This is a genomic window from Pseudomonas sp. PDM03 (genome assembly GCF_014852385.1).
GTDB lineage: Bacteria > Pseudomonadota > Gammaproteobacteria > Pseudomonadales > Pseudomonadaceae > Aquipseudomonas > Aquipseudomonas migulae.
Genome location: NZ_JACVBM010000013.1, coordinates 1 through 57,671, shown reverse-complemented (window position 1 = coordinate 57,671; position 57,671 = coordinate 1). Strand labels below are relative to the sequence as shown.

Here is a 57,671-nt window from a genome sequence, read left to right as displayed (position 1 = left end):
CCGACGCTGGTCGAAGCCCGCAGCGCCAGCAAAGCGGTGGCCGGCATGACCCCGTTGGTGCGGCCGTTCAACCTCAGCGGCCATCCGGCGCTGTCGGTGCCGGTGGAACTGGAGGGCAGCGGACTGAAAGTCGGCCTGCAGATTGTCGGTCGTAAAGGTCAGGACGAACTGGTCTGCGCCTTCGGTGCGCAGTTGCAACAGAGCATGGCCGGCGAACGGTCGACCCCTAACAAGAAATCATAAAAAGCCATGAGGAGAACCGCATGAGCACTCATGAATACCGGCTGATCGCATCATCGAAAAGCCCGGACGAACTGGTCAGCCACGACCGCGTCGACGTCTCGCTGTACAACGACCCGGCGCTGTTCGAAGCCGAGCTGGAAAAGATTTTCTACCGCACCTGGGTGTGGGTCGCCCACGAAAGCGAAGTACGCAACAGCGGCGACTTCAAGACCGCGACCATCGGCCGTCGCCCGGTGATTGTGGTGCGCGACAAGAAGGGCAACATCAACGTCCTGGAAAACCGCTGCCGGCACCGTGGCGCCACGGTGTGTGAAAAACACAAAGGCAACGCCACCGGTTTCACTTGCCCGTATCACAGCTGGTCGTACGGTCTGGACGGCAAGCTCCGTGCGCTGCCGTATCCGGACGGCTACGAAGGCATTCTGGAGAAGTCCGAATTGCCGCTGACCAGCCTGCGCGTGGAAAGCTACGCCGGCATGGTTTTCGCCAGTTACAACGACGAGATCGAACCGCTGGAAGACTTCCTCGGCGGCGCGAAACACTGGATGGACCTGTTCATGAAGCAGGGCGCCGGTTTCCCGATCAAGACCCAGGGCGAACACAAGTTCAGCTTCAAGGGCAACTGGAAGATCCAGCTGGAAAACACCACCGACGGTTATCACTTCCCGATCGTGCACAAGTCGTTCATGTCGTCGGTGGATGAAGAAACCTCGGAAATGCTCTCGTTCATGACCGACGAACAAGCGGTCACCCATTCGCTGGGCAACGGCCACAGCGTGATGGTGATGGTGCCGGAACACGTCGATCTGGACCATGACGACGGCACCGAACAGTTGCAGGAGCGCTTCGCTCACGTCACTGAAGAACTGTCGAAAACCATGGAGCCGGCGCAAGTCCGTCGCATCGTGCGCTCGCTGCACGGCGCCGGTTTCAACCTGAACCTGTTCCCCAACGTCGCGATGTCGATGTCGTTCTTTCGCGTGCTGCGTCCGGTGTCGGTCACCGAAACCGAGATCCGCCACGTTGCCCTCGGCATGGACGGCGGACCGGAAATCGCCAACCGCGAACGCATGCGTATTCACGAACACTTCCAGGGGCCGTTCGGTTTCGGCAGCCCGGACGATGCCGAGGCCTGGGACCGTGTGCAGCGCGGTTCGTACGCCGGCGTCGATGCGCCAATCCTGGTCAACCGCGGCCTCAATCGCGAAGTCACCGCTGAAAACGGCGACAAGGTCAGCCACGCCACCGACGAAGGCGGCATGCGCGGTGCCTACGACATGTGGAAAAGGATGATGAGCCAATGAGCAATCACGACACCCTGAACGGTTTTTCCCGCCCGTTGGCCCAGGCCATCGAATTCATCTGGCGCGAAGCCGAATTGCTCGACCACAAGAATTACGCCGAATGGGCGACCCTGTGGAGCGACAGCGGCAAGTACATCGTGCCGATCGACCCGGACACCGAGGACTTCGAAGCGAACCTCAACTACGCCTTCGACGATGCGCGCATGCGTGACTTACGCATCGAACGCCTGACTGCCGGCTACTCGCCGTCGGCGGTGGACGCGGCGAAAACCATCCGCACGATTTCGCGTTTCCGTCTGGTGGAAGCCGCCGGCGACATCGTCGAAGTGAACTCGGCGCAGTTGCTGTACGCCTACAAGCGCGGCGTGCACACGCCGTTTGTGGCCGACCTGAACCACCGTATCCGTTTCACTGATGGCGTGCCGACCCTGGAGCGCAAAGTGGTGCGGCTGATCAATTCCACCGACAGCCTGAGCGCGCTCGGCTTCCTTCTGTGAGGGCAACATCATGAGTCGAGTAGCCCTTGTAACAGGTGCCTCGCGCGGACTGGGCGAGTGCATCGCCCGCCGTCTGCACGGGGCGGGTTATCGCGTCGCCCTGGCGGACGTGCGTCTCGAGGGTGTGCGGCGACTGGCTGCCGAGCTGGATGCCAGCGGTGCCAGTGCTGTCGCCATTGAGCTGGATGTGCGCAGCAAGGCCGACTTCCAGCATGCCCGCGACGTGCTGGTCGAGCATTGGGGCGGCTGCGACATCCTGGTGAACAACGCCGGCGTGTCGAAAGTCGCCGCGTTGATGGACATCACCCCGGAGGAGTTCGACGAGTCGATGGCGATCAACCTGCGCGGCACTTTTGTCGCGTGCCAGGTGTTCGGTGCGCACTTTGCCGAGCGTGGTTTTGGCCGCATCGTCAACATCGCCTCGCTTGCCGGGCAGAACGGCGGCACCGCCACCGGCGCACATTACGCAGCGGCCAAGGGCGGCGTGGCGACGCTGACCAAGGTCTTCGCCCGTGAACTGGCCCCGCAAGGCGTGACGGTCAACAGCATTTCGCCGGGGCCGCTGGACTTGCCGGTGGTGCGCGAAACCGTGGCCCCGGAGCGACTGGAACAGATCCTGAAAATGATCCCGGCCGGCACCCTCGGCGACCCCGGATACATCGCCGACAGCGTGTTGCTGCTGATCGCCGACCACGCCGCCTCCGTAACCGGCGCGTGCTGGGACATCAACGGCGGCCTGTTCATGCGCTAAACGCATTCGCGGCCAAACACACAACCCTTGTAGGAGCCGGCTTGCCGGCGATGGCGCCCTCATCGGCGATATAAATCTGTAGGAGCCGGCTTGCTGGCGATGGCGCCCACGTTGGCGATGCAAGTCTCAAGGCCGCCATCGCCAGCAAGCCGGCTCCTACAAAGGGCGTTGTTCGTCGCATAAAACACAGGGCGCCCACCGGCGCCGTGATAACAAAATCAACCGTATTTCAGGTGATGCAATGATGAAGGTGAAGATCGAAAGGATCGTCGACGAAGCGCTGGATATCCGTTCCTTTCGCCTCGTGCGCAGTGACGGCCAGCCGCTCGACGCCTATGAACCGGGTGCCCACGTCGACCTGACCGGGCCGACCGGGGTGACCCGCCAGTATTCGCTGTGCAGCCCGCCGCAAGACCGTCGCGCTTATCTGGTGGCGGTGAAGAAAGAGGCGCAGTCCCGTGGCGGTTCAGCGGCGCTGCACGAGGTGGAAGAGGGCATGGAGCTGGAAATGGGTGCGCCGCGCAACCTGTTCCGCCTCGACCCGACGGCCACCGAGCATGTGTTGTGCGCCGCCGGTATCGGCGTCACGCCGCTGCTGAGCATGGCTTATCGACTGAGCGAAAACGGCCAGCCGTGGCGCCTGCATTATTTCGCCCGTTCGCCGCAATACGCCGCGTTCGCCGAGTTGTTGGCGAGTACGTTCGCCGGGCATGTGCAGTTCCACTACGGCATCGAGCCGGGTGACATGGATGCCACGTTGAGTGAATGCCTTGACCACGCTGGCAGTACCGCACACGTGTACACCTGCGGCCCGGCACCGTTCATGAACAAAGTGGTGGAAGTGGCGGCGCGCAGCCGGTGCGACGATGCGATCCACCTTGAACACTTCCAGGCCGATCCCGCAGCGAATGCCGGTCCGAGTGGCGGTTTTGAAGTGGAGCTGGCCAGTTCCGGCGTGGTGCTTCAGGTGCCGGCCAACGCGAGTCTGGTCGATGTGTTGCAGGCCCACGGTTGTGACATCGACACCGAATGCCGCGAAGGCATCTGCGGCACCTGCATCGTCGAGGTGCTGGACGGTGTGCCGGAGCACCGTGACAACTGTTTGTCGAACAAGGAAAAGGCGTCCAACAAACAGATTTGCGCCTGCGTTTCCCGCGCCGTTTCCGCTCGTCTGGTATTGGACATCTAACGCAAGGGAAGGCTGGCAAGCCAGCGCCGGAGCCTGTTGAATAGGGCCCGGCGGCCGTCGAAGGAGGAGACAGCCAAGGTAAGTAACATTTGCCGAACCGCTCGACGAAGCGGTCGAAAAATAACAATAAAACGCGTGAGGCTTTGCAGTGATGATGACTTCTTCGGTGGTTCGCAACGAGGCGTTCGAAAGCTGGCTGAGCCAGGTCAACCAGGCCTGCGGGCGTTTCGATGCCCGGGCCCTGGATACGGATTTCTACGGTGAGCTGGCGGAGTATCGCAGCGGCGCGATCAACCTCAGTGTCGTCGACATGGCGCACGTGCACTTGTACCGCACCAGCAAGGACGTCAGCGTCAGCAGCGACGGCCACTATTACGCGGTGTTCCAGATGCGTGGCAGTTCCCGGCTGGAGCAGGGCGACAACCGCGCTCAACTGGGCACGGGCGACATCGCCCTGATCGACGCCTGCCGCCCGAGTGACATGACCTACAACGAGGATTCCCGACAGTTGTCGCTGATCCTGCCGCGTCAGGTGGTCGAGCGTGGTTCGCATTTCAATGCGGTCAACTGCGCCACACGCATCGCGGCCAGTACACCACTGGCGGCGATGGCCAACCGCTTGGTGCTGGATACCCGGCAGCAGGAAGGCCTGGACATGCAGGAAAGCGAAGCGGTACTGGATGCGTTGGTCAGCCTGTTGTTGCCCGGGATCAGTGCCCGCGACAGCGGCGCAGATGCCCATGAGCGGCAGTTTCGCAAGATCATCGCCTACATCGACGAACACATCGGCGCCGAAGACCTGTGCCCCGAGCTGATTGCCCGTGAGGTAGGGATTTCGGTGCGCGGGTTGTACCGGATGTTCTCCAAGCGCGGCCTGGTGGTGGCGCAATACATCAAGCACCGACGCCTGGATTTCTGCGCGGAAAACCTGCGCCGCTCACCTGACGAGCAGAAGCTCTCGGCGCTGTGTTACGCCTGGGGTTTTTCCGATTCCAGCTACTTCTCCTCGGCGTTCAAGTCCCGCTTCGGCGTATCGCCGGGCGCTTATCGCAAGCGCTACAGCCACAACTGACCTCTCCTGCAGGAGCCAGCTTGCCGGCGATCGCGGTGCATCAGGCGCCATTGATGTTGAATGAGCCTGCCTCATCGCCAGCAAGCCGGCTCCTACAGTAGAACTTCGCCGTGCACATACCTCGTGTTCGCTGCAGATCCCTGTAGGAGCCGGCTTGCTGGCGATGGCGGAGTGTCAGGCGCCATTGATGTTGAATGTGACGGCCCCATCGCGAGCAGGCTCACTCCTACAGGGGATCATCGTCGTACACATACTTTCTGTTCGCTGGAGATCCAATGTAGGAGCCGGCTTGCTGGCGATGGCGGAGTGTCAGGCGCCATTGATGTTGAATGTGACGGCGTCATCGCGAGCAGGCTCACTCCTACAGGGGATCATCGTCGTACACATACTTTCTGTTCGCTGGAGATCCAATGTAGGAGCCGGCTTGCTGGCGATGGCGGTGCATCAGACGCCATCAATGTTGAATGTGCCGGCCCCATCGCGAGCAGGCTCACTCCTACAGGGGATCATCGTCGTACACATACTTTCTGTTCGCTGGAGATCCAATGTAGGAGCCAGCTTGCCGGCGATGGCGGCCTCATGACCGCCGCAGATCCCTCAGTGCCGCGACGGCTCATCCACCGGCAAATGCAGCACTTCGCGCACCAGCATGGCAATGCTGGTCACGCCCATCTTTTCCTTGATCTTGGTCCGGTGCACATCAACGGTTTTCACGCTGATGTTCAGCTCCCGGGCGATGACCTTGCTGGCCTTGCCATCGATCACCAGCATCAACACCTCCCGTTCACGGCTCGTCAGCAGGGCGAGTTTGCCTTGCAGGTGCTGGCGTTGCTGTTGATCGGCCTGGGCATGCACGGCGGTCTTCAACGCCGCTTGTATGCGGTCGATCATCTGTTGCGGGTTGTAGGGTTTCTCGACGAAATCCAGTGCGCCGTTCTTCATCGCGGTCACCGACATTGGAATGTCGCCATGGGCGGACACGAAGATCGTCGGCAGGGTGCTGCCACGCTGGTTGAGGATTTCCTGCAGCTGAAAGCCGCTGGTTTCCGGCATGCGCACGTCCAGCACCAGGCACGCCGGTTGCTTGGGGTCGTACTGGCTCAGGAACTCTTCAGCGCCGGCAAAGCATTGCGCCTGGACGCTGACCGACTCCAACAACCAGGCCAGCGAGGTGCGCAGGTCTTTGTCGTCATCAACGATATAAACAATCGGTTTGCGGGTTTCCATCAGGGGTTGCCACGAGAATTTCTAATTATTGTTTTCGCACGCGTGCACGCTGCGGCGGACGTCGGCACCTATGTTGGTGCATTCCAGCAGAATACCCACTGCGACGGGCCCTGACGATAAAGAAACCACCTAGTCGACTAGCGGAAAGCCTACCTCGGCATGGGGATCGTCAGAATGGCTGCGCGCTACGCCGGGCTTTAGTCTTGTTCCATCACCCACGGGCCGCGAACGCGCGGTCCTCCTGAAGGAAGGGGCACCGACATGGCCAACCTGAGCCAGCAGCAAATCGACTTTCGCAACGCCATGGCGCAACTGCCGGCGGCGGTGAACATCATCACCACCAACGGCCCCGGCGGTCGCTGCGGCATCACCGCCAGCGCCGTGTGCTCGGTGACGGATTCGCCACCGACCGTGCTGGTGTGCGTCAACCGCAACAGCGCCACCCACGATGTGTTCCGCACCAACGGCCGGTTGTGCGTCAACGTGCTGTGCGGCGAACAGGAAGAACTGGCCCGACACTTCGCCGGCATGACCCAGGTGCCGATGGCCGAGCGGTTTGCCTGGGACTTGTGGGACGGCGGCGACACGGGCGTGCCGGTGCTGCGTGATGCACTGGTGCAGCTGGAAGGACGGATCAGCGAATGCAAGGAAGTCGGGTCGCATTCGGTGATGTTTGTGGAATTGTCGAAGGTGGGCGTGCGTGGGGAGGGCGATAGCCTGGTGTATTTCAACCGGTTGTTTCATCGGGTTGAGCATGCGGGGGTTCCTTGCTGAGACCGCGTTATCGTTCATCGCGAGCAAGCTTGCTCCTACAGGTCTGTGTCGTTCACAAATGGTGTGATCACTTCAACCTTGTAGGAGCAAGCTTGCTCGCGATAGCGGCAGATCAGGCAACACTGCCTTTAAATGCGAAAACTCCCGACCAACTGATTCAGCCGCCCAGCCTCGCGTTCCAGCTCGGTACATGCCTGCAACGTCGATTGCAGGTTCTCCACTCCTTGCTGGTTCAGCGTGTTGATCTCGGTGATGTCCACGTTCAACGCCTCGACCACCGAGGTTTGCTCTTCAGTGGCTGCGGCGACCGACTGGTTGACGTTGTCGATCTCGCCAATGCGTTGCGTCACGCTGCCCAGTCGCGTGCCGGCGAGGTTGGCGATGCTGACGCTTTCCTCGCTGTGTTGCTGGCTCTCTGTCATGGTTGTCACCGACTCACGCGCACCGACTTGCAGTGCTTCAATCATCTGCTGAATCTCCGCTGCCGAGGTTTGTGTGCGCCCGGCCAGGCTGCGCACTTCGTCGGCGACCACGGCAAAGCCGCGGCCCGCTTCACCCGCCCGTGCCGCTTCGATGGCGGCGTTGAGGGCGAGGAGGTTGGTCTGTTGGGAGATGCCTTTGATCACTTCGAGGATTTGCCCGATGTTCACGGTTTTACTGTTCAGTGCTTCGATGTTGACGCACGACGCGCTGATTTTTCCGGACAGTTCGTTCATCACCTCAATCGTGCGCTCGACCACCTGACGCCCGTCTTCGGCCTGTTGGCGCGCGGCGGAGGCTTGCTGCGAGGCGTCGGAGGCGTTGTTCGCAATTTCCTGGGCGGCGGCACCCAGTTCGTTGATCGCGGCGGCGACGCTGTTGGTGCGGGTCGATTGTTCATCGAAATTGCTCAGCGATGCGTTGGACGCCAGCAGCACACGCTTGGCGCCTTCGTTGACGCCGAGCGCCGCCGAAGACACCTCGCGAATGGAATGGTGGATACGTTCGACAAAGCGGTTGAACGCCGTCGCCAGTTGGCCTATTTCATCCCGTGATTGCACGGCCAGGCGTCGGGTCAGATCGCCTTCGCCCCGGGAAATATCCTCCATGACCCGCGTCAGCAGTTGCAGCGGCCGGGTGATGCGATACGCCGCGTACCAGATCAACACCAGGCCGAGCAGCGCCGAGCCGCCGCCCAGCAACAGCTCAAGCGCGGTGCTTCGCACGGCTTGCGCATCGAGTTCCTGTTGCAGCGTGGTAACCGGGGCGAGCAGCACGTTCTGCGGCACGCCGACCAGCACACCCCACGGCGCTGCATCGACAATCGGTGCCAGTGGCTCAAGCACTTTGATCTGCTGTTGATCGACGAACACTTTCGGCTGGCCCTGACGCAAGGTGTCCATCACCTCTACATTGTCCAGCGGTTGCCCGAGGCGACTGACATCCTGGCTGTTGGCGGAAATCACCCCGCGCGGGCTGACGATGCTGATCTGCCCGTTACCGTCGAACAGTTGAAGCGCGCTGACTTCGCTGTTCTGTTGCAGGGCGGCGAGGTTGATGTCGAGGCCGACCACGGCGATGACCTTGTCATGGTCCAGCAGCGGGAACGCGATACCGGTCACCAGTTTGCGGCTGCCGGAGGCCTCGTCGAAATACGGCTCCAGCACGCAGGCTTTGCGGGTGTCGCGGGCACAGGTGTAGAAGGCGTTGTAGGGCGCGCCGCTGGGGCCGGGCGAGGTGTTGGCGAGCAGCGCTTCGTCGCCGATCACCGCTTGCAGTTCGCCGGGTTTGCTTTGCACCCAATACAGCGAAAAGCGCCCGGTTTCGTTGCTGCCCATGGCCGCCTGATCGACGAAACCGGCGTCGGCACCGTCCAGGGCATCGGGTTCGAAAATGACATAAAGCCCGAGCAGGTCGGGCTTGTCGATCAGGGCCTGGTGCAGCTGGGTGCTCAGCTCCTGGCGCAGTTGTGGACGGGTAAGGTTGCCCTGATGTTGCAACTGCCTCAGGTAGAGCAGATAGCGCGACAACCCTTGGCCATATTCGTGCGTCTGCATGAAGGTGCGTTGCACCTGCATCGCTTGCACTTTGCCCAGCGCCTGCATGTGTTCCTTGGCGGCGTTGGCGAGCATTTCGCTGCTGGCCTCGGCCACTTGCTGGCTGCTCCGATGGGTTTGATACAGCGACAACCCCATCAGCAAACCCACCACCAACAGCAGGCAGAGGCCGGCGAGCAGGGCGATCTTGCTCTGAATCGTCAGGAATTTTTTGTGCATTGGAAAGGCCTTTTTCCTTGAGACATCCGCGCCCCACTGTAGGAGCGAGCCCGCTCGCGAAAGATGTCTGGGCGACGCGTTCATTCAGGCAACACGCGTCATCGTTGACGTCCATCGCGAGCGGGCTCGCTCCTACAGGGATTGTGTAGGGGCTTAGAACGTAGTGGCGAAAATCACCTGGCTGTAGAGGTTCTTGTCGTTGCTGCCCAGCTGCGTGCCACCTTCGTCGGCGCTCTTGTCCGGCTGATAGAGGCCGATCAGCGGCATCACCGTCAGGTGCTCGTTGACGTGCCATTCGGCATACAGATCAACTTCGTGGCCATCGGTATTGCCGAGGTTGCGGTCGATGGTGTCGAAGTTGAAATACATCGCACCGACCGTCAGGTTCTCCAGCGGCGAGACGGTGAACTTGACTTGCTGGATACGCGAGTTGGTGTTGAACGGGCCGGCGTAGTTACCGGCGACTTCACCCTGGAACCAGGTGCCGAAGCCACGGCTGAATCCATAGAACAGCGTGTCATAACCTTCCGAGAAACGGCTGTAGCGGTAGCTGGCATTTGGCGTCCAGGCCACGTCGGCGAAAGTCCAGCCGGCTTCCAGGTACCAGGCGTCTTCGGTGCTGGTGTGGGGTTTGTCCTGCTTGGCGTATTCGCCGGAGAGGAACAGGTTTTGCACCCCGGCATTGCCGGCTGCGCGCAGGCTGTAGGTTTTCATGCCGTCGCGTTCAAGCTGCATCGGTGAGGCGAATTCTTCGTCGACATCGGTGGTGTCGATGTAGGTCAAACCGACTGTGCCTGCTTCGGCGACATGCTCAAGCGTGCCGACGTACATTTCGGTTTTCGCTTGTGCGCGGTTATCGGATTTCAGCCACATCAGGTCGCCACGCCAGCCTTCCTTGCCTCCCAGGCGCAGCACGGCGGTTTCGTCGAAGGCTTTGCGCGCCGCCAGCCAGTAGGCACCTCCGCGGTTGAACTCACCGTCGGCCAGACCTTTGCCCAAGTTGAGCGCGTCGCCATTAATCAGGAAACCATCACCGACCACGATGTTCTGGCGACCGAAGGACAGGTCGACGCCGTCCTCGCCGAGCACGTCGAACAGCTTGCCCGAACGCCAGCCGAGGTAGGCGTCTTCGAATTTGGTGGTGCGTTCCGAACCATCGCTGAAGCCTGCGGCATCGCCGTCGCCCCAGGTGCCGGAGCTGAGCAGGTTCGCCGCGCCATACGCGGTGCCGACACCGGCCAGGCCCTTGTCGAAGCTCAGGCCATATTTGATGTAGCCCTCGCGCCACGACGAAGAACCCGGGTCGAGGCGGCCGGACAGCGCGTAGTTTTCCTGGCTGTGGAAGATGCCGAAGACCGCTTCCAGCGTGGCGTTCAGGTGACTGTCTTCATTGGCGTAGAGTTCATACGCGCCGGCATGGCCGGCGCTGATCATCAGGGCAAGTGTAGAGAGACGCAGCAAGGGGGACTTGAGCATGGTGTGGCATCCGTTCTTGTTCTTGAGCGCAGGTTTGCGGTCTTTTTCGATACTAAGGCGCGGAACTTTTCCGGCCTTTTGTGTGGTTGCCAAAGAGTTGGCTGTGCTTGCCAAAATGCCCGGTTTGGCAGCCTCGCCAATACGACTGGCACGCAGGGCAAAACCTGCGCATCACTGACCATCGACAATCCCTCTCAACCCTGTCGATGCACCGCTGCGTCGGCGCTCCCGTGTTGCCGCTCAATGGATGAGCGCGGATTTTCAAGGTCGTTTTCCTATGTTCACCTCGCTGCGATTGCCCCTCATCGGTCTGCTCTCACTCACCCTCGCGCACACCGCGCTGGCCGCTGACTGCGCGCCCGACCAGGGACATGGCGCCCAGGTCTTCGCCAATGAATGCGCGGTCTGCCATTCGGTGACCAAGGGCATGACGGGAATGATGGGGCCGAACCTGGCGGGTGTGGTCGGGCGCAAATCCGGCTCGCTGGAGGGCTTCAACTATTCCCAGGCCATGCGCAGCAAAGACATCAACTGGCAGGCCGAGAACATCGCGCAACTGATCACTCAGCCACAGGCCTTCGTGCCGGGGACCTACATGCCGTACATGGGCCTGGCCTCCGCGGACGATCGCCAGGCGGTCGTGTGTTTCCTCAAAGAACAACAGTAATCAGCCCGTTATCCGGCTGAACAACGCGTCTGAACCAAAGGTGATTTATGAGCAACGTTGAAATCCTGCCGCAGGTTGCTGCATTCCTTGACCGCCGCCACGGCTGCTTTATCGATGGCCAATGGGTGTTCGCCGAAGGGCCGGGCATTGCCGTGGTCAACCCGGCCACCGGCCAAACCCTGTGCGAAACCCTCGACGCGCCGCTGGACGTGGTCGAGCAAGCCGTGCAGTCGTCGCATAAAGCCTTCAAGTCCGGCGTGTGGTCGGGCCTGCGCCCGGCGGACCGCGAACGCATCCTGCTGAACTTCACTGCGCTGGTAGACGCGCATGCCGAAGAGCTGGCGCAGCTGGAAACCCTGAGTCAGGGCAAGTCGATCAACATGGCGCGCGCACTGGACCTGAACGCCACCGTGGAGTTCATGCGCTACATGTCCGGCTGGGCGACCAAGATCGAAGGGCAGACCTTTGACGTGTCGATTCCGCTGCCGCCGGGGGCGAAATTCACCGCATTCACCAAGCGTGAGCCGGTGGGCGTGGTGGTCGGGATCGTGCCGTGGAATTTCCCGTTGCTGATCGCGGCGTGGAAGCTGATGCCGGCGCTGGCCACCGGTTGCACGGTGATCATCAAACCGGCGATGGAAACGCCGCTGACCGCCATGCGTTTAGCGGAACTGGCGCTGGAAGCGGGCATTCCAGCGGGCGTGTTCAACGTCGTCACCGGTGGCGGTGCCAATGTCGGCGGTGTGCTGACGGCGCATCCACTGGTGAGCAAAGTGTCCTTCACCGGTTCCACGGCGGTGGGCAAAAGCGTCGGCGTGGCGTGCATGGAAAACATGACGCGGTTCTCGCTGGAGCTGGGCGGCAAAAACCCGATGATCGTGCTGGCCGATGCCAACATCGAAAAAGCCGTCCAGGGCGCAATCCTTGGCGGTCTGCTGAACAACGGTCAGGTGTGTGCGGCGGCTTCGCGTTTCTACGTGCATCGCGCCATCCACGATCAATTCGTTGAAGCACTCGCCGCCGCCGTTTCGACGATGCCCATCGGCGCAGGCATGAACGGCGAAGCGGCGATCAACCCGCTGGTCTCGCGCAAGCAGCAGCAAAGCGTGCTCAAGCACATCGAGCTGGCGCGTCGCGAAGGCGCACGGGTGGTGTCCGGGGGCGAGTTGGTGGAAGGCGAGGGCTTTTATGTGCAGCCGACCATTCTGGCTGACATCGATCACAGCATGGCGGTGGCCCGCGAAGAGGTGTTCGGCCCGGTGCTGGGGGTGATGCCGTTTGACGATGAAGACGCCGTGATCGCCCTGGCCAACGACAACCGCTACGGCCTGGCCGCCAGCCTGTGGACCAATGACCTCGGCAAAGCGATGAACCTGGTGCCGCGCATCGAGGCCGGCACCGTTTGGGTCAACGCCCACGTGCTGCTCGACCCGGCCATGCCGTTTGGTGGCGTCAAGCAATCCGGCATGGGCCGCGAGTTCGGGCGTGCGGTGATCGAGGCCTACACCGAGCTGAAATCGGTGTGCATCGCCCACTGATTCACATCGTGGGTGCCGGTTTCGCCAGCTCGATACCGGCGTCACTCAGGCGCTTGAGGATTTCAAACAGCAGGTCGCTCTTGGTCACGCCGACGATTCTCGGGCTGCCGACATAGCCGGTGACCGTCAGCGTGATGCCTTCGGGGGTCAACTTGCTGAAGCGCACCATCGGCGCCGGTTTGTCGAGAATGGTCTCGTGCTCGCGGTAGGTGTTGTAGAGCAGGTCTTTCACCTGTTCGGGGTCGATGTCCAGGGGGAAGGTCAGTTCGAGTGACGCCACCCCTTGGGCGCTGCCGCCCAGGGTTACGTTGCGCAGGTTTTGCGAGATCAGCTGCGAATTGGGCACGATGACGATCGAGCGGTCACTGAGCTGGATTTCGGTGGCCCGCACGTTGATCCGGCGGATGTCGCCCTCGACCCCGCTGATGCTGATCAGGTCGCCGACTTTCACCGGGCGCTCGGTCAGCAGGATCAGGCCTGAGACGAAATTCTTGACGATCTCCTGCAAGCCAAAACCAATCCCCACCGACAACGCGCTGACGATCCAGGCCAGGTTGGTCCACTGTACGCCCAACGATGACAGCGTCAGCAGAATGACCAACGCATAGCCGATGTTGGCAAACAGCGTGGTCAGCGAAGCGCGCATGCCAGGGTCCATCTCGGTTTTCGGCAGGAACTCCTTGTCCAGCCAGCGGCCCAGCGTGCGAATCAGGTAGATGCCGATCAGCAAGGCCAGTGCGGCATTGAGCAAGTGCCCGGGGATGATGTTCAGCTTGCGCAGCCCGGCGCCGCCGAGAATGGAAAAGACGTTGGTGAGCAGTTGCCCGAGCGTCGTGCCGACCCCCCCAACGAACAGCGTGACCAGCGCCAGCAGCAAGAGTCCGGCGCGCCCGACCCCCGACAGAACGATCGAGATCTGCTCCAGGCGCCGGTCTTCAATGCCGAGCAACTGCTTGAGCGCCTTGCCACTGGGACTTTTGATTGAAAAAAAGTATTCGCAGGCATCTTTGAAGCACTGCATCAGCAAATAGAAACCGGAGAGGATGAGAAAGCCCCAGACCAGTTCATAGGTGACGAACCTGGCCAGGGACACGTAACCGGTCAGGAGGGATACCAGGCAGATCACCATCGCAAGACTGGTGAGGGTGTAAAGCACGCCCGCGAACGTCCTGCCGGCTTCATAGGCTTCGCCAGAGGCCACGACGGCTCTGCGGACTTTGCCGGTGCGCAACAATAAATCCACCAGAACGCACGTAACAACCAGTGCGACGACCCCTCGACCGGCGATCACGATGCCGCTGCTCATGCCGGTTGCGTTGGTAATCTGGATCATCGTCACCAGAACCAGCAGTACGCCCGCCAGAACCCGCGGATAAGGCTTGAGTGACAGCGCCACTTGATCGGCAAGCGCCGGCAGCCGCCACGACGGGTGTTTCGTGGACAACAAGGCGCGGCTCAACGCGGTGATCAGCACGCAGGTGTAGGCGACTTTTTCGAATTCCTGGGAGAACGTCGTCAGCGTCGGCGTCAGCGGAGCCTGGCGTGTGAAGACATAAAACAGCAGTTGCAGGGACAGGCCGACCGTCAGCACCGTGGCCAATACGGAAGCCAGCGCCAGGGAGCTGCGGCGCAGGCGTCCTTCTGGCATCCGGTGTATGCAAAGCCACGTCAGCCCTCGTTCCGCGAGACGACGGCCCAGCGTCCAGATAAGCAGGGCCAGCAGCAACAGTACGCTGGTGTAGAGGCGTTGGCCCGGTTGCCAGGCCAGTTTGACGACCTCACTTGCCTGAGCGAGGAACGATGCGAAGCGCTGTCGATCGTCCATCGAAGGGCTCAGGATCGGTGACCAGAACTCGGGGTTCAGGACGCTTCGGGTGCTCAGGGTCAGTTCGCTTTCCAGCAGGTTGCGACGGATGCCGGCAATCTGGGTGATGAGGTCGGTGGCGCTCGTTTTCAGGGTGGCCAGGGTTTTCAGGGTGGCGTCGACTTTGTTTTTTTGCTCGGTGAGCGCGACCCTTTGCGCGGTGATATCGGGCTGCTCGGCCGCGGCGTCATCGCGCGGGACAGGCCCCAGCACACCCAGTTGCGCGCGCAGTTGAGTCTGCAGAGGAAGCAGCGAGGTCGAGAGGCGATCGACATCCAGCATGAACATCTGGACCAGGTCCTGCGGGGCCTCCAGCTGGCTGTAGTTATCAACCAGCGAGATCTGTTGTTTGAGGGCGTCCAGCCGAAGTTGCAACGCCTGGAGGTCGCTTGGGGAAACGCTGGGGGGCGCGGCAACCGCCCTGGGCATTGAAATGTCCGCAGGGTCTGCCGCCAACAGCATTCCGGGTCCCGCCCCGAAAAGCGTGAAAGCGACGAAAATCATGGCTTTCAGTGCATGACGCATAGGAGTGCCTGACTCTGTTGTTAGTCATTCAGCCTATGAGGTTAGGTCATCAGTCAAACCTTCGAGCAATAGTTTGTTCGGCTGCCCCCGTTGAACGGGGGCAGGGTGGACGTATCAGACGCGTTCGAACAGCACGGCGATGCCCTGGCCGCCGCCGATGCACATGGTCGCCAGTGCATATCGGCCCTGGACGCGGTGCAGTTCGTGAATGGCCTTGGTCGCGATGATCGCGCCGGTGGCGCCCACCGGATGGCCCAGCGAGATGCCCGAACCGTTAGGGTTGACCTTCTCCGGGTCGAAGCCCAGTTCCTGCGCCACGGCACAGGCTTGCGCGGCAAAGGCCTCGTTCGACTCGATGACATCCAGGTCGGCGACGGTCAGGCCGGCACGCTTGAGCACCAGACGAGTGGCGGGAATCGGGCCGAGCCCCATCAGTTCCGGCTCGACACCGGCGTGGGCATAGCCGACCAGCCGGGCCATTGGTTTGAGGCCTTGGGCGCGCACCATTTCACCGGTTGCCATGATCAACGCACCGGCGCCGTCATTCAGGCCCGAGGCGTTGCCGGCGGTGACGCTGCCGTCCTTTTTGAAGGCCGGTTTCATCTTGGCCAGTTGCTCGGCATTGACCTCGGCACGCACGTGTTCGTCGGTCGCAAAGGTCACGGTGCCTTTGCGCGACGCCACTTCGATTGGCACGATCTGACTGTTGAAGCGGCCTTCGGCGATTGCCCGCGCGGCGCGCTGCTGGCTGAGCATGGCCAGTTCATCCTGGGCCTGACGCGTGATGCCGTAGCGTTCGGCGATGTTTTCCGCGGTGATGCCCATGTGGAAACCGGCAAACGGGTCTTGCAGCACGCCGAGCATGTAGTCGATGGCCTGCATGTCGCCCATGCGTGCGCCCCAACGCGCTTGCGGCAACAGATACGCGCCACGGCTCATGGATTCGACGCCACCGGCCAGCGCTGCGCCCGCATCACCGAGCATCAGGCTTTGCGCGGCACTGACGATTGCCTGCAAACCGGAACCGCAGAGGCGGTTGACGTTGAAGGCGGGTGTCTCTTTCGGCAGGCCGGCATTCATCGCCACTGCCCGGGAGATGTAGGCGTCGCGGGCTTCGGTCGGGATCACATGGCCCATCACCGCATGGCCGATGTGCTCAGGCGCCAGCCCCGAGCGTTCGATGGCGGCGCGGCAGACGTCGGTGGCCAGTTGAATCGGTGGCACGTCCTTGAGCGAGCCGCCGAAGCTGCCGATGGCGGAACGGACGGCGCTGATAACGAAAATGTCGGATGGGTTCATGTGGGTTTCCCTGGTTCGGTCTTGTGCGCGTTTGGCGCTGTTATTGGGGGCAAGAGTCTAGGGGCGGTGGTTTGGTTGGGATAGGTCGAAAGTGCTCAAGGGGGGTGGTGTTTTTTGCCAGTTCTGGTGGGGGGTTAGATCGGTCTGAGTGGTTGGGGGGGCATATCCGTTTCTTCGGTAACGGCGGCTATTGGTTTCGCTTTTACAGCGAGTCACTTTCGAAAAGCGCGAAAGTAACCAAAGCGCTTTTGCCCCTTTCGTTCGGTGCCTCGCCTAGGCTCGGCATGCCCTCGCTCCGGTCCTGCTCCGTGGGCCCGCCGCGATCGGCCATCCCTGGCCGTGCGCGGCTAACCCGGCATCCATGCCGGGTTGCCCACTGCGCAGAACCTGCGCTCGGCCTCTCGAGGGGGCGACTACCGCCACAGCCGCCGAGGCGGCCTGAAAGCCGACCTGGCTCTTTCGGGGTTCGCGTTGTCCTTCTCTGCTGCGTTCACTCATTCCCGACATGTACACCGCTCCCCTGTAGGAGCCGGCTTGCTGGCGATGGCATCCTTTCAGGCGATACATGTGTCGCTGACCCACCGCTATCGCCAGCAAGCCGGCTCCTACAGGGGATCGTATTTATCCAAACGCATCTGCATTTCCCTTGTAGGAGCCAGCTTGCTGGCGATGGACGTCAACGATAATGCGTACTGTCTGAATGAACGCGGTGTCCGGGCGTTTTTCGCCGGCAAGCCGGCTCCTACAGGGAATCGCGTTTGCTTTCGCTTCTCACCACTCATCAGGCCGAGCGTTAGCTCGCCTTTCGCTTTTGATCTTGAGGTACACGCCCCCTCGAGAGGCCGAGCGCAGGTTCTGCGCAGTGGGCAACCCGGCATGGATGCCGGGTTAGCCGCCCCCGGCCATGGATGGCCGATGGCGGCGGGCCCACGGAGCAGGACCGGAGCGAGGGCATGCCGAGCCACAGCGAGGCACCGAACGAAAGGGGCAAGAGCCCTTGGTTACTTGGGGCTTTTCCAAGTGACTCGCCGTAAGGGCGAAACCGCCAGTCGCCATCACCAAAAAAACGAATATTCACACCAACCGCGAAAACACCAAACCAGCCTCACTCACCCACCCGCCGCCCCGGAAAAAACAACTCAAAACACGTCACCCCCTCACTGCTGCTGACACTGTAAGCCCCGTTATGCAACTGCATGATCGTCGCCACGATCGACAGCCCCAAGCCATTGGAATGAGCCGAACGCTCGCGGGATTCGTCAACCCGGTAAAAGCGCTCGAACAGCCGGGGCAGGTGCTCGGCAGGGATGGTCTGGCCAACGTTACGCACGACCACCCGGATACCCTCAGCCGAAGGTATGGCGCGAATGACCAGCTCAGAATGCGCCGCGCCATATTTGATGGCATTGGCGCACAGGTTGGCCAACGCACGGCGCAGCAGCATCGGCTCAGCCCAGATCACGCCGCTGCCCTGGGCATCGATGCTGATCCCGACATCCGCCGCCAGCCCTTCAAAATAGTCGGCCATACGTTCCATTTCGTCAGCGGCATCCAGTTCCTGGCGTTGGCTCAGGGCACTGGCCGGGTCGGTACGCGCCAGAAACAGCATGTTGTCGAGCATCCGCGCCAGACGCTCAAGCTCTTCGACGTTGGAGGCGAGCAGTTGCTGATAGGCCTCGACGCTGCGGTTCTGCTGCAACGCAACCTGGGTTTCGCCGAGCAGGTTGTTGATCGGCGTGCGCAATTCATGGGCCATGTCGGTCGAGACCTGACCCAGCTGCACGAAACCCTTGCCCAAACGGTCGAGCATTGCATTGAGCGCGTCGATCATCGGCAGCAGCTCCCGTGGTGCGCCCTGGCCATCGAGGCGCTCGGTGAGGTTGCCGACGCCGATGCCGTGGGCATACCGGGCCAGGCGTCGTACGGGCAGCAGGCCGCGATGCACCAGCAGATAGCCGGACAGCGCCAGCAGAACCGCCGCCACGCTGGCGAACAGGTACACGTTGAGGCGGTAGCGGGCGAGCACGGCGGTGCGCTCGGTCATCAGGCGTCCGGTGACCACCTGCAAGCTGCCCATGTCGTCGGATTCGATGGTCGCCGCGACGGCCGCGAAAGGGACGCCGTCCACGCCGGGATAGTGCTGCACATCGGCCAGGCTCAACGGATGGTCCATCGACACCGGTGCCAGCGATGGCAAGGCGAGGTTGCCGGGATTGACCACCAGCAGCGGTTTTTGTCCGGCGGCGCCAATGGTCAGCAGGGCTTCGCGATTGCCCAGCATGTTCTGGAACAGCGCCGGTTTGGTCCTGATCAGCTCCAGCGTATTGCTGTCGTTGAGGAAGGTGCGCAGTTGATCGATGCGGTTCACCAGGGCCGCGTCGTCGCGGCGGATCAGCTCGCGCTCCAGGTCGCGGTACAGCGCCACGCCCAACAGGGTCAGCGAGACAAACGCGAGCAGGGCAAACACCAGTGCCAGGCGCAGTGTCAGGGAATGGCGAAGGCGACTCATGCCTGGGTGTCGAAGCGGTAGCCGATACCGCGCACGCTGTGGATCAGCTTGAGCTGGAACGGGTCATCGATTTTCAGGCGCAAGCGACGCACGGCGACGTCGACGACGTTAGTGTCACTGTCGAAATTCATGTCCCAGACCCGTGACGCGATCATCGAGCGCGACAAGACCTGGCCTTGATGCGTGGCAAACAAATGCAGCAGGGCGAATTCCTTGTTGGTCAGGGTGATCTTCACGCCTGCGCGGGTGATGCGGCGCTTGAGCACGTCGATCTGCAGGTCGTCCACCTGCAGTTGTTCTTCTTCGCGGGTGGGGCCGCGGCGGGTCAGGGTGCGCAGGCGCGCCACCAGTTCTGCGAAGGAAAAAGGCTTGATCAGGTAATCGTCGGCGCCCAGTTCCAGGCCCTTGATGCGGTCGGCAATGTCATCCCGCGCGGTGAGAAACAACACCGGTGTGTCGGCTTCCTTGCGCAAGCGGCGCAGAACCTCCCAGCCATCCATTTTCGGCATCATCACGTCCAGAACGATGACATCGAAATCGTGCTCCAGAGCCAGGTGAAGGCCATCGATGCCGTCCCGCGCCAGGCTGACGGAGTAACCGAGTTCCTGCAGGCCGTTGAGCAGGTAATTGCCTGCCTTGGGTTCGTCTTCGACTACCAGGATATTCATGGGGTTTGTGCCTCAGCCAATTGGCGCCAGTGTAGCCGGATCAATGATCGTTGGTGCAGCCCGTGCCGTTGACCTGGTAATCGAGGACGTGCTCGCGACCCTGGTGGTCGAGGTAGTCGAGTCGCGCCGGGATCAAGCCGCATTGTTGCGAAATGTCGGTACTGGCGAGGACTTTGGCGACGTCCATGTGCACGAAGAAACCGGTCTTGTCGTGGATCACCGGCGCAGTGGTCTGCGTATCGGCAAACGCCGAGCCGGTGGCGAGGAGGGCGGCGAAACCGAGGATTAACATTTTCATGAGGTGTCTCTCTCTTCAGGTTGGCTGCCGGGAATGGCCTGACAGTGAGCTCAGGTTAACCAGGCGATCCGGACAGCCGACCAACAGTTCAATGACAAAGTTGTAATGAAACCGGGCCTGGCGTTATGGCTGGCGGCCGGAGGCTTCGAGGATCAGGTCGGCGATTTCTTTGGAGTGGGAAACGAGCGACAAATGGCTCGACGGCAGCTCGATGGTGGTCGCGCCCATGCGTTTGGCGAGGAAGCGTTCGAGGTCCGGGTTGATGGTCTGGTCGAGGCTGGAGACCGCGTACCACGAAGGTTTGCTGTGCCAGGCGGCTGCGGTGGTGCGATCAGTGAACAGGGTTTTGGCAATCGGTTGCTGCACGGCGAACAGTTGCATCGCCTTGTCGTGGGGCACGTCGCTGGCGAAATATTTGAGGAAGGCATCCTGTTTCAGGCTGACGAAACCGTCGTGTTCTTCGGTGCCGGCTCGCACGGGCATGGTCGGGTATTTGGCTGACAGGGCGACGAAATCTTCCCCGGCGTCCGGGGCGCGGGCCGCGACGTATACCAGCGAGCTGACCTTTGGATTGACCCCGGCTTCACTGACCACGGTGCCGGCGTAGGAGTGGCCGACCAACACCGTCGGGCCGTCCTGTTGGTTGAGTACACGTTGGGTGGCGGCGACGTCATCGGCGACCGAGGTCAACGGGTTTTGAACGGCGGTGACGTGCAATCCGGCGGCCTGCAACCGCGAAATCACGTCCGCCCAGCTCGAGCCATCGGCCCAGGAGCCGTGTACCAGCACGACGTTGTCGGCCTTCACCGGCGCGATGTCGCCGGCCATGGCGGAGCCGGTGCCGAGCATCAACAGGCTGGCGGCGATCAGGCAGAGTTTGTTCAATGGTTTCATGGTATCGACCCTTGTCATCATCAGTGGGAGGCGTCACCCGGTGTGGGTGACTGACGACGCCACTTTAGGAAGCGAGGGTGCTGGCTACGCTGACAACTCGATGACAAGTTTGTAATGCACAGCCATTGGGTTTTGCGGTGATCTTGCGGCCGCCATCGCCGGCAAGGATTCGGTACAAACGCCGCAAACCTGTAGGAGCCGGCTTGCTGGCGATGGGGCCGGTGGGAGCACCTAACGCTGAAGGTCTTGCCTTTCCGCCTGCTGCGCAAACCATTGCAGAACCATCGCGCAAGCCGGATGAGCAACGGCTGAAGGTTGCAGATTCAACGCGTAAATACCGCGTGTTGCCAACGGCCGGCCAAACGGGATAACCAGCACCCCCCGTTCGATTGACTCTCCTGCCAGCGTCATATCCGTCATCGCCACACCCAATCCTCTCGCCGCCGCGTCCAGCGCCAGTTCATCGAGGTTGAAGGGAATGTGCCGGTAATCATCCAGCGATTTACCGCCATTGGCCGACAACCACTGAGCCCAATCATTGCGGTCCGCCGAGCGATGCAACAGCGGGAAACTCATCAGGTCTTCCACCGCTGCCAATGGCCGCGTCGAGGTGCCCAACCCGGGCGCGCACACCGGCACCAACGCTTCCTTGAACAAGGTCAGGCTATCCGGATCATCAGACGGCTCGGGTAGATAGAGAATGTACGCATCACTGTCGATGGCCGGCTCTACCACTTCTGTCGCCACGGTCTCGATCGACAGCGAAACCTGCGGATGACTTCGATAAAACTCGCTCAACTTCGGCAGCAGCCAGCGAACCGCCAGCGACACATGCATGCGGATGCGGAAGGGGCGTTCCTGTGGCGAAAGGCGGTCCTCCAGGGTTTTCAGTTGCGCCAGGATATTTCGTGCGGTGCCCAACACCTGTTCGCCTTCCGGCGTCAGTCGCACATGGCGGCTGTTCCTCGCAAACATCGGCACGCCGAAGTGGCTTTCCAACAGCTGAATCTTTCGACTCACCGCACTTTGGGTCAGGCACAGCCTGGTGGCCGCTTGGGTGAAGCTGCCCGAGTCGGAGACTTCCACCAGTGCCTGCAAGGCCTGGAGCGAAGGAACGTGGCGAATTTTATCCATGCGTTTTATGAATGGCTCGATGATTTTATAACGTTGGTTGTATCACTACAGGCCTTATAGATTCTAGCTCTGGCGAGCGTTTTCCGGAAACGTCCATGCGATTACAGCATGCGCTCGCAGAATGACAGTCAATGAGGTGAGGCATGACCAATGAATGTGGCTGGATTGCGCAGGCGGGAAGTTCTGCCGCTCGCGGTCCTCTCAAAGGCACGGTAAAAGCCGACTGGCTGATTATCGGTGCCGGTATCACCGGGCTGAGTGCCGCGCACTCGCTCGCGCAATTGCACCCTCAGGCGCGGATCGTGATCGTCGACCGGCAGCGCGCGGCGCAGGGTGCTTCGGCGCGCAACTCAGGCTTCGTCGTAGGCCACGAACACCCGACCAGAGACGAGTTGATCGGCAACCACGGGTTCGCCGGTTATGAAGTGGACACCGCGATTTCACGGGCTGCCAGCGACGAAGTGCGCCAACGCATCGCCCGTCACGGTATCGAATGCGACTTCAGGGATTGCGGTTACTTCTTCGCGGTCAGCGACCCAGGCAAGTTGACCGATGTCGAGGGCAAACTGGCTACGCTACGCGCGGTCGGCGCCTCTGCTGAATTTCTGCAAGGTGAGCAACTGAGCGAAAAACTCGGTACCCGGCACTACCAGGCCGCGATCCGGTGCGGTCAGGGCAACGCGCTGCTGCAACCGGCGAAATACGTGAAGGGCTTGCTGGATGCACTGCCGGACAACGTGACCGTGTTCGAGAACACCGACATCACCGGCCTGGAGCGTCTGGGTAAAGGACGAATTCGCGCCCATGGCACTGCCGGCAACATCGAGGCAACGCAAGTCATGGTGTGCCTGAACGCGTTCATTCCCCGGTCGGGCATCGAGGACAGCGGAACCTTCCCGATGGAACTCAGTGCCAGCCTTACCCGGCCGCTCAGCGATGAAGAGTTCCAGTCCATCGGCGCCGTCGAGCCGTGGGGCGTGCTCTCCACCCGGCCGCTCGGCGCCACGGTGCGCCTGACCCCGGACCGTCGCGTGATGATCCGCAACACTGCGGAGTACCGCTCCCGTGACCTGACCGACAGTGAACTGCTGCATCGACGCAAACACCATGTGCTCGGCTTGCAACGGCGCTTTCCGTTTTTGGGCGAGCGGGACATCCAGTACACCTGGACCGGACATTTGAGCGCCTCGCGCACCGGGCAACCCTATTTCTGCAAGGTCGAAGAGGGCGTGTTTGCGGTGGCCGGCTGCAATGGTTCGGGTGTCGCGCGCGGCACGCTGTGGGGGCGATTGCTCGCTGAAATGGCCTCGGGCACCTGCTCGCCGATCCTCGAATCGGTCATGCGCAGGGCGCAACCGGGCTGGCTGCCGCCAAAGCCCTTGCTCGATATCGGTGCCATGCTTCGCATGCGCGTGGAGGCGGTCAGGGCCAGAACAGAAATCTAGAAACCCCGGCGATCAAAAAACAACAAAAGCTCATCAACAAGGTGATTGAACATGCGCGTGAACACACTTCCCCTGATGGTTGTACTGACCACGTTTTCGGCCGCCACGTACGCCGACGAAGTCGTCAATATTTCCAACTGGAACGGCTACATCGCCGACGACACCCTGACCAGCTTCACCCAGGCAACCGGGATCAAGGCGACTTACGACATCCACGACAGCAACGAAGTGCTGGAATCCAAGCTGATGACCGGCAACACCGGTTACGACGTGGTCAGCCCTTCGAACCATTTCCTGTCGCGCCTGATCAAGGCCGGGGCCATTCAGAAACTCGACCGGAGCCAACTGCCGAACTGGAAAAACCTGGACCCGGCGCTGATGAAAAAACTCGAGGTCAATGATCCGGGCAACCAGTACGGCTATCCGTACATGTGGGGCACGGCGGGGATCGGTTACAACGTGGAGAAGATCAAGGCGATCTTCGGCAACACCGATGTCACCCATTCCTGGAAGCTGTTTTTTGAAGAAGAAAACATCAAGAAACTCAGCCAGTGCGGCGTGGCGATCATCGATAACCCGACGCAGATCCTGCCAATTACCCTGAATTACCTGGGCCTGCCGCCCCATAGCCACGAACCGGCGGACTACAAGAAAGCCGAGCAGGCGCTGCTGAAAATCAGGCCGTACGTGCAGTACTTCCACGCGTCCAAGTACATCAGTGACCTGGCGAACGGCAATATCTGCGCGGTGATCGGCTTCAACGGCGACATCGTTCAAGCTGCCGCCAGCGCCAAGGAAGCGAACAACGGCATCGACATCGCTTACTCGATTCCTGATGAAGGCTCGACCCTGTGGTTCGACATGGTGGTCATGCCCAAAAGCGCGCCTCACGAGAAAAACGGCTACGCCTACATGAACTACCTGCTGACGCCGCAAGTCATTGCCAACATCAGCAACAGCATCCACTACGCCAACCCCAACCTCACTGCGGATCAATATGTGACCCCGGCCGTGAAGCAGGATCTGGCGATCTACCCGCCGAAGAGCGTGCTGGACAAGCTGTTTACCGTCGAGGAACTGCCGGCGGCGATTGCGCGGTTGAGCACGCGTCTGTGGACCAAGTTGAAAACCAATACCTGAGGGTGATTGCCCTTTCCTTGACTGTGCGAGTCAGGGAAGGGGCAGTGTCAGCGGGTCAATCCCGGTCAACGACGCTCAAAAGCCATCCCGTAACCCTGCAACTGCTCCCACCGCGACGGCCACCACTTTGAGTCCGTGCAACGCGCCGCGCGTCCATGCAGGCGTCTTCCTGAAATGAACTGATTCACTGTTGTATGCCGCCATTCCAACCATGGCCTACGCTTATCCCGAGATGGCTGTTCAACGATCCGGATTTATGCCCGGACCGACGTTCAGCCGGCGCCCCATAAAAACAAAAGTCCCGGGAGAAAACGCATGTTCGCTTCGTTACGTCGATCCACCCTTTGCCTCGCGGTTGCCGTCACTGCCGCTGTGCTCACAACGCCTGCCTTTGCGCTGGAAACCGTCAAGTTCATGGCCCCAGGTTCGGTGGGGGGCGGTTATGACCAGACCGCACGCGTGCTGGGCAAAGCCTTGATTGAAGCCAACGCGGCCAAATCCGTCACCTTTGAAAACAAGGGCGGCGCGGGGGGCACGCTGGGGCTGGCGCAGTTTGCCAACAGCACCAAGGGCGATCCGGATGCGCTGCTTGTGATGGGCGCGATCATGGTCGCTGGCATTGAGCAGAACAACCCGCAGATCACCTTGAAGGATGTGACGCCGATTGCCCGGCTGTTTACCGAATACAACGTGATTGCGGTGCGCAAGGAATCCGAATTCAAAACGCTGGACGACTTGTTGAAAGCCTTCAAGGAAAAACCGACCAGCATTGCCTGGGGCGGGGGCTCCAAGGGCTCGATCGATCACATCGGCATTGCTGAACTGGCCGCGAAAATGGGCGTCCCGGTCAACAAGGTCAATTACGTCGCCTTCGCCGGCGGAGGTGAAGTGGTTGCCCAGGCGTTGGGCGGGCAGATCAAAGTCATCACCGGCGGTTATGCCGAACTTGGCCAATACATCAGGAGCGATCAGTTCCGTGTACTCGCCATCGGCGCACCGGAGCGCGTTGCAGGCATCGATGCCCCGACGCTCAAAGAAAGCGGGTATGACGTGATCATCGGCAACTGGCGTGGTGTTTACGGTGCCGCGGGCCTCACGCCCGAGCAACGCAAGGAAGTCACCGACGCCGTGGTGGCGGCCGCCAACAGCAAAGTCTGGAAAGACAACATCGAAACCAACAAATGGTCGCCCAACATCCTCACCGGTGACGAGTTCGGCAAATTCGTCGACGCGGAGCACGTGCGGCTGCGGGCGATGCTGGTGGAAGTGGGGCTGGTCAAGCCATGAGTCAATCGCGTGCAATCGTGCCGGTGCAACTGGCGATTGGCGTCGGTGTGCTCGCCATCAGCGCCATGCTGGGCTACGGCGCCTTTCTGTTTCCCGAGGAGATGGGGTTCGTCATCCTGGGGGCGTACGTCTATCCCTACGCCGTGGCGGTATTCCTCGCGGGCGTGGGGGTGGTTCTGTGCTTTCAAGCCGTCACCGGCGGTTTTCGCGAACTGGCCGATCACGATGACGAATCCGCCAAAGTGGTGCCTGGCGGCAAAGCGGGGGTGGCCTGGGTGACGGGGGGGCTGCTAGGCGTTGCCGTGCTTATCAATCTCATTGGCTTTGTCCTGTCGGCCGCGCTGTTGTTCGCCTGTTCGGCGCGGGGTTTCGGCAGTCGTCATCCGCTGCGCGATCTCGCCATCGGCATTGCCCTGACGCTCCCGATTTACTGGCTGTTCAATGCAGGGCTGGGGGTTTCCCTTCCGCCGCTTGTCAACGCCTGGATCTGATTCAGGCCGCAGGAGATCAACAGGGTGGATATTCTCGCAAGCCTGGCAATGGGGTTTTCCTCGGCCCTGACGCCGATCAATCTGATGTGGGGGTTCATTGGTTGCCTGCTCGGCACCGCCATCGGCGTCTTGCCGGGCATCGGGCCGGCGCTGACCGTGGCGCTGTTGCTGCCCATTACCGCGAAGGTCGATCCCACCGGCGCGCTGATCATGTTCGCCGGCATCTACTACGGCGCGCAGTTCGGCGGTTCCACGACCTCCATTTTGCTCAATACCCCAGGGGAATCGTCTTCCATGGTTACGGCCCTGGAAGGCAACCTCATGGCCCGCAATGGCCGGGCGGGACCGGCCTTGGCCACGGCGGCCATCGGGTCCTTTGTGGCAGGCACTGTCGCCACGGTTCTGCTGACCTTGTTTGCGCCCATTGTGGCGAAACTGGCACTGAAGTTCGGGCCTGCGGAGTATTTCGCGATTCTGGTGCTGTCGTTCACGACGGTGTCTGCGGTGCTCGGGGCGTCGATGTTGCGCGGCTTCGCATCCCTGGGGATTGGCTTGACCATCGGTTTGATCGGGCTGGACTCGACTTCGGGTATCGCTCGTTACACCTTGGGCGTCCCGGAGCTGGTCGATGGCATCGAAGTCGTGCTGGTGGCTGTCGGGTTGTTTGCGGTGGGCGAGGCGTTGTACAGCCTGCTGTATCAGAAAGAAGAGGCCTCCGGTCGACACCGCATGTCCTCATTGTGGATGACGCGCGCCGACTGGAAGCGCTCGGTTCCGGCCTGGCTGCGAGGGACGCTGATCGGTTTTCCCTTCGGTTCGATTCCGGCCGGTGGTGCGGAGATCCCGACGTTCCTGTCCTATTCGACCGAACGCAAACTCAGCAAGTATCCGAAAGAATTTGCCGCCAACAAAGGCGAGGGCGCCATCGAGGGCGTCGCCGGCCCTGAAGCGGCGAACAACGCAAGCGCCACCGGTTCGTTGGTGCCGTTGCTGACGCTTGGTATCCCGACTTCCGCCACGGCAGCCATCCTGTTGGCGGCGTTCCAGAACTACAACCTGCAACCGGGTCCGCTGCTGTTTGAAACCTCGGGTGCACTGGTCTGGACCCTGGTGGCCTCGCTGTACATCGGCAACGTCATCCTGCTGGTGCTGAACCTGCCGTTGGTGGGCCTCTGGGTCAAACTGCTGCAAATCCCCCGGCCTTATCTGAATGCCGGGATCCTGGTGTTCGCCACCATCGGCGTGTATGGCATGCGTCACTCATCTTTCGACTTGTTGCTGATGCTGGCGATCGGGTGGGGCGGGGTGTTGATGCGGCGGTTCGACTTCCCCGTCGCGCCGGTGATCGTGGGCATGCTGCTGGGACCGATGGCGGAGAAACAACTGCGTAACGCGTTGTCGATCAGCGAGGGCGACTGGACGGTGTTTCTGACACAACCGATCTCCGCCGCGTTCCTGGCGTTGACGTTGCTGGTGCTGGTGGTGCCGCATCTGCTGCATGCCAGGGGCATCAAGTTGCATGAGGATGATTGAGCCTGTGCTGGCCTGACAGCCGATCTGATTCTGTGGATGTACTCGTTCCCCTGTAGGAGCCGGCTTGCTGGCGATTGGGCCTTGAGCTTTGCATAGCCCTTTCGATCGCTATCGCCAGCAAGCCGGCTCCTACAGTTGATTTGTGTAATGGCTGAGTACCGCGTCCGCATGAAGTTGCCGACCCCCCGTTGTTTTTGTTGATGAATACATTCGCATCAACGTTATGTCCGTTAGGCGATATCTACTGGCTTGTTAGCGTTAGTCGGTAATCGGCAAGCGCGTTAGAGTCGACGCAACATTCCTCGCCCACGCCGGATGACACCGATGACCCGCCCCCGTTTTTTACCCGACAACTTCACCCTGACCCTGATCGGCGTGGTGATTCTCGCCAGTCTGCTGCCCGCCAGCGGTCAGGTCGCGGTCGGTTTTGGCTGGCTGACCAACATCGCCATTGCCCTGCTGTTTTTCCTGCACGGCGCCAAACTGTCGCGTGAATCGATCATCGCCGGGGCGGGCCACTGGCGCCTGCATTTGCTGGTGTTCAGCCTGACGTTTGTCCTGTTCCCCTTGCTCGGGCTGGCGCTCAAACCCTTGCTGTCGCCGATGATCGGCGCCGACCTGTACATGGGCATGCTCTACCTCTGCGCGCTGCCCGCTACGGTGCAGTCGGCGATTGCGTTCACGTCCCTGGCGCGTGGAAATATTCCGGCGGCAATTTGCAGTGCGGCGGCCTCCAGCCTGTTCGGGATTTTCCTCACGCCGTTGCTGGTGACATTACTGCTGAATGTGCACGGCGAAGGCGGCTCGACGTTCGATGCGATTGTGAAAATCAGCGTGCAACTGCTGCTGCCGTTCATTGCCGGGCAGATCGCTCGACGCTGGATCGGCGCCTGGGTTGCGCGCAACAAGAGCTGGCTGAAATTCGTCGATCAGGGCTCGATCCTGTTGGTGGTTTACGGCGCGTTCAGCGAGGCGGTGATCGAAGGGATCTGGCATCAGATACCGCTCTGGGAACTGGCCGGACTGGTGGTCGCTTGCTGCATTTTGCTGGCGTTGGTCTTGCTGGCGTCCACCGTGCTGGGCAAGGCGTTCGGTTTCAATCAGGAAGACCGCATCACCATCCTGTTCTGTGGTTCGAAGAAGAGCCTGGCCACCGGCGTGCCGATGGCCCAGGTTCTGTTCGCCGGCAGCACCATGGGTGTGTTGATCCTGCCGTTGATGCTGTTCCACCAGATTCAACTGATGGTCTGCGCCGTGTTGGCGCAGCGCTATGCCAATCGCAAGGAAACCATCCCTGAACTCATGGCTCAGGTTGATCCTTGATCTCCGGTCGGGTTGACAACTATTGCCCGTCCACGAGGCGAGGCAGCCCCAACGGGTTGAAATCACGCAGTGCCTCAGGCAACAGCGCGTCCGGAAACCCCTGATAAGCCACCGGCCGCAAGAAGCGTTCGATCGACGTCATGCCCACCGAGGTGAAGCGACTGTCCGAGGTCGCCGGAAACGGTCCGCCGTGAACAGTGGCGTGCGTCACCTCTTGCGGATGGGCGAAGGCGTTGACGACGATGCGCCCGGTTCTGCGCTCCAGCACCGGCAACAGGCGCCGGGCCAATGGCAAGTCAGTTGTTTCGAGGTGCAGGGCCGCGCTGAGTTGGCCTTTGAGCGAGCGGGCAATGGCGAGCAGTTCAGCCTCGTCCTCGACGGTCACTAGCAGCGCCGATGGTCCGAAGACTTCCTGCGCTAGGGCGGCTTCCTCGAGGAAACGTTGGCCGGTGACCTCCAGCAACGCCGATTGGCCGTCAACGTCGGCGCTGGCGGCCGTGCCTTCGGCGATGCGCTGCGCACCGGCGTTTTCCATCGCGGTGAGACCGTTCAGGTAAGACGCATGGATCCCCGGCGTCAGCATCGTGCGGGCTGCGGCCTCGCTGACGCGCTGCACCATGGCGGCGCGTAGCGCTTCGAGGCCGGCGCCTTTGATCGCGATCAGCAGCGCGGGCCTGAGGCAGGCTTGCCCGACATTGACCAGCATGCGCTCGATAAAACCATCGCCGATCTTCGCGCCGCGCTCGGCCAGGGCTGCGGGCAGGATGAATGTGGGGTTGATGCTGGTCATTTCGGTAAATACCGGGATCGGATCGGGCCGCAGTTGCGCACGCCGATATAGCGCCATGCCGCCCTGTTCCGAACCGGTAAACGTCACGGCTTTAATCAAAGGATGATCGACCAGCGCTTCGCCGATGGTGTTACCGCTGCCGCGTACCATCGAGAAAACCCCCTCGTGCAACCCGTGCTCCTGCACGGCCTTTTGGATGGCCCGTGCCTGGATTTCCGAAGCACCCGGATGGGCGTTGTGCGCTTTGAGGATGACGGTCGCGCCGGCGGCCAATGCCGAAGCGGTGTCGCCACCGGCCACGGAATAGGCAATCGGAAAGTTGCTCGCGCCGAAAATGGCCACCGGGCCGATGGCCATTTTCTGCAGGCGATGGTCCATGCGCGGGCGAGGCTGACGATCAGGTTGTGCCGGATCGATGGCCAGTTGAAGGAAGCGGCCTTTGCGCACGACCTCCGCGAACTGACGGAACTGGACGGCGGCTCTGCTCGCTTCGCCCTCAAGCTGAGCTTCTGGCAGACCCGTTTCGAGCGCGGCCCGTGCTGCCAGCTCCTTGCGCACGCCCTCGAGATTGTCGGCAATGCTCTCGAGAAACGCTGCGCGCCGAGCGAGCGACGTATGGCTGTAACTGTCGAACGCTTCGTCGGCGAGCGTTGCTGCCTGGTGGACTTGCGCGACGCCGCCGAGGGCAAAATCCGGTTCGATCAACGTGTTGGTCGCGGGGTTGAGCGCTTTCATCGTTCCTTCGGTGGCCGCGACATCGTGGGTCCCGATGATCAGGTTTCCTGTCAGTTTCATCATCGGTCACTCCTGCCCTGCGAGGGCGGCGACGAGTTCGTCCGTGGTCACAATCGAATGGGCAAACGTGGGGCCGTTCAACTCGTGGGCGGCGTGCATCATTTCCGGGCGGAAGGCGGCGGTCGCATCGCGCACCAGGGTGACGTGGTAACCCATTTCCGATGCATAACGGGCGGTCGCTTCGATGCAGGTGTTGGCCAGCAGACCGACGATGATCACGTGGGTGACGCCTTTTTGCTTGAGGCGAAAATCCAGGTCGGTGTTGGCGAAACCGCTCGAACCCCAATGCTCCTGCACGACGATGTCACCGTCCTTCGGCGCAAAATCCGGATGCCATTCGCCGCCCCATTCCCCGCGAGCAAAGTGGTGCATGTGCATGATCTTGCACTGGGTCGGCGTTGGATGGTCCCAGCCTTCGTAGTCACCGTGTTCCCAGCGATGGTGCGGTACGATGACGACCGGAATGTCGAGGGCGCGAACCGTGCGGTCGAGCGTGCGCAGGTTGTCGAGCAGGCCGACTTGCTCGGCGATCGGCTTGATCAGGGGAAAAACCTTGCCGCCTTCCGAGAGGAAGTCGTTGTACGGATCGACCAGCAGATAGGCGGTCCTGTTGAGCGGATAAAGGGCGTTCGACATGACGATGTTCTCCACAAAAGTTGAGTGACCGGTGCCGGGGACTTGCCTGGGCATCTTGTTGATATGATAATCATAGTTACAGCGAAAGAGGCAAGCCCGTATGTCGACCAACATTGCTGCTCCCGACACTCTATGCCCGATTGCGCGGGCCGAAACAGTCGTGGGCGACCGCTGGACCGTGCTGGTCCTGCGTGAGTTGTTCATGGGAAGTCATCGATATGACGAGATCCAGGCGCAGACCGGCGGCACCCCGCAAATGGTCGCTGCACGCCTGAAAAACCTGGAAGCCGACGGCCTGGTAGAACGCCGTCTCTACAACGAACGGCCACCGCGCTACGAGTACCACCTCACCGCGAAAGGGCAGGCCTTCTACTCGGTGGTGTTGGCGTTGCGTGCCTGGGGGGAAACCTGGTGCAAGTCGCCGGAAGAAGGGTTGGCGGTGGTGTACACCCACAAAACCTGTGGCGAGCCCGCCGGGTTAGGACCGCTGTGCGCCCATTGCGGTGAGCTGTTGCGCCGCGAAGAGTTGATCAGTGAGCAGAGCGAAACCTACGCCGCAGAGCGGCAAGCCCGGCGTGAGGCTTTCAAAGTCGGGAGGAGTCAAGCGTAGGGATGCTGAAACCGCCCTCCCTGCGTTCGCGACCGGGGAGGGCGTTGATGAAACGACTTGCGGTGTTAGAACTCCGGCGTGTATTTCACGCTGAACATCACGTTGCGTGGTTCACCGTAGTTGTTGTTGCCATTGATCTGGTTGTAGGCCGCCGTGTAGTAAGTCTTGTCGAACAGGTTGTTGGCGTTCATCGCCAGCTCGATCTCCGAGGAGAGCTGGTAGCCGACACGGGCATTCCAAACGGTGTAACCCGGTATGTTGACGACGTGGTCGTAACCCAGAGTATGGCTTTGGGTCGTGAAGCCCAGGCCGGTACTCACACGGCTCCAGTCGCCACCCAACTGGTAGTTGCCCCAGACGCGCAGCATGTGTTTCGGCGTCCACCAGCTGAAGACTTTGCCTTCGTTGTCCGGGTCCTTGAGGTACTTGGTGGTGTTGTAGGTATAACCGGCAAACAGTTGCAGACCGTCCAGCACTTCGCCGCTGATTTCGGCGTCGAGACCCTGGCTGCGTACTTTGCCGGATGCCTTCGAGCAGTACCAACCGTCGCAGTTTTGCCCACCGTCCATATCGAGCGTGGCGCGGTTTTCCTGGTCGTAACGGAACAACGCCAGGGACGTATTGACCCGACCCTCCATCAACTCGCCCTTGAGACCCAATTCGTAGTTCGTACCGATGATCGGTTTGATTACCGAGCCGCTTGTACTGCGTTCGGTTTGCGGTGTGAACACGTCGGTGTAGCTGGCATAGACCGCCCATTCGCGGCTCAAGTCATAGACGATACCGGCGAAGGGGGTGACTTCACCGTTTTCGTTGCTGGTGCTTTCAGGATCGGCGGTAATGCTGGTCGCGTCCTGGCGCCACGATTTATAGCTGTAGTCGTACCAACTGACCCGTGAGCCGAGCACCAGGGTCAGCGGATCAATAGGCTTGACCCGCCAGCTGCCGTAGAGGCCTTTTTGGCGGATGTCATATTTGCTTGGTGTCCCACGGCCACCGGGGCTATTGAGCAAACCCTCGTAGCTGATTTCGGGACGGTTGTGATCAATGTCGAAGATGGTGTCGGCACTGTTATTGAAGGTTCGGGCGAACTTGTCATCCGAGGTGTACTTGGAGTAGTTGCCACCCACCATGATTTCCTGCTGCATGGACAAGGCTTCGAATTTACCGTTGAGGTTCATGTCCAGAGCGACTTTGGTGGAGTCCATGTCCGTCACGAAGTCAGCGTACTGCACGCCGCTGCCATCGGCATTGATGCCGTCGCCACTGGATTGCACCCGTTGGTTTTTCGCTTTATTGGTTTCAGTCATGCGCACAGCGCCGACCTTGAAGGCCCAATCGTCGTTGAAACGGTGTTCCAGGTCGGTGTAGAGCGTGGTGACATCGATGTCCGAATGGTTCCACTTGGCCCCGGTGTACGTGCTGCGCGGCAGGTCGATGGACTTACCGCCGGCGTAGCGGGGGAAGCCGCGGACATTCGAGCGCGATTCGCCGTCGGACTGGCTGACTGCCAGGCCCAGGGTGGTGTCTTCACGCAGGTCGAAGTCCAGCGCGCCGTACAGCGAGGTGGTCTTGTACCATTCGGAATCGACGAACGAGTGGCTGTCGTCCTGGTCGGCAATGAAGCGCCCGCGCACGGTGCCGGCCTGGTTCAGCGGCCCGCCGGCGTCCAGTTGCAGACCGTAGTGGTCCCATGAGCCGGCCTTGCCAGTGAGGGTCACTGTCGGTGCGGCCTGGCCGCGTTTGCGCACCAGGTTGACCGCGCCGCCAGGGCTGCCGGTGCCTTGCAGCAGGCCGGACGCGCCACGTAGCACTTCCATGCGATCGAAGAAAATCAGGTCCTGCGTGGCCCAGTTACCCAGCGAGTAATAGTTGCGCGGAATCGGCACGCCGTCGTACTGCCAGTCATCGATCTGGAAACCGCGCGAGCTCAGGATCAGGCCTCTGCCGACGCCTTGAGCACCGACCAGGCCGGTGGTCTTGTTGGCCGCGTCCTTGAGATCGACGATATCCTGATCGTCCATTTGCTTGCGGGTCATCACCGTGACCGATTGCGGGATTTCCTTGAGGGTGTGGGTGCCCTTGCCGATGGTCACCGCCCGCGCAGCGTAGGAGCCTGAGCCTTCGGTGGTGGCGTCGGTGCTGCGTTCGACGATGTTGGTCACGCCCAACTGCAACGCTGCGCTGTTGTCCGGGGCTGGCTCGACGCTGAAGTTACCTTGCCCGGTCACTCGCAATTGCAGGCCGCTGCCCGCCAGCGCCTTTTGCATCGCCTGTTCCGCAGGCATCTGGCCGACCACTGCCGGGGCTTGTTTGCCCTGCACTAGCGAAGGCTCCAATGAAACGATATGGCCACTCTGGCTGGCGATGGCATTCAGCGTGCTGGCGAGTGGGCCGGCCGGCAGGTTGAACATCAGGTCTTGCGCCTGCGACAGGGCAGGGCTCGCCAGGGTTGCCAGGGCGACAGCGGCGGAAAGGGCATGGGGCCACGGGTTGAACACAGCGTTCTCCTGAAAATGTGGAAGTGTCAGGAGATAGGTGGGACGAGAAATGAAAACCGGACACGAATGAGAGTTATTTTCAAAAAAAATTTATCAGCGCGACTCTTTTGCACGTATCAGCGTCAACCATGGGCTGTAGCGATCCACGCGAATCGGCAGGGTTTCCGCCAGGGCCATGAACACCCGATCCGGATCGTTCAACGGGAATACGCCCTGAACGCGCAAGCCGCGAACCTCGGGAGCCACGCGGACAAAACCCCGGCTGTACGGGCGTAGCGCATCGACGACCTGTTCCAGAGGATCGTCCAGCACGTTCAATCGCCCGCTGAGCCAATCGGCGCGATGACGCTGATCGCCGGCCACCGGAGCAATGTTCCCTGCATACAACAAGGCCGATTGACCTTCCTGCAGGTCAAGCGTCGTGCCGTCGAACAGACGGGCTTCGATGGAGTGTTGCAGCACCACCACGCGAGTCGCGTCTTGTTCCTGAGCCACGAGGAAACGGGTGCCCAGTGCCCGTATTTCACCTTGAGCGGTGCGCACCCGCAGCGGACGCTGGGGGTCGGCCGCCACCTGAATCACCAGTTCGCCGTGGCGCAGAATCACCAGCCTTTGCTTGTCATCGAAGCGCAGGTCCACCGCGCTGTTCGCGTTCAGACTCAGGCGGCTGCCGTCGGCCAGCGTGAAATCCTGACGCTGGCCACGGCCGGTGTGCAGATCCGCCAGCAGCGAGTCACCCAGCGGGCTGCGAATGCCGAGCCACGCGCCGCCGCCCAGCAGACCCAGGCCCGCGATCACGCGGAGCGCATCGCGGCGTGAACCGTGGGGCTGCAACAGCAGTTGCCGCGCTTCGTTGGCTTGACCGGGCAGACGCCGATCCAAGGCACGAATCGTGTTGAAGGAACCGCCAAGACGCTCCTGCAAGGTGGCCCAGGCCTGGGCGTGTGCGGGGTCCATCGCCAGCCATGCGTTGAACCGCTCTTGCAGTGCAGCATCGGGTTTGCCGGCACGAAGGCTCACCATCCAGTCGATGGCCTGCTCGCTGACCGGGTCAAGGCGCGGCTTGCTCATGGCGTCAACTCGCTCAGGTAGCACTGACGCAACGCCTGTTTCATGTAGCGGCTGACCGTGCGTTCCGAAAGCCCCATTTTGTGAGCAATCGCCACGTAGCTCAGACCGTCCAGCTGGCTGTAGAGGAACGTGGCCTTGACGACCAGTGGCAAGCCGTCGAGCGCCCGGTCGATCGCGACCAGGGCTTCGATCAGTTGCAACTGTTCTTCAGGGGAGGGGGCGAACGATTCAGGCAGCGTGGACAGACGTTCGAGGTAGGCCAGTTCCAGCTTGCGCCGGCGATGACGGTCAAAGATCAGTCGTCGGGCAATGGTCGACAGGTACGCGCGAGGTTGTTCGATGCTGTCGGGGTCTACCCGGGCCACCAGCATCTGGCAAAACGTATCGGCGGCGGTGTCCTCGGCGTCCGCGTGATTGCGCAGGCGCCGCTGGATATGCTGCAGCAGCCAGCGATGATGGTCGCTGAAAAAGAAGCCCAGCTTGCTGGTCGGAGGAACTTGCACCGGTTGGCTTTCCAGATGTTAGTGTGAATCGTTCTCAATACTACCTTTGAGATGATCGCCACTGCAATCTCTGACTTCGCCAATGGAACGGACAGTCCTCAGGTGAAACGGTCCGCCAGTTCTTCCAGCAGATCTGCAGACGGAACGAAGAACAGGCTTCCGGTCACCGCCGTGCTGAAATCGAGCAAACGGTCGTAATTACCCGCGGGTCTGCCGACAAACATGTTTTCGAGCATCTGTTCAAGCGGAGCAGGCGAGCGCGCATAGCCTATGAAATATGTGCCGAACTCGCCAGCGCCAGGACGGCCAAAGGGCATGTTGTCGCGCAGGATTTTCACTTCCTGCCCGTCCTGGGTGATCGTCGTCAGGGCACTGTGCGAAGAGGTGGGTTTGACCGAGTCATCGAGTTCGATGTCGGACAATTTGGTTCTCCCGATAATCCGCTCCTGAGCTTCAACGGACAGCGCGTTCCAGGCAGTCATGTTGTGCAGGTACTTCTGCACCAGCACATAGCTGCCTGCGGTGAAGGACGGATCTTCATTGCCGACAAGCGTGAAGTCGACTGCCTTGCGGCCGACCGGATTTTCAGTGCCATCCACAAAACCGATGATGCTGCGCATATCGAAATAGCGAAAACCCTGAACCTCATCGACAACCGAAACAGCCTCTCCAAGCGATGAAAGTAACTGGGTCGCCAATTCGAAGCAGAGGTCCATCTGGTCTGCACGAATGTGCAGCAAAATGTCGCCCGGTGTTGCAACAGCGCGACGTTCCCCTGCACCAAACTCGCGAAATGCATGCAGCGACGCGGGGCGCGGGTTACCAAACAGCGTGTCCCAGACTGTGGAACCGAAACCGCAGACACACGACAAGTTACCGGAAGGGACGCGTTTACCAACCGATCGCGTCAGGGCCGCGACATCGGCGCAACAGGCCCGGACTTTACCGGCAGCATCACTGCCGGGCACCAGGGTTGCCACGATAAAAATCGCGCTGCTGGTAATGGGGTTGCAGATGGATTGAGGCTCAGGCGTTTGGCTATACATTGGCGTCCATGGTGTCCTGGTGAGTTGCGACACTTTAGCCTTCCGGCGGGTGGAGTGAAACACTCGCGCCCGGTCTTTCATTGAGCGCTTTTAATGTATCGTCTGCCCAAAGGATTTAGGCCCCGCACGGAGACAGCATGACCCTGACCACCCATACGCTGATTGAAATCGCGATGACCAACCCGGCCAACGCCGAGATTGCCCGGCGCCTGCCCGCGCTCGGAATCAATCAGTGCATGTTGACGGCGGGCTGCCTGTTTCAGGCTGTGTGGAATCAGCAATCCGGCCGGCCTGCCGCGTGGGGCATCAAGGATTACGACGTGTTTTACTTTGATGAAGACGAATCGTGGGACGCCGAGAACGAAGTCATCCTCGGGGCCCGCGAACTCTTTCACGACCTCGACGTGAACATCGAAATCAAGAACCAGGCACGGGTTCATCGTTGGTACGAACAACGATTTGGCAGGTCGTACCCGCAACTGAGGTCGACGAAGGATGGCATAGACCGGTATCTGATTGCAGGGACGTGTATCGGCCTCGATGTGGTGAGCGGCGAGGTGTACGCGCCTTACGGTTTGAGCGATGTCGAGGACGGGCTGTTACGGATCAATCCGCTCAATCATCAACCGGATCTGTTTGCCCGGAAGGCCGCAAGTTATCAGGCCCGGTGGCCGTTTCTGCGCTTGGTCGAAGCTTGAACCGACAGACATTACCGCCGCGCACCATGCATTCCGTATGGTCGACTTCTGCGCCGCCCAGCGTGCCGATCAAGGCCAGGTCCAGTTCACAGACCACCGGATGGGCCTCTGCGAGTCGGTGAAAAACGCAGTTGTGCGCGACGATTTCCGGGTCACCGCTGGAGCGAAAGAACACCTCCGACTGGTATCCCGCCTGGTTCATGTGTTGCACGATCCTGGCTTCGTCGACCACCTGCGATTCACGATCCAGCGCCAGTTTTCGACCCATGCTGCGCATCAGCGTGGCCAGCGCTTCGGGACCGATGATGCCGGCCACTTCATCGATCAGCACACTCGCCAGCATCTGATACTGGCGAGGAAACTGCTCCTTGGCATGGTCGGTGAGCCGGTACAGTTGCTCTGGGCGCCGACCCGTCGGCCGGGTTTCGCCCCGTAACACCAGGCCGTCACGCTCAAGCGCCGCCAGATGCTGGCGAATCGCAGTGCGGGTGACGGCCAGTTGTTCGGCCAACTCGTCAATGCTCATGCCGCTCGCATGGTGCAGCAGCGCATTGAGCAGGTCTTGCTGTGTCCGGCCCAGTCCTTCCAGCATGGTGTGTCCTCGCCCGACGTCAGAACTTGTCCGGGAACTGCTTGACCAGTGCCGCCGTCAGCGCGTCGGCCAGCGCCAGGATATGGCCGCGCATCATGTGCCAGGTCCGCGCTTCGCCTGCGTAATCGTGTGCGGCGAGTTCATCGATCTGCGCGACATGATGGCCCCCGTGAGCACCGAGCATGGCAACCAGCGTGGCTTCAGGCAAGTTGGGGTTGGCTTTGGCCAGGAACGCGGCAATCGCCTTGGCATTGCTGGTCAGGTCCGCGACTGCGGCTTGCTTGCCTTTGCTGTCTTTGGCGACCGTTGCATCGCTGTAATGCTTCACCGCACCCCAGTGGCCGGCCAGCAATTTGAGCAACTGATCGGCAGCAGGCTGACCGTAGAGCGGGGCGATGCTATTGGCGATTTTGGTGGCGTTGTCGACCACCTGATCAGCGGCGACTTTGGCTTGCTGCTTGTCGGCAGCCTGATTGGCGATGGCGTAATTTCTGATCCAGAACACATGTTCGACCCACAGGTTGCGCAGGGCCAGGCGCGTGGTCAATGCAACGCTGTCAGGCGCAGCCGTTGAGGCGGGCGGCGTCTGACTCCAGACCGGTTGAGCACAGAACGCCAACAACATTAAAGCCAGGATCTTGATATTCATGACGGCACCCTCGGGAAGTGGGATTGTTCGACAATATCAATTTAAGCATAAAAATATGTTTTTATCGGGCGTTCGCCCCGCGCGCAGATCAACGGTCATTGTAGGAGCGAGCCCGCTCGCGATGAACGTCAACGATGACGCAGTTTGCCTGAATCAACGCGGCGCTTATGGGGCCATCGCGAGCGGGCTCGCTCCTACACAACCCAAATCAGAACTTGAACGCCTGACGCCCGACCAGCAGCCAGTGGCCTTTCTGTTTCTGCCAGATCTGGAAGTTCTCGATTTCGGTCGGAATCACTTCAGTGCCTTTCAGCGCCTGTGCCGAGAAATGGTTGCGAACCAACGCCACGTCACCGGACAGGGTGATGGTCTGGTTTTGCATTTCGAGGGTCTTGAAGGCGCTTCGACCGGTTTCGATGTCGGCGATGTATTCCTGCTTGTTCTGGATTTTCCCGCTGGAATGCCCGTAGGTCAGGTTTTCGGCGGTCAGAGCGTTCAGTTCGGAAATGTTCTTTTTCAGCATGGCCTGGGTCAGGTGGTCGACTGCCTGGGCCACGTCTTTTTCAGCGGCGGACGGGGCGGCCGCGACATAGCCACTGAACAGGCACAGAAATCCAACCAGCAATTTCGCTTTTTTCATGGGTGTTTCCTTGTTGTTGTGGGTGATCGAGCGACGAACGTTTAGCGTTATTCGTCAGTCGTCGTACAACCTAGCATGAGCAGTGAAAAAAACGAACTTGCGCGCCGGGCTTTTCTCGAAGTTATGAAGATGTTCATGCGTGATATAGCGGGGAGGCTGGTGCATCTCTGATAACACCCCAGTGCTTTTGCGCTGCCAGGCTCACGCTGCATCCAACCTGTGAGGCACTCAAATCATGCAGCCAAACGCACATACGCGATACGAACTGGCGCTGCTGATCCTCCTGTTGTCGATTGTCGTGGTCCTGGGCTTTTCTCCCCACAGCCGAGTGGATTGGGCGCTGGAGAATCTGTTGGTGTTGTTGCTGGTGGGCACACTGGTCGCGGTTTCTCGCTGGTTTCGTTTGTCCGCCGTGTCGATCAGCCTGGTCTTCGTTTTCCTGTGCATTCACGAACTGGGTTCCCACTACACCTATTCCCTGGTGCCGTACGATCGTTGGTGCTCTGCCTTGACCGGTGTCAGCCTGGATAAAACCTTTGGGCTGCAACGCAACCATTTTGATCGGCTGGTGCATCTGAGCTATGGGCTGTTGCTGGTGTATCCGGTTCGCGAAGTGCTGCTGCGCCTTACGCCGTTGCGCGGTTTCTGGCTGTTTTTCATCACGATGAACATCATGTTGTCGACGTCGGCGGTGTATGAGCTGGTGGAGTGGATCGGTGGCGCGTACCTGGGCGACGACACCTCGCAGGCCTTTGTCGGTGCACAAAACGATCCCTGGGATTCACAAAAGGACATGGCACTTGCGGTGGCCGGTGCGTTCTTTAGCCTGTTGCTGGTTTCCCTTTGTCGTAAAACGCAAAAAGCGCCGATGACGACCGCATGTCGTAAAAGCGCGAGCCCATCGAAATAGCCTTCAATTGCGCTGTGACGCAGTCGATAACCTGTTCAGAAGCCATGCGCGAATGGCTGCACCCACTGACAGGAGACCCACAGAGTGTCGATAAAATTACGTTTGCTCTTGTTGATCGGCACCGGCCTGCTCACGGCCTTGATCATGAGCCTGGTCAGTTACCTGGGAAATTCGCAAATGGCGACGGCAGTGAATGACAACGAGGTCAGCATGACTGCGCTGCGCAATCACCTCGAAGCCGACATGATGCATGACGCGTTACGCGCGGATGTGCTGTCGGCGATGGTCGTCGGGCTGGGCAAAAGCACCAGCAGCAAAGCCGAGGTGCGCAGCTCCATCGAGGAACACGCCTCGCACTTTCGTGAAATGCTCGGCGACAACCTTAAGCTGCCGGTCAACGACACCATCAAGGCTGGCCTGAACAAGATCAAACCCAGCCTCGACACCTACATCAGTGCCGCCGAACGTATCGTCGGGCTGGCGCTGGAAAACCCGGATGCCGCACAAAAGGAACTGGGCGCTTTCAACACGGCGTTCAGCCAACTGGAAGACCAGATGGCCGCCCTCAGCGAGCTGATCGAGACCAACACCCAACAGACCAGCACGGGCACCCAGCATGCCATCGACAACGCCAACCTCACGCTCGGTATCGTGCTCATCGCCAGCCTGTTGCTGCTGATCGTTCAGGGCCGCTGGGTGATCCTGAGCATCATGGGGCCGTTGCGGACCGCCAGCCGCATCGCCGAGAGCATCGCCCACGGCAACCTGAGCGAGCCGATTGTCGAACCCACCCACAAGGACGAAGCCAGCGCACTGATTCGCAGCCTCGCGACCATGCAGCGCGATTTGCGCGGCATGATCGAAGTCGTGCGCAGCAACGCCCACGGCGTCAGCGGGATGAGCGCGCAATTGAGCAACGGTTGTCACGAAGTGGCCGGCAGCAGCCAGCAACAAAGCGCTGCCGCCAGCACCATGGCTGCCGCCGCCAGTGAGATGACCGCAAGCATCGAAGAAATCACCCGCCACGCCGAGCGTGCGTTGAACATGGCCAATCAGGCCGAGGCGCTGGCCAAGGATGGCGGTCGGGTGATCCATCAGGTGGTCAACGACATGGACGGGATCGCGCGGTCGGCACAGCAATCGGCACAGGTCATCCGCACGCTGGACAAGGAGTCCGAGGCGATATTCAGCATCATTCAGGTGATCAAGGGCATTGCCGATCAAACCAACCTGCTGGCACTGAACGCCGCCATTGAGGCGGCTCGCGCCGGTGAGCAGGGCCGTGGGTTTGCGGTGGTAGCCGACGAGGTCCGTAGCCTGGCGGGCCGCACCAGCGCCTCGACCCAGGAAATTGCCGCGATGGTTTCACGCATCCAGCAAAGCACCCGCGAAGCGGTCACCAGCATGGAGGCGGGCGTCGCGCAGGTCGACAAAGGCATGGCCGTGACCGCCGACGTCGAGCGCGCCATCCGCGAAATTCTCGAAGCCACGCTGAACACCACGCAACTGGTGAATGACATCTCCCGCACGATTGGCGAGCAGAGCCTGGCCAGCAATGAAATAGCGCATCAGGTGGAAATGATTGCGGGCATGTCCGAAGGCAACAGCAAGGTGATCGGCCAGACGGCTTCGACGACGGATGACCTGTCGGCGCTGGCGGGGAAATTGTCGCAGTCGGTGGATCGGTTTCGCCTCTAAAAATAAACACAACCCTGTAGGAGCCGGCTTGCCGGCGATAAGTGCAACGCGGTTTAACGGGATACCGCGCAGCCCCCATCGCCAGCAAGCCGGCTCCTACAAGTATTTATCGGTGACGGCACCCTCGACAACGGATGACCTGTCGGTGCTGGCGGGGAAATTGTCGCAGTCGGTGGACCGGTTTCGCCTCTAAAAATGAACACGACCCTGTAGGAGCCGGCTTGCTGGCGATGGCAACAACGCGGTTTGACGGGATACCGCGCAGCCCCCATCGCCAGCAAGCCGGCTCCTACAGGTAGTTATCGGTGAAGGCACCCTCGACGACGGATGACCTGTCGGCGCTGGCGGGGAAATTATCGCAGTCGCTGGACCGGTTTCGCCTGTGAAAATAAACACAGCCCTGTAGGAGCCGGCTTGCTGGCGATGGCAACAACGCGGTTTAACGGGATACCGCGCAGCCCCCATCGCCAGCAAGCCGGCTCCTACAGGTATTTATCGGTGACGGCACCCTCGACGACGGATGACCTGTCGGCGCTGGCGGGGAAATTGTCGCAGTCGGTGGATCGGTTTCGCCTCTAAAAATGAACACGACCCTGTAGGAGCCGGCTTGCTGGCGATGGCAACAACGCGGTTTGACGGAATACCGCGTTGTTAGCATCGCCAGCAAGCCGGCTCCTACAAGTATTTGTCGGTGAAGGCACCCTCGACAACGGATGACCTGTCGGCGCTGGCGGGGAAATTGTCGCAGTCGGTGGACCGGTTTCGCCTGTGAAAATAAACACAACCCTGTAGGAGCCGGCTTGCTGGCGATAGGAGCAACGCGGTTTAACGGGATACCGCGTTGTTAGCATCGCCAGCAAGCCGGCTCCTACAGATGATCTGCGATGTTTACAAAATGTATGTTCCTGCCTACAAGTATTTATCGGTGACGGCACCCTCGGAGGCGCTGGACACCGTCTTCGCATACTTCGCCAACACCCCGCGTTTGTACCTGGACTCAGGCCGCACCCAACGGGTTTTGCGCTCGGCCAGTTGGGCATCGGAAACGTCGACCGTGATCTGCCGGGTTTCGGCATCGATGGTGATTTTGTCGCCGTCTTCGATCAACGCAATCGGCCCGCCATCAAAGGCTTCCGGCGTGATATGGCCCACCACAAAGCCGTGTGAACCACCGGAAAAGCGGCCATCGGTAATCAACGCAACATCCTTGCCCAACCCCTTGCCCATGACCGCCGACGTCGGCGAGAGCATTTCGCGCATGCCCGGGCCGCCCTTGGGCCCTTCGTAGCGAATCACGATCACGTCACCCGCTTTCACTTCGCCATTGAGAATCCCGGCCAGCGCACCTTCTTCGCCGTGGTAGACCCGCGCCGTACCTTCAAAGCGCAAACCTTCCTTGCCCGTGATCTTGGCCACTGCGCCGGTGGGCGAAAGGTTGCCGCGCAGCACCACCAGGTGCGAGTCCTTTTTCACCGGCTGGTCGAAGGGCAGAATCACGTTCTGGCCTTCCGGATAATCCGCCACGTTTTCGAGGTTTTCCGCGAGGGTCTTGCCGGTCACCGTCATCGCATCGCCATGCAACATGCCGGCCGCGAGCATGCGCTTCATCAGCGGTTGAATGCCGCCGATGGCCACCAGTTCGCTCATCATGTATTTGCCGCTGGGGCGCAGGTCGGCCACCACTGGCGAGACTTTGCCCAACTCGACGAAATCATCCAGCGTCAACTCGACATCCACCGCGTGCGCCATGGCCAACAGATGCAGCACCGCATTGGTGGAGCCGGCGAGGGCGATGACCACGCGGATCGCATTTTCGAAGGCTTTGCGGGTCATGATGTCCCGTGGTTTGAGGTCCAGCTTCAACAACTCCATGACCTGCTGGCCGGCGCGGAAACTGTCCGAGGCCTTGTCGCTGCCGACAGCGTCCTGAGAGCTGGAACCGGGCAGGCTCATGCCCAGCGCTTCAATGGCCGAGGCCATGGTGTTGGCCGTGTACATCCCGCCGCAGGAACCGGGGCCGGGAATCGCCACTTCCTCGATCTGCTTGACCTGGATTTCGTTGATGTCGCCACGCGCATTCTGGCCCACGGCTTCGAACACGGAAATGATGTCGGTGTGGCCGGCACCGGGCCTGATCGTCCCGCCATAGACGAAGATGGAAGGGCGGTTCAGCCGCGCCATGCCGATCAGGCAGCCCGGCATGTTCTTGTCGCAACCGCCCACGGTCACCAGGCCGTCGAAGCCTTCGCAACCGGCCACGACCTCGATGGAATCGGCAATCACCTCGCGTGACACCAGCGAATACTTCATGCCTTCCGTGCCGTTGGCGATGCCGTCGGAAATGGTGATGGTGTTGAAAATGACGCCCTTGGCCCCGGCGGCATTCGCGCCTTTTTCGGCCTCGACCGCCAGTTTGTCGATGTGCATGTTGCACGGCGTGACCATCGCCCACGTCGAGGCGATGCCGATCTGCGGTTTCTTGAAGTCCTCGTCGGTAAAACCCACGGCCCGCAGCATCGAGCGACCGGGCGCACGCTCCACGCCATCGACCACTTGAGAGGAATATTTGCGCAGATCGTTTTTATCGCTCATGACTGCTCCTCACCGGTTCATCGAAAAAACAGGTTGAGTATAGTAATGCTTGGCGCCTGTGCATTTGGGCTGATAGGTGACATCGATTGCCTCTGGCGGCAGTCCGATACTTTATAAATGAACGCGTTGTTACAGGGGGTCTTGCCAAGTTTTTGCTTTTCTTGATCTCACTCTAAAGTACATAATTATGTAGGGACCTAATATGCTTAATATCGCCAAGGCGACTGAGGCAGGCATCCACCTTAAAAGCGATTTGCGTTTCTCTTCATAAGAGGCTAGTTGTTTTTCTTTGAAGGTTAGCTTTTCATGTTCGACATTATTATTAATAAGTGCTGCAGCCATCAGGTATCCATCTTTTTGTAGATAGCTTTCAATGCGTTGTTTGTAGTTAATATCATTGATCGCCCGTATTGCATCTAGTTTTGCATCCTCGCAATATGGTTTGGCAAGTACTGATTTTTCTTGCGTGGCATTTGCGCATAGTTTTAGTTTTTCTACGGCTGTATTGCTGATTGCTATGACTCGGTGTATATGTAGATCCTGTCTGCTTTGCCTAATTTGCTCTTGGTTTGATAGGTCCCAAAGAGCCCAGCAGCCCAAGACGCTGCTACCGAAAATAAACCCGCCGAAGGCTACAAGGGCAAGCCGTCTGGATTTACTTTTTGAAAGGTAATCTAGGGTGGCTAAGGACAATTCTTTAATGCGCTTTATGTCGTCAAGATAGCTCATTGAGGTTTCATTATGGCAGATAAGTCAGGATGAGTTTGATAACAGATCTAAGGTTTTTAAGGCTTTCTGAGGGTGCTGATAAAAGTTGATGCTTTATTTAGGTTCGATATTAGATATTGTTTGAATACATCCCAGGCTGGTGGCTTGTTGGGTGTTTTGTTCGCGTTATTTATGTGTTGAAGTGATGGGACTTGAATAGGAATGCCTGTCAATATTTCGCTTCTGATTTTCTCGATAAGTACAAGTTTTTCAGTTTCTGTTAGTGTGGAATATTCATCCGATGTTTGGATTTCACAAATATCTATCAGCGTTAAGTTGTTATTGGTTCCTGGGAATAGCGCTAAGGTCCACAGTTCATCTGGAGCCGCAGCCCATGGAGTCCAGTGTAAGATATTGGGTGGTGCTGGCCATTCAGTTGTTTTAGTGCGCTGCACTTTTCCGTGCCATCTGAATACCAGAGTGATTTCATTGTGGCACAGGTTGCCGCCTCCAAATTTCTCGGTGTGGAAGTTCGCCTGTTTGTGCCCATCTTTGCTCCACATGTTTTTGCTTGTAACGATTTTGTACGCTGTTTCGACTTTTGTTCGGTGATAAATTTTATCAAGTTGCATTGCTTTAAGCCTTTGATATGTTTGTTTTATATTCGCTGGCGGGTGGCTGGTGAATGAGGTCGATGTCCCTTCGCTGTCTAATCGCCATAGTGAATGGACGTTTAAACTGAACAGGTGGCTTTGGATGTTAATTTGTCATGTGTTTTCGGGTATTTCTCTCAGCAACTGTTTGAGTTCTGTTACGTCAAAGGGGCGCTGTCGGGTGTGAGCGATGCGGTGACAAGTTGGGCACAGGCATATCAACTCGCTTAGAGAAATTTCGCGCTCCCCGTACTCAGCCAAAGGCTTAACATGATGGCACTCAATAATGAATTTCCCGTCAAGCTGTAACCGGAAACCGCAGGCCAGACACCGAAAGTCATCTCGTTCTTTACAGGCTTGAACTATTCCTTGGTGCCTTGCACGGACTGTAATCTGTCGATCAATTTCATAGCCTTCAATGGCCTTTGGGTCGTCAATCGAATAATCCGGTTTGAGGGGGGCTGCACTTGGTCGTGCGTCTACAGGGATGTATCCGACATGACACAACGGGCAGTCTGGGTTGCGATTTAAATGCTCAAAATGCGCAGCACCGTGGCCGCTAGCCATATGCGGTTTGGTCGGTTCACCACATGCTAAACATCTGAAATCAGGGCGTTTTTGATTGGTTTCCTTCGCTGCATTCCGCAGTTGGAGTGCCGTGTCAATGTCAATGATGTTTGAGTCGAGCAGGCATTGAGTTTGGTTCGCCATCAGCTTTTGAGCTTTCCTGTAATGGTCGATCTTCAGTGGAGGATAGTGTGATGCTATCATGCCATCATTTTGGCGCTGATTTTTCTGCAGACGACTTCAAACCACTGTATCAATGCCGTTTTTTTTGATTACGCAGGTTGGGGAGAGGTCGTGTTAACGCACAATGCGACAAGAAATGCACTGAGCCATTGAGGGACAGAGAGCATTTTTGTACTCGAATGTTGAGTGTGCATGGCACCGCGAGCAGCTTCTGGACCAACTCATAGCCCTGCCTCGCGACTGCTTGGCGTACAGGCGTTCGGACTATCAGGTCGGGAACAGACGCGCGGGTTTGCTCCGGCGTGATATTCTTCACCTCAACTTGGTTTGACCTATTCAGTTTGCGTGTTCTCGAGACGCGCCAACAGAATCACTGTCGCTCAAGTAGCTGAAGCCAATAAAGATAAAAAGTCAGTTCAGTAGGGACATATAAACTGAGGTCGATGGATCACGTCGGCCTTGTGTGCCCACCCTCCGGATCTCCTGTGCGAGCCCCACGACATTTGCCTGAATGCCGTGTGAAACAAGGGTTTCGTCGTGAGGATGGAAGGGCGGATGACGTTTTATCAAAGGTGCTACAAGATGTTTAAGAAAATGAACACGGCCCTGCTGGGGCTGGCTTTGTCGATGGGGATCACGTCCGTTCACGCGGAAGAGGCAAAGAAAGTCGATGTGCTGCTGATCGGCGGCGGCATCATGAGCGCGACCCTCGGTGTATGGCTCAATGAGCTGGAACCTGGCACCTCGATGGAAATGATCGAGCGCCTCGACGGCGTCGCCCTGGAAAGCTCCAACGGCTGGAACAACGCCGGTACCGGTCACTCCGCCCTGGCCGAGTTGAACTACACCCCGGAAGACGACAAGGGCAATGTCTCGATCCCGAAAGCCGTTGAAATCAACGAAGCGTTCCAGATCTCCCGTCAGTTCTGGGCCTGGCAGGTTCAGCAAGGCGTGCTGAAAAACCCGCGTTCGTTCATCAACTCCACACCGCACATGAGCTTCGTGTGGGGCGATGACAACATCAAGTTCCTGAAAAAGCGCTACGAAGCCCTGCAAGCGAGCCCGCTGTTCGCCGGCATGCAGTACTCGGAAGACCCGGCGCAAATCGCCAAGTGGGTTCCGCTGATGATGGAAGGGCGCGACCCGAACCAGAAAATCGCGGCCACCTGGTCCCCGATCGGCACCGACGTGAACTTCGGCGAAATCACCCGCCAGTTCGTTGCGCACCTGCAAACCACCCCGAAATTCGACTTGAAACTGTCTAGCGAAGTGCAAGACATCACCAAGAACGAAGACGGCAGCTGGCGCGTCAGCTACAAAAACCTGAAAGACGGCAGCAAGTCCGAAACCGACGCCAAGTTCGTGTTCATCGGCGCGGGCGGCGGTGCCTTGCACCTGCTGCAGAAGTCCGGCATTCCTGAAGCCAAGGAATACGCAGGCTTCCCGGTCGGCGGCTCGTTCCTCGTCACCGAAAACCCGACCATCGCCGAGCAACACCTGGCCAAGGCCTACGGCAAAGCTTCCGTTGGCGCACCGCCAATGTCGGTTCCGCACCTGGACACCCGTGTTCTGGACGGCAAGCGCGTGATCCTGTTTGGCCCATTCGCGACCTTCAGCACCAAGTTCCTCAAAGAAGGCTCGTACCTGGACCTGCTGACCACCACCACCACGCACAACGTGTGGCCGATGACCAAGGTCGGCATCAAGGAATACCCGCTGGTCGAGTACCTTGCCGGTCAGCTGATGCTGTCTGACGAAGACCGCCTCAACGCCCTGAAAGAATACTTCCCGAACGCCAAGGCTGAAGACTGGCGCCTGTGGCAAGCCGGCCAGCGCGTGCAAATCATCAAGCGTGATGAAGCCGCCGGGGGCGTGCTGAAACTGGGCACCGAAATCGTTGCTTCCGCTGACGGCACCATCGCCGGCCTGCTGGGCGCATCGCCAGGTGCTTCGACCGCTGCGCCGATCATGCTGACCGTGCTGCAGAAAGTGTTCAAGGACAAGGTCGCTTCGCCGGCCTGGCAGGAAAAACTGCACCAGATCGTGCCGAGCTACGGCACCCAGCTGAATGGCAGTCCTGAGAAGGTTGCACAAGAGTGGGCTTACACCGCCAAGGTCCTGCAACTGACCCCGCCACCGGCGATCGGTCAAGTAGCGACCCCGGCAGCGGCCCCGGCTGAAGCGCCAAAAGCGCCGAAGGCAAACGCTGCAACTGATATGGCTCTGTAACTAGACGCCCAGTCAAAAAGCCCACTGAACCGGTGACGGTCAGTGGGCTTTTTTGTGTCTGGAATACAGGGCAGGTGGGTAGTTTTCGCTTACCCTCACGCAACTTGCAAAAGCACTGCGAATGGGGCTAGATCGCCTGCAAACGGCCATTCACCACAGGGATCTGTCTATGCCGCTGAGTTTCCATAAGATGCACGCCAATGGCGACGACTTCGTGGTCGTGGACGCGCGAAACTCGGCCAATCCAGTGACAAGCGCCCTGGCTCGGCGAATGGGGGATCGCCACCGCGGCATCGGTTTCAATCAACTCGCAGTGGTGCTCGATTGCGAAGACGCCGATGCGCGATTGATGTTCTGGAATACCGATGGCTCCACGCTGGATGTGTGTGGCAGCGCAACGCGGGGTGCTGCGGACAGGCTGATGCGTGAATCGAATTCGACGTCGATAATGCTTCGGACCAACCGGGGGCTGCTCACTTGCCAACGAACCTCCAACGGCAACATTTCCGTCAGCATGGGAACGCCGTTGTTTGGCTGGTCGGATGTTCCTCTGGCTCATGAAATGGATACGTTGGTTCTGCCCCTTGATGGTGGCCCGAGTGCGTGCAGCATGGGCAATCCGCACTGCACCTACTTTGTGGATGACCTCGCGGCGATTGATATCGCGGCCATCGGACCCGCCATTGAAACCCACCCGCTGTTTCCGCTCAGGACGAATGTGCATTTCGTCCAGATCATTGACCGCAAGCATATTCGACTGCGCATTTGGGAGCGCTGGGGCGGGATTCCGCTGGGTTCAGGGTCGTGCTCTTGTGGTGCTGCGGTTAACGGGATTCGTCGGGGGTTGTTGGACGATACCGTTGAGGTTGAATGTGATGGCGGGAGTGTCACGGTTCAATGGGATGGCGTGGGGCCGGTCTTTTTGATTGGGCCGGTTGAGACAGTTTTTTCGGGGACAATCGCGGAAGGCTTGTTAAAAGATTGATGGCTGTTTTGTCGTGATAAACGTAGGAGTCCAATTGGACTCCAGAGCAGACCTGAGTGGACCACTCACTCCTCGTCGTACATTAGCTCCAAGGCCTTGATCCACTCGTCCGTAGCTTTAAATCTTGCGTAATACGCCTGTCTTTCTGAGTCACTCAGCTGAGTGAAAAAGGGAAGGAAATAGTTGTCGTTGTAGTAGCCCTGTGCACCTTGCATATGGCCTCCCCACCAGGAAGGGTTGTAACCCTCAAACGCTACCCATGGAGGCGGTAGGGAGAATTTTTCGCCAACGACGGCATCCAAAAAACCAGCGCTATTGGTGACCAGTCGTACAGTCACCGCGTTGAATTCTCTGGTGGATGTGAAAAAAATTAAATGTTCGTCTTTTAGGGCGTTTGAGTATTTTTTGACGAGTAGATCGTTGAAGGTTTTTTCAGTTGCGTAATTAAAATTTGCTTCGACGAGTGCAAGAAAATTAAGAGTGTCCTTTTGGTCGATTAAGAATGAGGTGTAATAGGCTGGAATGCCTACTTCTTCCAAAGAGGTGATTTTCAGGAAGCTGGGTAGGAAGCTTTCACTGATTAATGGTTTAACGAAAACCGATTGCAACTCTGGTATTGAATGACCGACGATCTGCTCTTTCGGCTCTTGCTTTATGAAGGCTTTGATGCGACTAAAAATGCTCATTATCTATCTCAGTCCTGTAAATATTCGGTAAGCCAGCTAGCTCCAAAATAACCAGCAGTGCCGAATATAATGCCTCCCACCGCACCACTAACGATCGCTCCCGGGCCTGTTTCGATGCCAACTGCGGCACCTGCAACGACGCCGATTCTTGCTCCTGCGATCGCTCCACCCCACCCACCTGCCTGTTTGACCACTTCAACTGAGATTGGCTTGATGCTCTTTTGCTTGATGGACTCATCGGCCGCCAATATCAAGTCGTAAGCGGTAAAGCCAATGGCGAATACTCTCACTACTCTCGCGCCTTTGATCAGTACAGAGGTGGCTTTGTATGAGCCAGGTGTAAAAATCGCTTTAGGAGGTATCTTTTCCGCTTGGACCAATACCTCCTTATCGATATTTTTTACCCAATCAGCGATCTGATCTATCTTCGCCACATTTTTTGGTGCAATTTTTTTGTATTCCTCCAAGGATTTCAGGATTTCCTCAGTGGTAACCAGTTTGGCTCCAGCCGCCTTAGCTTTTGCAACATCTATATAAACGGCCTTTCCTTCGAAGCGTGGCGAGCCATCAGGGAAAATAGAGCTGGTTGACACATAGCCGGATGGATATTTCCTGCTGCTAAAAACATGCTCAGCCACAGTGGCGTTTGATTTTGGATCAACAGGCATCATGCCAAATTTTTCTGGCCAGATTTCATGCTTGATTTGAAAGTCCGGGAGATTTTTGGCAATCAGGTGAGGGTTGTCTGGAGAGGCATAAATTCTTCTCACCAGAAAGCCATCTTTACCTATCTCGTCGACGACGACAAACATGTGGATGTTCGCAGGCATTGGGTAGCCAGAGACATTGCTAACCGAACCGGCTTGTTGATTCGTCGGAACTTTGCAGGAGAACTCGGTCATGCGTCACCCCACTTTTCCAGTGCAGCGACGCCAGTAGTAATTTCAAGTGTTTCCTGTTTTTTGGTCGAAATACGTAGCGTATGCCCTGACTCGTCAGAAAATCCGGTGTAAACCTGACCGGCCTCATCCTTGATGTGATAGGGGACATGAGCGAGAGGTTGACCGTCGCTCCCAAGAATGCGGAACTGTTCATTGAACGGTTGCAACCACAGAGGCATTGGCAGAGGTGGGATGAAATCTGCTGGAGTATGGGCGTTGCCGATGATCACTGTTGCGGAGCCACTCACCACTTTATTGCCATGGGCTCCGACGCTGCCCACGGTGGCGGCAGGTTTGCCGTTGATTAGAACAGTTGAGGCGACTTCCCCGGCGATTGGGCTGCCGCACGCGCTTTGGTCGTCAAGGCGAGCAGCGGCCAAACCGTCAAAGAAAACATCGGGTGAGCCAGCAGCGATGGGATTCACGCCATGACCAGGGAGAGGACAGTCAGTTGGGTCTGTAACTCGAGCAGCGGGCTTTCCTGCCATTTTGAACATCCTTGTAAAATGAGTCGTCGGCGATTGTTGCACAAAGATTCTGCCGATAACTATGTCTATCCTTTTTGGAACATCGCGAATTTAACCTCCATGTTCCTCAAGGAAGGCTCGTGCGTGGACCTGCTGACCACTACCACGCGCAACCGCCTCAACGCCCTGAAAGAATACTTCCCGAACGCCAAGGTTGAAGACCGGCGCCTGTGGCAAGCCGGTCAACGCGTGTAAATTATCAAGCGTGATGAAGCCGCCGGTGGCGTACTGAAACTGGGCACTGAAATTGTTGCTTCCACTGACGGCACCATCGCCGGTCTGCTGGGCGGTTCGCCCGACGCTTCGAGGGTAGTACCCATCGTGCTGACCGTGCTGCAGAAAGTGTTCAATGACAAGGTCGTTTCGCCAGCCTGGCAGAAAAAACCCTGATCGTGCCGAGCTACGGCACCCAGCAGAATGGCAGTCCTGAGAAGGTTGCAGAAGAGTGGGTTTAAACCAAGATACTGCAACTGACTCCGCCACCAGCCGGTTAGGTAACAGCCCCGGCTGAAGCGCCGAAGGCTAATGCTGCTAGTAATATGGCTTTGTAAGTAGAAGCGTAATCGGAAAGCCCCTCTGATCGGTGACGGTCGACTGATCTTTTTTGTGTTTTGGGTTCAGTGTTTGCGGGGGAAACTGGAGCGCAGTGCGGTCGCTAGTGGAGGGCGGCTATCAGCAGTGGATTCAACCGGTCGACGCAACAGATTGGCTAAATCGTTCAGCGGGAGTTTCCATATTGAAGGTTAAACTCACGAAAGAGACGCCGATAAAAGCCATTTGACAAGTGTCTTAAGGAGCACCCCACTAAGGACAAGGCGCATCGAAACCGGGTTGACTCTCGGAGGGGAAGGAGTGAGCTTGACTAGAGGCAGGCAGGTGTAGATCATCTATTCTGGATCGTACTAAGCGTGCTGACTATCAGTGCAGGGTATTGGGGAATTGTTATGGATAGCAAAAACCTTATTAAGTATTTGCAACAATCAGTTTCAGCCACAACTATTGAACCATCTGACAAGCAAGACAAAACATTCAATCTATTCGGAAAGCCTTACAAGCTTGTAAGGTGGAATGAAGATGAATATCGGAAAGGTCTGAGCGGCGCCCTGAAGTTTTTTCCAGATAATTGTCGGGCACTAACTGAAGAGATGTTCTCCGGTGCAATTGCTAAGATATGCCTATCATTTAATACTTGCGAAGAAGCCGCTGAGGATCTAACCAATCACCTCAAAGGCTTGATTAAGAAGCGCAATACATGCATACCGATACAAGGCATTGATATACGCGTGCCATCAATAAATTTAGGGTTTGGAACTCTTTATCGGCGAGATGAGGGGCTTCTCCCTAAATTATTAAATGATAGTGAAGCACGATTTAGCTCTCAACATGATATAAATGCATTGAAATCATGTCATTGCTATTTTGAAGTAGAGTCTAACACGGATGAGGAAGAGTCTATCGCAAGAGCGCTCGAACTCTCTGAATACCTTTGCGCCTTACTCTCCCTGCACGTTGGGTCTTCTTCATATAGAGCTTGGAAAAGAGCTAGTAACTGGTACAGCAAGGATTATGGTGACCTTAGTCCGAGGCGAAGAAAGATCTCAATATGGGGCTCTGAATCAGGGGGCTCCACTGTTTACTATCAATATAATGACCGAGAGAGCCATTTTCACAACTATCCATATGAGCTAAGTTTTAGGCTTCTTAATCCGGGGCATGATGGCTATGAGGCTATTTGCGAACCATTATCTATGCTTCGACCTGAAGAACCCGCTACCACTTATCACTTAATAGACGAATCCATCCGCAAAACCATAACCGAAGAATACCAGTCACTTCTTCAGAGCTACCAAAAGAGAACAGCGATTCAAAAGTCTATATCTCAATCAATTTATTGGTTTGGAAAGGCAGTTAACGCAGACACCAACGAACAGCAATTCTTGTTTTTTGCAATCTCTTTAGAGTGCCTGCTTACAGGAAAGGAGACTCAGTCTTATCTGAGTTCAATGGGCAGTATCACTCAGAAAATATCTGAACGAGCAGCGTTCATATTTTCTGAGCTACCAGCCGAGCGCCTAAACATCGAAAAAGAAATAAAATTCCTATATGGCATTCGGAGTAAAATTGCGCACGCGGGAGAGCGCGCGGAAAATGAAGACGTGTTGAGAATAGAGAAGTTGACGAGGAAATTGATTTTTAAAATTTCCGAGCATAATTTTACAACATTCGAAGAGATTACCGAGTGGGTCAAAATGAAACAATATGGTTTCCCAAGCTTACGCTCTTAGCTACGGCCTGACCTAGGCTCTTCCTATACAGTCAAATCCACCAACTGCGAAGGAAATTTGCTGATCGTCGGGGCATTCACTTACACCTTGAGTCACCTAGATTCGATCCAACGAGTAAACTCGCGAATTTCCTTTTGGGCGATTATGGCGCAGGGAATGGAGGCTTCAATGTCAAAGCAACAGTCGTATAGACACCACTACGTTCCGCAGTGGTACCAAAGAGGATTTCTTGTAGAAGGAAGTACAGTATTCAAAATACTGGATATGCGTCCCGAGGTGTTCCGCGATGACAAGGGCGCGATTGTTGGGAAAGGGCGACAGATACTGACTAAAGGCCCAGACGCGTGGTTTTTTGAGCGAAACCTCTACACAACGCGAGTGCTGGGTAAGCCCAACGATGATATTGAGAGATTACTATTCGGAGAAATAGATAGAACTGGGAAGGAAGCAATAAAGGCATTGGCAGAAAACGACCTTGAGAAAATTCACTTTACCTATACTCAAGTCTTTGAATTCCTAGACGCGCTTAGGCTTCGTACACCTAAAGGTCTCCGCTTCCTTCGAGCAACGTTTCAAGCGAGAAACCAGCAAGAACTCATGGTTCGTATGCAAGAAGTTCGCAGAATGCATTGTGTAATGTGGATGGAGGGTGCAATTGAGATTTTTGAGGCCACCCATTCTACTACTAAGTTTATTTTTTCAGACCATCCAGTGATTTTTTTCAATTCTCATGTTTTCCCAAAGGACCCCAAAATACCTGAAGGTCTGGATGCGCCACAACATTGGTTGGGAACTCAAACCCTCTTGCCTCTTGATGGTGACCGTTTGATGGTAATCACTCATCGGGAATGGGGACGGAAGCAAGGGGAGACTCGAGCCAGAAAGTCCCGTACTAATGCTCGCCTATTTGGCAATCCAATGATTACCTACGATGGAATTCAAAGAGGACGACAACTTTCTGAAAAGCAGGTTCGGGAGGTAAACTACATAGTCAAGATGCGTGCGGAGCGCTACATCGCGAGTTGCACAGAAGAGCACTTATTTCCTGAACGTCATCTTAAAACAACGCTCTGGAGCAGGTTGGGGAATTTTCTGCTGCCTCGGGGCTATGCGACGGCTCTTCAAGTCGGCTTCATGACGATGAAAATGCAGGATGGAACTTATTATTTTCAGGATGAATTCGGCCGTCGCCCGAACAACAAAGCTGAGTTTGACAAAGCTGTAAAAAATGCTAAGGATATGGAAGCAATGCTGAGGCGGGTCTTGACTGAGCGTTTCAACGAAAATGAATGAATCGTCCTGTTTTTTAGATAATTGAACGGCTGTTCCTCGCCGACATCAGCCTATTACTTAATCTATCTTTCCTCACGTGGGCGGCTATCGCGAACCCTCGACCTCAGCATCTTCATTTAGCAGACTGCCAAGATCAGTCTCCCAAGACTCCCCCCATTCCACCAAGACCAGCTTAGCTGCGAAGTCGTCAATGACTTTTTGGCGCTGAGACTCATTTTCCCCAGCATCGCTAACCGCACGAATCAGATCATCCGAGAGATTCTGCGCATATTGTTCTTGAGATTCAATTTTCCAGCGCTCCATTGCTCTATTAGCAGCAACTGTAACCTCGGCCCAAACTTCTTGATGTTCGGCTTTAAAAGATTGCTCTGTACGAGGCAGATAAGAATCAGGGGCTATCGCGTTGACTTCAAAACGAGCTGGCTTCAACGAGCGGGGGTTGGGGACAATTCCTCTCAACGGAAGGCCAGCCTTTGGGCCGAGATTGACCGAAAAGCGCCATCCTCCAAACAACTCCACATAAGCGACCAATCGGTCTCGAACATCGGTGAAGATTAAAGAATGCTCAAAACCGGACAGGCTGGCATCGGGAGTGTTTTGGTGCGGTGTTAAACTTGTTATCTGGGGCCAGTCATTTACATAGTCCCACCCTGCGAACCGGCCAATAGGCGGTATTCCATGCCTGATGGATGTCAGCACCTCAGGAGAAATGACCGCCTTGGCTTGGTCGTTCCCATAAAGCACTACACATCCTACGACGGCAGTTTTTGCCACACATCGCCACACCTTGTTACCATCAAACGAGGTGCGTATGCGGACGGTTGGTACTTTCTTAGTAACTAACACCGCTTGCTCTGTTGAAAGTGGCCATTTTCGCTTTTCAAAAATTGTCTTTAATCGCTTAGCATCCTTGACGTCCCTTGCAACTATCACTTGGCCTTGCACTAGCTGATCTGGGATTTGGGCTGCTCGCACGAGCGGTACCACGCCTGGTGCAAGGTCAAACTCAACGCCATCGTCCATCGTTCCTGCTCGAAGGATTGTCGGTGGTGGTTTACCGCGGCCAGTCCAAATTTTGAGTGCATTACGAATTTGAATGAGTGCTTCAGCGAGCGCGTCGTCGACCTTGCCGGTTTCCTCGCTGGCGAAAGAATTATTACAATCGAGGCACATAGCTCGACGTGTAACTGCTCGTCCACCTAAAGATGATAGGAACACATGCTCTTCACTTCCCGCTAAATTCTCGCAAAACATGCAGATCTCAGGGGCCATTCAATAATCCTTCATTGACGAAAACCAGTCGGGAGCTGAATCGCCCCCAGTTTAGTAGGTAAGTTGAGCGTCTGCTTTTGGCCGATTCTGTTGAAAAAGTCGGATTTTCAGATCACCTGAACTCAGGCACGACCACCACTGGAGAACCTACTCACCACATTGAGTGGTTTTTCGGCCCTTCGGTGACCTTTGCTGCTCTGTTATTGGG

General features: G+C 58.4%; 49 protein-coding genes and 4 pseudogenes (1 of these 53 running past the window's edge). 25 read left to right on the top strand and 28 right to left on the bottom strand.

The features are described 5' to 3' along the window. The 6 genes from IB254_RS18210 to feaR all read left to right on the top strand — a co-directional run. Positions 1-243 carry the 3' portion of an amidase gene (locus IB254_RS18210; protein WP_192418535.1) on the top strand. The gene continues 906 nt to the left of window position 1, outside the view, so 243 of the gene's 1,149 nt are visible here — the last part of the coding sequence; its start codon lies off the left edge, out of view; its stop codon occupies positions 241-243. Between the two features lie 20 nt (positions 244-263). Next, positions 264-1,547, top strand: coding sequence for an aromatic ring-hydroxylating oxygenase subunit alpha (locus tag IB254_RS18205; protein WP_192418533.1), 1,284 nt, complete (start codon positions 264-266; stop codon positions 1,545-1,547). Further along, positions 1,544-2,044 (top strand): aromatic-ring-hydroxylating dioxygenase subunit beta, encoded by a 501-nt coding sequence (locus tag IB254_RS18200; protein WP_192418532.1) that lies wholly within the window; start codon positions 1,544-1,546, stop codon positions 2,042-2,044. Before IB254_RS18205 ends, IB254_RS18200 begins: the two co-directional genes overlap by 4 nt. A 10-nt stretch (positions 2,045-2,054) precedes the next feature. Further along, the gene (locus IB254_RS18195) at positions 2,055-2,795 is read left to right on the top strand and encodes an SDR family NAD(P)-dependent oxidoreductase (protein ID WP_192229059.1); all 741 of its coding nucleotides are present in this window, start codon (positions 2,055-2,057) and stop codon (positions 2,793-2,795) included. A 241-nt stretch (positions 2,796-3,036) separates the two neighbouring features. Then, complete coding sequence (locus IB254_RS18190) at positions 3,037-3,984, top strand: PDR/VanB family oxidoreductase (protein WP_192418531.1); 948 nt, start codon at positions 3,037-3,039, stop codon at positions 3,982-3,984. Positions 3,985-4,135: 151 nt separating this feature from the next. Further along, positions 4,136-5,056 carry a transcriptional regulator FeaR gene (gene feaR, locus IB254_RS18185; RefSeq protein ID WP_192418530.1) on the top strand — a complete coding sequence of 307 codons (921 nt, stop codon included), beginning with the start codon at positions 4,136-4,138 and terminating at the stop codon, positions 5,054-5,056. 597 nt (positions 5,057-5,653) lie between these two features. Here feaR and IB254_RS18180 read toward each other — a convergent pair. Next, positions 5,654-6,283, bottom strand: coding sequence for a response regulator transcription factor (locus tag IB254_RS18180; RefSeq protein WP_008033885.1), 630 nt, complete (start codon positions 6,281-6,283; stop codon positions 5,654-5,656). 261 nt (positions 6,284-6,544) lie between these two features. Between IB254_RS18180 and hpaC the strand changes: the two genes are divergently transcribed. Further along, positions 6,545-7,057, top strand: a complete 513-nt coding sequence (gene hpaC / locus IB254_RS18175) for a 4-hydroxyphenylacetate 3-monooxygenase, reductase component (RefSeq protein ID WP_192418529.1) — start codon at positions 6,545-6,547, stop codon at positions 7,055-7,057. Between the two features lie 128 nt (positions 7,058-7,185). Here the strand turns inward: hpaC and IB254_RS29930 are convergent. From IB254_RS29930 to IB254_RS18165, 3 genes and pseudogenes are all read right to left on the bottom strand, one after another. After that, positions 7,186-7,782: pseudogene (locus IB254_RS29930) on the bottom strand (methyl-accepting chemotaxis protein); the annotation flags it as partial. Between the two features lie 261 nt (positions 7,783-8,043). Next, a pseudogene (locus IB254_RS29925) lies at positions 8,044-9,093 on the bottom strand (HAMP domain-containing protein); the annotation flags it as partial. A 372-nt stretch (positions 9,094-9,465) separates the two neighbouring features. Next, positions 9,466-10,788 carry a hypothetical protein gene (locus tag IB254_RS18165; RefSeq protein WP_192418527.1) on the bottom strand — a complete coding sequence of 441 codons (1,323 nt, stop codon included), beginning with the start codon at positions 10,786-10,788 and terminating at the stop codon, positions 9,466-9,468. 277 nt (positions 10,789-11,065) lie between these two features. Here IB254_RS18165 and IB254_RS18160 point away from each other — a divergent pair, with 277 nt between their 5' ends. Together IB254_RS18160 and IB254_RS18155 are read left to right on the top strand one after the other, a co-directional pair. Further along, positions 11,066-11,455, top strand: coding sequence for a c-type cytochrome (locus tag IB254_RS18160; RefSeq protein WP_008033873.1), 390 nt, complete (start codon positions 11,066-11,068; stop codon positions 11,453-11,455). 47 nt (positions 11,456-11,502) lie between these two features. Continuing rightward, a complete protein-coding gene (locus IB254_RS18155) occupies positions 11,503-12,993 on the top strand; it encodes an aldehyde dehydrogenase family protein (protein ID WP_192418526.1) in 1,491 nt (496 codons plus the stop codon). Between the two features lies 1 nt (position 12,994). Here the strand turns inward: IB254_RS18155 and IB254_RS18150 are convergent, their stop codons facing one another. The 7 genes from IB254_RS18150 to IB254_RS18120 form a co-directional block, all read right to left on the bottom strand. Next, positions 12,995-15,382, bottom strand: a complete 2,388-nt coding sequence (locus tag IB254_RS18150; RefSeq protein ID WP_192418524.1) for a DUF3772 domain-containing protein — start codon at positions 15,380-15,382, stop codon at positions 12,995-12,997. A 114-nt stretch (positions 15,383-15,496) separates the two neighbouring features. Next, complete coding sequence (locus tag IB254_RS18145) at positions 15,497-16,681, bottom strand: acetyl-CoA C-acyltransferase family protein (protein WP_008033866.1); 1,185 nt, start codon at positions 16,679-16,681, stop codon at positions 15,497-15,499. A 1,105-nt stretch (positions 16,682-17,786) separates the two neighbouring features. Then, positions 17,787-19,190, bottom strand: coding sequence for a heavy metal sensor histidine kinase (locus IB254_RS18140; protein WP_192418522.1), 1,404 nt, complete (start codon positions 19,188-19,190; stop codon positions 17,787-17,789). Then, on the bottom strand, positions 19,187-19,858 hold the full coding sequence (locus IB254_RS18135; RefSeq protein ID WP_008043704.1) for a heavy metal response regulator transcription factor: 672 nt from the start codon (positions 19,856-19,858) through the stop codon (positions 19,187-19,189). Before IB254_RS18135 ends, IB254_RS18140 begins: the two co-directional genes overlap by 4 nt. Before the next feature lie 40 nt (positions 19,859-19,898). After that, positions 19,899-20,156 carry a DUF2790 domain-containing protein gene (locus tag IB254_RS18130; protein ID WP_192418520.1) on the bottom strand — a complete coding sequence of 86 codons (258 nt, stop codon included), beginning with the start codon at positions 20,154-20,156 and terminating at the stop codon, positions 19,899-19,901. A gap of 123 nt (positions 20,157-20,279) precedes the next feature. Next, complete coding sequence (locus IB254_RS18125; protein ID WP_008043703.1) at positions 20,280-21,050, bottom strand: alpha/beta hydrolase; 771 nt, start codon at positions 21,048-21,050, stop codon at positions 20,280-20,282. A gap of 231 nt (positions 21,051-21,281) precedes the next feature. Then, positions 21,282-22,184 carry a LysR substrate-binding domain-containing protein gene (locus tag IB254_RS18120; protein ID WP_192418518.1) on the bottom strand — a complete coding sequence of 301 codons (903 nt, stop codon included), beginning with the start codon at positions 22,182-22,184 and terminating at the stop codon, positions 21,282-21,284. Between the two features lie 143 nt (positions 22,185-22,327). On the opposite strand from IB254_RS18120, the gene IB254_RS18115 reads away from it, so the two are divergent. The 6 genes from IB254_RS18115 to IB254_RS18090 all read left to right on the top strand — a co-directional run bounded on the left by IB254_RS18115 (position 22,328) and on the right by IB254_RS18090 (position 29,403). After that, the gene (locus tag IB254_RS18115) at positions 22,328-23,629 is read left to right on the top strand and encodes an NAD(P)/FAD-dependent oxidoreductase (RefSeq protein WP_192418516.1); all 1,302 of its coding nucleotides are present in this window, start codon (positions 22,328-22,330) and stop codon (positions 23,627-23,629) included. Positions 23,630-23,680: 51 nt separating this feature from the next. Then, complete coding sequence (locus IB254_RS18110) at positions 23,681-24,769, top strand: polyamine ABC transporter substrate-binding protein (protein ID WP_192418514.1); 1,089 nt, start codon at positions 23,681-23,683, stop codon at positions 24,767-24,769. A 315-nt stretch (positions 24,770-25,084) separates the two neighbouring features. After that, positions 25,085-26,056: a Bug family tripartite tricarboxylate transporter substrate binding protein gene (locus tag IB254_RS18105; protein WP_192418512.1), complete on the top strand. Its 972-nt coding sequence runs from the start codon at positions 25,085-25,087 to the stop codon at positions 26,054-26,056. Further along, positions 26,053-26,547, top strand: coding sequence for a tripartite tricarboxylate transporter TctB family protein (locus IB254_RS18100; protein ID WP_008032439.1), 495 nt, complete (start codon positions 26,053-26,055; stop codon positions 26,545-26,547). The genes IB254_RS18105 and IB254_RS18100 overlap by 4 nt, the downstream gene beginning before the upstream one ends. Before the next feature lie 24 nt (positions 26,548-26,571). Continuing rightward, positions 26,572-28,080 carry a tripartite tricarboxylate transporter permease gene (locus IB254_RS18095; protein WP_008032438.1) on the top strand — a complete coding sequence of 503 codons (1,509 nt, stop codon included), beginning with the start codon at positions 26,572-26,574 and terminating at the stop codon, positions 28,078-28,080. A 324-nt stretch (positions 28,081-28,404) separates the two neighbouring features. Continuing rightward, entirely contained in the window at positions 28,405-29,403 is a 999-nt protein-coding gene (locus IB254_RS18090; protein WP_192418510.1) for a bile acid:sodium symporter family protein, read from the top strand. A 19-nt stretch (positions 29,404-29,422) separates the two neighbouring features. On the opposite strand, the gene IB254_RS18085 is transcribed toward IB254_RS18090, so the two are convergent. Both IB254_RS18085 and IB254_RS18080 read right to left on the bottom strand, forming a co-directional pair. Continuing rightward, positions 29,423-30,988: an aldehyde dehydrogenase (NADP(+)) gene (locus tag IB254_RS18085; protein ID WP_192418507.1), complete on the bottom strand. Its 1,566-nt coding sequence runs from the start codon at positions 30,986-30,988 to the stop codon at positions 29,423-29,425. 6 nt (positions 30,989-30,994) lie between these two features. Continuing rightward, positions 30,995-31,624, bottom strand: coding sequence for an isochorismatase family cysteine hydrolase (locus IB254_RS18080; RefSeq protein ID WP_192229074.1), 630 nt, complete (start codon positions 31,622-31,624; stop codon positions 30,995-30,997). 100 nt (positions 31,625-31,724) lie between these two features. On the opposite strand from IB254_RS18080, the gene IB254_RS18075 reads away from it, so the two are divergent. Beyond that, a complete protein-coding gene (locus IB254_RS18075) occupies positions 31,725-32,234 on the top strand; it encodes a winged helix-turn-helix transcriptional regulator (RefSeq protein ID WP_192418505.1) in 510 nt (169 codons plus the stop codon). A 65-nt stretch (positions 32,235-32,299) separates the two neighbouring features. Here IB254_RS18075 and IB254_RS18070 read toward each other — a convergent pair whose 3' ends face one another. From IB254_RS18070 to IB254_RS18055, 4 genes are all read right to left on the bottom strand, one after another. After that, positions 32,300-34,735, bottom strand: coding sequence for a TonB-dependent siderophore receptor (locus tag IB254_RS18070; RefSeq protein WP_192418503.1), 2,436 nt, complete (start codon positions 34,733-34,735; stop codon positions 32,300-32,302). A 93-nt stretch (positions 34,736-34,828) separates the two neighbouring features. After that, entirely contained in the window at positions 34,829-35,806 is a 978-nt protein-coding gene (locus tag IB254_RS18065; protein ID WP_192418501.1) for a FecR domain-containing protein, read from the bottom strand. Next, positions 35,803-36,309 carry a sigma-70 family RNA polymerase sigma factor gene (locus IB254_RS18060; protein ID WP_008032410.1) on the bottom strand — a complete coding sequence of 169 codons (507 nt, stop codon included), beginning with the start codon at positions 36,307-36,309 and terminating at the stop codon, positions 35,803-35,805. The genes IB254_RS18065 and IB254_RS18060 overlap by 4 nt, the downstream gene beginning before the upstream one ends. A 98-nt stretch (positions 36,310-36,407) precedes the next feature. After that, on the bottom strand, positions 36,408-37,355 hold the full coding sequence (locus tag IB254_RS18055) for a Dyp-type peroxidase (RefSeq protein ID WP_192418746.1): 948 nt from the start codon (positions 37,353-37,355) through the stop codon (positions 36,408-36,410). A gap of 137 nt (positions 37,356-37,492) precedes the next feature. Here IB254_RS18055 and IB254_RS18050 point away from each other — a divergent pair, with 137 nt between their 5' ends. Continuing rightward, positions 37,493-38,053: a nucleotidyltransferase family protein gene (locus IB254_RS18050; RefSeq protein WP_192418499.1), complete on the top strand. Its 561-nt coding sequence runs from the start codon at positions 37,493-37,495 to the stop codon at positions 38,051-38,053. On the opposite strand, the gene IB254_RS18045 is transcribed toward IB254_RS18050, so the two are convergent. The 3 genes from IB254_RS18045 to IB254_RS18035 all read right to left on the bottom strand — a co-directional run bounded on the left by IB254_RS18045 (position 37,971) and on the right by IB254_RS18035 (position 39,934). Then, positions 37,971-38,645 carry a helix-turn-helix transcriptional regulator gene (locus tag IB254_RS18045; protein ID WP_192418497.1) on the bottom strand — a complete coding sequence of 225 codons (675 nt, stop codon included), beginning with the start codon at positions 38,643-38,645 and terminating at the stop codon, positions 37,971-37,973. The two genes, IB254_RS18050 and IB254_RS18045, sit on opposite strands and share 83 nt — an antisense overlap. Before the next feature lie 19 nt (positions 38,646-38,664). Continuing rightward, positions 38,665-39,294 carry a hypothetical protein gene (locus IB254_RS18040; RefSeq protein WP_192418495.1) on the bottom strand — a complete coding sequence of 210 codons (630 nt, stop codon included), beginning with the start codon at positions 39,292-39,294 and terminating at the stop codon, positions 38,665-38,667. 208 nt (positions 39,295-39,502) lie between these two features. Further along, the gene (locus IB254_RS18035; RefSeq protein WP_008032405.1) at positions 39,503-39,934 is read right to left on the bottom strand and encodes a nuclear transport factor 2 family protein; all 432 of its coding nucleotides are present in this window, start codon (positions 39,932-39,934) and stop codon (positions 39,503-39,505) included. A gap of 235 nt (positions 39,935-40,169) precedes the next feature. Between IB254_RS18035 and IB254_RS18030 the strand changes: the two genes are divergently transcribed. The 3 genes and pseudogenes from IB254_RS18030 (at position 40,170) to IB254_RS29915 (ending at position 42,542) form a co-directional block, all read left to right on the top strand. Beyond that, complete coding sequence (locus IB254_RS18030) at positions 40,170-40,844, top strand: DUF2238 domain-containing protein (protein ID WP_192418493.1); 675 nt, start codon at positions 40,170-40,172, stop codon at positions 40,842-40,844. Positions 40,845-40,928: 84 nt separating this feature from the next. Beyond that, a pseudogene (locus IB254_RS29920) lies at positions 40,929-41,684 on the top strand (MCP four helix bundle domain-containing protein); the annotation flags it as partial. Then, on the top strand, positions 41,679-42,542 hold the full coding sequence (locus tag IB254_RS29915; protein ID WP_411738479.1) for a methyl-accepting chemotaxis protein: 864 nt from the start codon (positions 41,679-41,681) through the stop codon (positions 42,540-42,542). The pseudogene IB254_RS29920 and the gene IB254_RS29915, both read left to right, overlap by 6 nt. Positions 42,543-43,451: 909 nt before the next feature. On the opposite strand, the gene ilvD is transcribed toward IB254_RS29915, so the two are convergent. The 4 genes from ilvD to IB254_RS18005 form a co-directional block, all read right to left on the bottom strand. Beyond that, entirely contained in the window at positions 43,452-45,134 is a 1,683-nt protein-coding gene (ilvD, locus tag IB254_RS18020; RefSeq protein ID WP_192418489.1) for a dihydroxy-acid dehydratase, read from the bottom strand. Positions 45,135-45,263: 129 nt separating this feature from the next. Then, positions 45,264-45,863, bottom strand: coding sequence for a hypothetical protein (locus IB254_RS18015; protein ID WP_192418487.1), 600 nt, complete (start codon positions 45,861-45,863; stop codon positions 45,264-45,266). 56 nt (positions 45,864-45,919) lie between these two features. Beyond that, a complete protein-coding gene (locus IB254_RS18010) occupies positions 45,920-46,474 on the bottom strand; it encodes a hypothetical protein (RefSeq protein WP_192418485.1) in 555 nt (184 codons plus the stop codon). 135 nt (positions 46,475-46,609) lie between these two features. Then, positions 46,610-47,266, bottom strand: a complete 657-nt coding sequence (locus IB254_RS18005) for an HNH endonuclease (protein ID WP_192418483.1) — start codon at positions 47,264-47,266, stop codon at positions 46,610-46,612. Positions 47,267-47,827: 561 nt separating this feature from the next. Between IB254_RS18005 and mqo the strand changes: the two genes are divergently transcribed. Beyond that, a complete protein-coding gene (mqo, locus tag IB254_RS18000; protein WP_192418474.1) occupies positions 47,828-49,474 on the top strand; it encodes a malate dehydrogenase (quinone) in 1,647 nt (548 codons plus the stop codon). 169 nt (positions 49,475-49,643) lie between these two features. Next, positions 49,644-50,459: a diaminopimelate epimerase gene (dapF, locus tag IB254_RS17995; protein WP_192418472.1), complete on the top strand. Its 816-nt coding sequence runs from the start codon at positions 49,644-49,646 to the stop codon at positions 50,457-50,459. Positions 50,460-50,524: 65 nt separating this feature from the next. Here dapF and IB254_RS17990 read toward each other — a convergent pair whose 3' ends face one another. From IB254_RS17990 to IB254_RS17980, 3 genes are read right to left on the bottom strand one after another with little or no spacing between them, the layout of a single operon-like run. Next, complete coding sequence (locus IB254_RS17990) at positions 50,525-51,145, bottom strand: hypothetical protein (protein ID WP_192418470.1); 621 nt, start codon at positions 51,143-51,145, stop codon at positions 50,525-50,527. Between the two features lie 8 nt (positions 51,146-51,153). Then, positions 51,154-52,047 carry a glycine zipper family protein gene (locus tag IB254_RS17985; RefSeq protein WP_225602407.1) on the bottom strand — a complete coding sequence of 298 codons (894 nt, stop codon included), beginning with the start codon at positions 52,045-52,047 and terminating at the stop codon, positions 51,154-51,156. Further along, a complete protein-coding gene (locus IB254_RS17980) occupies positions 52,044-52,574 on the bottom strand; it encodes a PAAR domain-containing protein (RefSeq protein ID WP_192418468.1) in 531 nt (176 codons plus the stop codon). Before IB254_RS17980 ends, IB254_RS17985 begins: the two co-directional genes overlap by 4 nt. A gap of 72 nt (positions 52,575-52,646) precedes the next feature. Here IB254_RS17980 and IB254_RS17975 point away from each other — a divergent pair. From IB254_RS17975 to IB254_RS17965, 3 genes and pseudogenes are all read left to right on the top strand, one after another. After that, positions 52,647-53,107: pseudogene (locus IB254_RS17975) on the top strand (malate:quinone oxidoreductase); the annotation flags it as partial. Positions 53,108-53,521: 414 nt separating this feature from the next. Then, positions 53,522-54,898 (top strand): HEPN domain-containing protein, encoded by a 1,377-nt coding sequence (locus tag IB254_RS17970; protein WP_192418466.1) that lies wholly within the window; start codon positions 53,522-53,524, stop codon positions 54,896-54,898. Positions 54,899-55,066: 168 nt separating this feature from the next. Then, on the top strand, positions 55,067-56,191 hold the full coding sequence (locus IB254_RS17965; RefSeq protein ID WP_192418464.1) for a DUF4238 domain-containing protein: 1,125 nt from the start codon (positions 55,067-55,069) through the stop codon (positions 56,189-56,191). 84 nt (positions 56,192-56,275) lie between these two features. On the opposite strand, the gene IB254_RS17960 is transcribed toward IB254_RS17965, so the two are convergent. After that, positions 56,276-57,463: a hypothetical protein gene (locus IB254_RS17960; RefSeq protein ID WP_192418462.1), complete on the bottom strand. Its 1,188-nt coding sequence runs from the start codon at positions 57,461-57,463 to the stop codon at positions 56,276-56,278. Positions 57,464-57,671 lie beyond the last annotated feature (208 nt).

Coding starts and splice junctions, on each gene's coding strand:
- IB254_RS18035 (WP_008032405.1), bottom strand. CDS start 39,934: ATGAAAAAAGCGAAATTGCTGGTTGGATTTCTGTGCCTGTTCAGTGGC.
- IB254_RS18055 (WP_192418746.1), bottom strand. CDS start 37,355: ATGTATAGCCAAACGCCTGAGCCTCAATCCATCTGCAACCCCATTACC.
- IB254_RS18065 (WP_192418501.1), bottom strand. CDS start 35,806: ATGAGCAAGCCGCGCCTTGACCCGGTCAGCGAGCAGGCCATCGACTGG.
- IB254_RS18160 (WP_008033873.1), top strand. CDS start 11,066: ATGTTCACCTCGCTGCGATTGCCCCTCATCGGTCTGCTCTCACTCACC.
- IB254_RS18120 (WP_192418518.1), bottom strand. CDS start 22,184: ATGGATAAAATTCGCCACGTTCCTTCGCTCCAGGCCTTGCAGGCACTG.
- IB254_RS18050 (WP_192418499.1), top strand. CDS start 37,493: ATGACCCTGACCACCCATACGCTGATTGAAATCGCGATGACCAACCCG.
- IB254_RS18205 (WP_192418533.1), top strand. CDS start 264: ATGAGCACTCATGAATACCGGCTGATCGCATCATCGAAAAGCCCGGAC.
- IB254_RS18145 (WP_008033866.1), bottom strand. CDS start 16,681: ATGAACCCATCCGACATTTTCGTTATCAGCGCCGTCCGTTCCGCCATC.
- IB254_RS18200 (WP_192418532.1), top strand. CDS start 1,544: ATGAGCAATCACGACACCCTGAACGGTTTTTCCCGCCCGTTGGCCCAG.
- IB254_RS18140 (WP_192418522.1), bottom strand. CDS start 19,190: ATGAGTCGCCTTCGCCATTCCCTGACACTGCGCCTGGCACTGGTGTTT.
- IB254_RS18010 (WP_192418485.1), bottom strand. CDS start 46,474: ATGCAACTTGATAAAATTTATCACCGAACAAAAGTCGAAACAGCGTAC.
- feaR (WP_192418530.1), top strand. CDS start 4,136: ATGATGACTTCTTCGGTGGTTCGCAACGAGGCGTTCGAAAGCTGGCTG.
- IB254_RS17960 (WP_192418462.1), bottom strand. CDS start 57,463: ATGGCCCCTGAGATCTGCATGTTTTGCGAGAATTTAGCGGGAAGTGAA.
- IB254_RS18030 (WP_192418493.1), top strand. CDS start 40,170: ATGCAGCCAAACGCACATACGCGATACGAACTGGCGCTGCTGATCCTC.
- IB254_RS18045 (WP_192418497.1), bottom strand. CDS start 38,645: ATGCTGGAAGGACTGGGCCGGACACAGCAAGACCTGCTCAATGCGCTG.
- IB254_RS18110 (WP_192418514.1), top strand. CDS start 23,681: ATGCGCGTGAACACACTTCCCCTGATGGTTGTACTGACCACGTTTTCG.
- hpaC (WP_192418529.1), top strand. CDS start 6,545: ATGGCCAACCTGAGCCAGCAGCAAATCGACTTTCGCAACGCCATGGCG.
- IB254_RS17990 (WP_192418470.1), bottom strand. CDS start 51,145: ATGAGCATTTTTAGTCGCATCAAAGCCTTCATAAAGCAAGAGCCGAAA.
- IB254_RS18090 (WP_192418510.1), top strand. CDS start 28,405: ATGACCCGCCCCCGTTTTTTACCCGACAACTTCACCCTGACCCTGATC.
- IB254_RS18125 (WP_008043703.1), bottom strand. CDS start 21,050: ATGAAACCATTGAACAAACTCTGCCTGATCGCCGCCAGCCTGTTGATG.
- IB254_RS18130 (WP_192418520.1), bottom strand. CDS start 20,156: ATGAAAATGTTAATCCTCGGTTTCGCCGCCCTCCTCGCCACCGGCTCG.
- ilvD (WP_192418489.1), bottom strand. CDS start 45,134: ATGAGCGATAAAAACGATCTGCGCAAATATTCCTCTCAAGTGGTCGAT.
- IB254_RS18195 (WP_192229059.1), top strand. CDS start 2,055: ATGAGTCGAGTAGCCCTTGTAACAGGTGCCTCGCGCGGACTGGGCGAG.
- IB254_RS18190 (WP_192418531.1), top strand. CDS start 3,037: ATGATGAAGGTGAAGATCGAAAGGATCGTCGACGAAGCGCTGGATATC.
- IB254_RS18155 (WP_192418526.1), top strand. CDS start 11,503: ATGAGCAACGTTGAAATCCTGCCGCAGGTTGCTGCATTCCTTGACCGC.
- IB254_RS18180 (WP_008033885.1), bottom strand. CDS start 6,283: ATGGAAACCCGCAAACCGATTGTTTATATCGTTGATGACGACAAAGAC.
- IB254_RS18115 (WP_192418516.1), top strand. CDS start 22,328: ATGACCAATGAATGTGGCTGGATTGCGCAGGCGGGAAGTTCTGCCGCT.
- IB254_RS18075 (WP_192418505.1), top strand. CDS start 31,725: ATGTCGACCAACATTGCTGCTCCCGACACTCTATGCCCGATTGCGCGG.
- IB254_RS18105 (WP_192418512.1), top strand. CDS start 25,085: ATGTTCGCTTCGTTACGTCGATCCACCCTTTGCCTCGCGGTTGCCGTC.
- IB254_RS29915 (WP_411738479.1), top strand. CDS start 41,679: ATGCAGCGCGATTTGCGCGGCATGATCGAAGTCGTGCGCAGCAACGCC.
- IB254_RS18085 (WP_192418507.1), bottom strand. CDS start 30,988: ATGAAACTGACAGGAAACCTGATCATCGGGACCCACGATGTCGCGGCC.
- IB254_RS18005 (WP_192418483.1), bottom strand. CDS start 47,266: ATGATAGCATCACACTATCCTCCACTGAAGATCGACCATTACAGGAAA.
- IB254_RS18080 (WP_192229074.1), bottom strand. CDS start 31,624: ATGTCGAACGCCCTTTATCCGCTCAACAGGACCGCCTATCTGCTGGTC.
- mqo (WP_192418474.1), top strand. CDS start 47,828: ATGTTTAAGAAAATGAACACGGCCCTGCTGGGGCTGGCTTTGTCGATG.
- IB254_RS18015 (WP_192418487.1), bottom strand. CDS start 45,863: ATGAGCTATCTTGACGACATAAAGCGCATTAAAGAATTGTCCTTAGCC.
- IB254_RS17965 (WP_192418464.1), top strand. CDS start 55,067: ATGTCAAAGCAACAGTCGTATAGACACCACTACGTTCCGCAGTGGTAC.
- IB254_RS18165 (WP_192418527.1), bottom strand. CDS start 10,788: ATGCTCAAGTCCCCCTTGCTGCGTCTCTCTACACTTGCCCTGATGATC.
- IB254_RS17980 (WP_192418468.1), bottom strand. CDS start 52,574: ATGGCAGGAAAGCCCGCTGCTCGAGTTACAGACCCAACTGACTGTCCT.
- IB254_RS18040 (WP_192418495.1), bottom strand. CDS start 39,294: ATGAATATCAAGATCCTGGCTTTAATGTTGTTGGCGTTCTGTGCTCAA.
- IB254_RS18100 (WP_008032439.1), top strand. CDS start 26,053: ATGAGTCAATCGCGTGCAATCGTGCCGGTGCAACTGGCGATTGGCGTC.
- IB254_RS18135 (WP_008043704.1), bottom strand. CDS start 19,858: ATGAATATCCTGGTAGTCGAAGACGAACCCAAGGCAGGCAATTACCTG.
- IB254_RS18150 (WP_192418524.1), bottom strand. CDS start 15,382: ATGCGTCATGCACTGAAAGCCATGATTTTCGTCGCTTTCACGCTTTTC.
- IB254_RS17985 (WP_225602407.1), bottom strand. CDS start 52,047: ATGACCGAGTTCTCCTGCAAAGTTCCGACGAATCAACAAGCCGGTTCG.
- dapF (WP_192418472.1), top strand. CDS start 49,644: ATGCCGCTGAGTTTCCATAAGATGCACGCCAATGGCGACGACTTCGTG.